We start from the raw sequence: 56,150 nt of genomic DNA, 5'->3' as shown, positions 1-56,150 counted from the left end.
CAGCCGCTCGGGGGCGCTTTCCTGCACGAAGTCGGCCCCGGCCACCGCCTCGGCCAGCGTCGGGGCGACGGTCAGCCGGTCCATGGACGCGCCCTCGGCCAGGCCCAGGCGGGTCAGCGCCGGCCAGGCCGAGCGCACCAGGTCGCGCAGCCGCCGCTCGGCGTCGGGCGCCGGGTCCCAGGCGCGCACGTCGTAGCCGCGGGCGAGGAAGTGGGCGACCCAGCCGCCGCCGATCACCCCCGCGCCCACGCACGCGACCGTGCGCACCTCGCCGGGTGCGGCCGTCGCCGCCGGGGCGCCGCTCGTCTCCGCCATCGAACACATCCTTCTCAACGAATGGGGCGCTGCACGCCGGGGCGCCGCGCGTCGGGACACTGCATACGGGGGGCTGTTCCGGGCTCCCGGGCACGGGAGCGGGGGCCGTCCGTGCCCGGCCGGCCCAGGGAGGGGAGAGGACAGGGGGCGCCGCCCGCGGTGCGGGCCGGGGGCGGCGCCCGGTCACGGCCCCGGAGTGCGGGGCCGGCGGGTCAGCGCGCGCTGCGCAGCTTGAGCTTGGCGCGGGCCTCGTCGGGCGTGACCACCCGGGCGCCGAGCGCCTCGATGATGCCGCGGGCCTTCTCCACCAGCTGGCCGTTGGTGGCCTTGACCCCGCGGCTCAGGTAGAGGTTGTCCTCCAGGCCGACGCGGGCGTGCCCGCCCAGCAGCACCGACTGGGCCACCCACGGCATCTGCATGCGGCCGATCGCGAAGCTCGCCCACTCGGCGCCCTCCGGCAGCATCCGCACCATCGACTGCAGGACGCCCGGGTCGGCGGGGGCGCCGTAGGGGATGCCGGTGCACAGCTGGAACATGCTCGGGTCGTCGATCAGGCCCTCGGCGTACATCTGCTTGGCGAACCACAGGTGGCCGGTGTCGAAGATCTCCAGCTCCGGGCGCACGCCCAGCTCCTGGATGCGCTCGGCCCCGGCGCGCAGCATGTCGGGGGTGGAGATGTAGACGTTGCTGCCGTCGCCGAAGTTGAGCGTGCCGCAGTCCAGGGTGCAGATGTCGGGCAGCAGCTCCTCCACGTGCGGCAGCCGGTCCAGCCCGCCGACCAGGTCGGTGGCGGCGCCGAAGGCGAACGGGTCGTCGCCCTTCCCGATCTCCAGGTCGCCGCCCATACCGGCGGTCAGATTGATGACGATGTCGGTGCCGGACTCCTTGATCCGCTCGACGACCTCCCGGTAGAGCGCGTTGTCCCGGGAAGGGGCGCCGGTCTCGGGGTCGCGCACGTGGATGTGCACGGCGCTGGCGCCGGCCTCGGCGGCCTCCACCGCCGAGGCGGCGATCTGCTCGGGGGTGACCGGGACGTGCGGGCTTCGGCCCACGGTGTCCCCGGCCCCGGTCAGTGCGGCGGTCAGGATGACCTCGGTGTTCATGGTCTCGTTCACGGGGTGTCCTCGCTCGTGTGCGGCTGTTCGGTGCGGTCGTCGGGCCGGCCGTCGGCGCGGTGTCCGGTGCCGGGGGGCTCGATCTGGGTGGTGACGAAGTCCTGGAGGGCGGCGCGCATCCGCTCCACGGTGCGGCCCGGGCGGCCGGTGAGCACCTGGATGCCCAGGCCGTCGATGAGGGCGGTCAGGCGGACCGTCATCGCCTCGGCGTCCAGGTCGGGGCGGAAGGCCCCGGAGGCGGCGCCGTCGCGCAGCGTGCGGGCGATGGTGTCGTGCCAGCGCTGGTAGGAGTCGGCGTGCAGTGCGCGCATCTGCGGGTCGAGCGCCGACTCGGTCCACACCTGCATCCAGATGGACCACTCCCGGGCCAGGTGGCCGGGGGCGGGCAGCTGGAGCTCGATGAGGCGGCGCAGCCGCTCCCGGGCGTCGTCGATGCCGTGCAGGACCGCGACCTGGCGGTCGAAGGCCTGCTTGACCGACGAGCGCAGGGTCTCGTCGAGCAGTTCGCGCAGGGTGGGGAAGTGGTAGTGGATGGCGGCGCTGGAGACCCCGCACTCGGCGGCGATGTCGGCGGTGCGCACCGAGTGGTAGCCGCGCTCGGCGATGAGCCGCCAGGCGGCGTCGGTGATCTGGCGCCGCCGCCCCTGCTCGCGGGCGGCGCGCACGTCCCGCCCGGCGTCGACGGGGGGCTCGGTGGCCACCGCCACCCGCGGCGCGGCCGCGACGCCGCCGTCGGCGGACTCCTCGCCGTACAGCAGCCAGTTGACGGTCACCCCGGCGATGTCGGCGATCCGGATGAGCTCCTCGGCGGTGAAGCGCCGGGTGCCGCTGAGCGACTTGGACAGCTTCGAGGCCTCGAGCGCCATCACGGAGGCGAACTCCCGCTGCGGGCGCCCGGAGCGCCGGATCACCTCGCGGACCCGGTTGCGCAGGCCCTCCATGTGGTCGGTCACGGAGGGCGACGCTAGCAGGGTCATAGCGATAATCGCAACGCCGCCGTAGATCCGTCAAGCGGTGTCATCCCAGCGTGCCGCGGTTTGAACGGCGTCATGCGGGCGTTGCGATGCGCCTGACTGGTGGATCAGAAGGCGGCGACCGCAATCGCGGAGGGGCCGGGGCGTCCGAGGGCGCGCCCGGTCCCGTCCCGGTACCTCAGTGCGCGGGGGGCTCGGCCAGCACGTCCCGGGCGATGCCGAAGGCCTTGTTGGCGGCGGGGACGCCGCAGTACACGGCCGCCTGCATGAACACCTCGCCGATCTCCTCCTCCGAGAGCCCGTTGCGCACCGCGGCGCGCACGTGCATGGCCAGCTCGTCCCAGTGGCCCTTGGCCACCAAGGCGGTCAGCACCATGCAGCTGCGCGTCCTGCGGTCCAGGACCCCGCTGGTCCAGATCTCGCCCCAGGCGTAGCGGGTGATGAAGTCCTGGAAGGGGGCGGTGAAGGCGGTCGTCCCCGCCTCGGCGCGGTCGACGTGGGCGTCGCCCAGCACCGCGCGGCGCACCCGCATCCCCTCCTCTCGGCGCTCATCGTCGGTCCGGTCGGCGGTCGGCTCGGTCACGGTCGTCTCTCTCCGGTCCGGGTCGGGGCGGCTCAGGCGAAGTGCGCCGTGAGCAGCCGGTTCACTTCGTCGGCGCACTCGCGGTTGGCCAGGTGGGCCCCGCCGTCCAGGACGTGGCGGCGGGCGCCGGGGACGGCCGCGGCGATGCGCTCGGCGTGGTCGGGCGGGGTGGCCGGGTCGTGCGCCCCCGCGACCACCAGCGTCGGCGCGGTGATGCGTCCCAGGTCGGACCGCAGGTCCATGCCGGCGATCGCCTCGCAGCACGCGGCGTACCCCTCGGCGGAGGTCTCCGCGACCATCGACCGCATCCGTGCGGCCTCGCCGGGGTGGGCGGACGCGTGGCCGGGCGTGAACCAGCGGCCGACGACGGCGCCGGCCACCGCCCCGGTCCCCTGGGCGCGCACCGTTGCGGCCCGGTCGGTCCAGTTCTCCGGCGGTCCGAGCAGGGGCGAGGTGCACATCAGCGCGAGCCGGTCGATCCGCTCGGGGGCGTTGGCGGCCAGCCACATGCCGACCATCCCGCCCAGGGACAGCCCCGCGAACCGGACCCGCGGCAGCTCGAGGCGGTCGAGCAGGTCCACAACGTCCGCCCCCAGGTCGGCGATGGTGGCGGGCCCTCGGGGGACGGGGGAGCGGCCGTGCCCGCGGTGGTCGTAGCGGACCACCCGGAACCCGGCCGCGACCAGTGCCCCGACCTGGGGGTCCCACATCTCAAGGGTGCTGCCGAGCGACCCCGACAGCACCACGGCGGGGGCGCCGTCGGGCCCGTCGATCTGCGCATGGACCCCGCCCGCGACGGGGCTCCCGGTCGGTCGTGCGGTCAAGGAAGGTACCTCCGTTCGGCCTCCCCGGCGGCCGACGAGCCACCGGGGCGGGACATGGGCGCAGGAAGAGACCCTGCCAGGGCTCGTCCCGGGATGCGGCCCCGGATCGCCGCGCGACCCGGTACGCGGCGGAATGCCCCCGGAAGGCCCGGGTGTGCGGGTCGGGCCGGTACCGCCGGGGCCGGTTTCACGGGGCTTCCGGGCGGGTGCGGTAGCCGTCGAGGGCGGCGTCGATGAAGGTGCCGGCGGCGCCCAGGTAGGCCGCGGGGTCGAGCAGGCCCCGGATGTGCTCGGGGGTGCGGCGGCCCGCCAGCCGGCGGTCGAGGACCGCGGCCAGTCCCTCGCCGGACTCGGCCGCCTCCCGGCACGCCGCCTCCACCAGCTCGTGGGCGGGTAGTCGGCCCATCTCCGGGGCCAGGTCGGCGGCGACCCGCTCGGCCATCGGCAGGCCGCCGGTCAGGTCCAGGTTGCGCCGCATCCGGTCGGGGTCCACGGACAGCCGCTCCAGCGAGTCGGCCAGCCACGCCGCCGCCGACCCGGTGGCGCACAGCAGCCGGTCGAAGGCCTGCCACTCGGCCTGCCAGGCCCCCGCCGCCCGCTGGTGCGGCTGGTGGATCTGCGCGTTCAGCAGCGTCGCCACCAGCCCCGGCACCTGTTCGGCGCAGGCCCGCGCCGACACCGCCGCCACGGGGTTGCGCTTGTGCGGCATCGCCGAGGAGCCGCCGACCCCCGGCCCGCCCTGCTCGGCGACCTCACCGACCTCGGTCTGGGCCAGCAGCACGATGTCCCCCGCGACCTTGCCGCACGCCCCCGACGTCCGCGCGGCGGCCGAGGCCACCGCGGTCAGGGGGCCGCGGTCGGTGTGCCAGGGAAGCACCGGCCGGACCAGGCCCAGCCGGTCGGCGAAGGCGGCGGCGACCTCCGGGCCCCGCCCGTCGAGCGAGGCCAGGGTGCCCGCGGCCCCGCCGAGCTGGGCGGGGGTCCGCCCCAGCTCCGCGCGCAGCGCCTCGGCCGCCCCGGTCACCGCCTGCAGCCACCCCGCCGCGACCAGCCCGAACGTGGTCGGCAGGGCCTGCTGCAGCAGAGTGCGCCCGGGCATCGGCGTCCACCGGTGCTCCTCGGCTAGCCCCGCCAGCGCGGAGGCGGCCCGGTCGGTCTCGGCCAGGACGGCGTCCCCGGCACGGCGGGCCACCAGCACCGCGGCGGTGTCCATGATGTCCTGGCTGGTGGCCCCCTGGTGCACGTGCCGGGCGGCGCCGCCGTCCACGGCCCGGGTCAGCTCCTTGACCAGCGGGACGACGGGGTTGGCCGCGTCGGCGGCGGCCCCGGCGGCGGCGTCGGCGTCCACCCGGCCGTCCCGGCGAGCGGTCTCCAGGGCCTCGGCGTCCCCGGGTCCGGCGATCCCGGTCTGCACGAGCGCGTGCGCCAGGGCGGTCTCGGCGTCGAGCATCGCCCGTAGCCAGGCCCGCTCACCGGTCTCGGCCGCGACGGCGCCCCGGGCGAACATCTCACCGAACACGCCCTCACCTCCTCGTCCTGCTCGTCCTGCTGGTCATGGTCGCCCGGCGGATTCCGGGTCCTTCCGAGTATGTCCGGGGGCCGGGCCGCCGGGCGATGGCGCGGCGCGGTGTTGCACCCGGCCGGCCGTGCCCCGCGGGCCGGGCGGGGCCCCTGGGGCGGCGGTCGCCTCCGGCCCGGCGGACGGGTGGGCCGCCGATGCCGCCCTTTACGGCGCCGGAGACCCGGTTCCCGCGCCGGTGAGGGGCGGTTCGGGGCCAGGACGGGCCCGCCGCCCCGGAAGGGGAGGGCCGACCGGAACCGGTCACCCCTTCCGTGCGGCGCCGGTGGGCCGAGCGGGGAAGGCGCTCCACACCTCCATCCATGTCCCGGCCTCGTCGGGCGGGATCCCGGCCGCCGCAGGGAACACCTGCGGGGGCACCGGGAGCGTGCCCCTCCAGGACCGGGCGCCCCTCCACCGTGCAGGCGCGGTGGGGCGGGCCGCCCCGCGGACGACACCGGCCCCGGCCCGTCATGGCCCGGGTCGGTGCGCCGCAGCCCTGTTCGGACGGCCGGACGGAGCACGCAGCGCTCCGTCCCGGCCTCCGTGCGCCATCGCGGCCCCGACAGGCCTGTACGCCGATCGTGTCCGCCTTCCACCGGTCGTTCCCTGAACCGGTCGAGCGGTGCTCTCCGGTGGGTCGACGTAACCAGTGCCCCCTTCACCATGCCCGGTGCCCGACATCGGCTCGGGTCCGGCACGGCGGCTCCAGCGGACGCCGGACTGCCGAGGGCTCATATATCGAAGAAGACGGTCTCCCCCTCGCCCTGCAGGCGAATGTCGAAGCGGTAGCCGTCCTCCGTCTCCTGTGCGATGAGGGTCGCGCGCTCCTCCGGTGAGTCGAGGGACGCCAGCACCGGGTCGACCGCGTTGGCCTCCGCCTCGTCCGCGAAGTACACCCGCGTCACCGTCCGGTGCAGCATCCCGCGCGCGAAGACCGAGACGTCGATGTGCGGCGCCTGCACGCCCTGCGGGCCGGGCACCGGCCCCGGCTTGAGCGTGTACACGCCCCACCGGCCCTCCCCGTCGGTCGGGCACCGCCCGAACCCGCGGAAGCCCTCGCGGCGCACCGCCCCGCGCGGGTCGTCCGGGTGGTCGAACCGGCCCTCGGGGTCGGCCTGCCACGTCTCGATCAGCGCGTCCGCGACCGGAGCCCCGGCGCCGTCGGTGACCGTGCCCCGCAGCCACACGCCCCCGGGCGCGCCTTCCCGGAGCGCGAAGGGGCCGTCCGGCCAGGGCAGCCCGATGTGCAGGTACGGGCCGACGGTCTGCGAGGGGGTGGTGGGCTCCATCAGTCGTCGTCCTCCAGCGCCAGCTCGTGTTCGAACACCGTCGACGCGCGCCCGCGCAGCACGATGTCCCACGCATAGGCCAGAGCCCACTCCGGCTCGGTCCGCTCGTGGTCGTAGCGGGCGACCAGCCGCTCGCGCGCCGCAGGGTCCGGGATCGAGTTCCACATCGGGTCCTGGAAGAACAGCGGGTCGCCGGGGAAGTACATCTGCGTCACCAGCCGCTGGGTGAACGCCCGCCCGAACAGCGAGAAGTGGATGTGCGCGGGGCGCCAGGCGTTGTCGTGGTTCTTCCACGGGTAGGCGCCGGGCCGGATCGTGGTGAAGGAGTACCGCCCCTGCCCGTCGGTGACCGTGCGCCCCACCCCGGTGAAGTTGGGGTCGAGCGGGCAGGGCCAGTTGTCGCCCTTGTGCCGGTACCGGCCCCCGGCGTTGGCCTGCCAGATCTCCACCAGGGTGTGCGGCACCGGCCGGCCGTCGGCGTCCAGCACCCGGCCGTGCACGATGATCCGCTGGCCCATCGGCTCGCCCTCGTGCCGGCGCGTCAGGTCGTGGTCCAGCGGCCCGACCCGGTCCTCGCCCAGCAGCGGCCCGGTGACCTCGGTCAACAGGTGCGGAAGCACCTTCAAGGGCCGCTCGGGGTGGCGGAGCCCGGTGCTCTTGTACCCCGGGTAGTCCAGCGGCGGGTGCACCCCGGGGTCGCGGCGGTAGCCCGGGACGGCGGGCGCGCCCTCGGCCATGGACGGTGCTCCTCTCATGCCTGAAGGACCACGGCCAGGCCCTGGCCCACGCCGATGCAGATGGCGGCCAGCCCCCAGCCGCCCCCGCGGCGGCGCAGCTCGTGGGCGAGCGAGCCCAGGATGCGCGCGCCGGAGGCGCCCAGCGGGTGCCCGATGGCGATCGCGCCGCCGTTGGGGTTGACGATCTCCGGGTCCAGCCCCTCCCAGCTGCGCAGGCAGGCCAGCGACTGGGCGGCGAAGGCCTCGTTGAGCTCCACCGCCGCCAGGTCGCGCCAGCCGATCCCGGCCCGGCGCAGCGCCGTCTCGGCGGCGGCGACCGGCCCGACGCCGAACCGGTTCGGCTCGACCGCGGCCACGCCCCGGCCGGCGATGCGCGCCAGCGGCTCGCGGCCGGCGGCCCGTGCCGCCTCGGCGTCCCCGACCAGCAGCGCGGCGGCGCCGTCGTTGAGCGGGGAGGCGTTGCCCGCGGTGATGGTGCCGTCGGGCCGGAACGCCGGCTTGAGCCCGGCGAGCTTCTCGGCGGAGGTCTCGCGGATGCTCTCGTCGCGCTCCAGCTCCACCCCGGGCACGTCCACGATCTCGTCGGCGAAGACGCCCTTGGCCCAGGCTGCGGCCGCGCGCTCATGGCTGCGCAGGGCGAACGCGTCCTGCTCTTGGCGGCCGACGCCGAACTCCTCGGCGATCTGCTCGGTGCACTCGCCCAGGGAGGCGGTCCAGGCGGGCTCCATGCGCGGGTTGACCATCCGCCAGCCGAGGGTGGTCGAGTGCAGGGTCTCGTGCCCGGCGGGGAAGCCCTTCTCGGGCTTGGTCATCACCCACGGGGCGCGGCTCATCGACTCCACACCCCCCGCGATGACGAGCGAGGCGTCCTCCACGGCGACCGCGCGGTTCGCGGCGATCACCGCTTCCAGGCCGGACCCGCACAACCGGTTCAGGGTGGCGCCCGGGACGCTGACCGGCAGCCCGGCCAGGAGCGCCGCCATGCGGGCCACGTTGCGGTTGTCCTCGCCCGCCCCGTTGGCGTCGCCGAAGTAGAGGTCGTCCACGGCGGCCGGGTCGAGGCCCGGGGAGCGGGCGGTCAGGCCGGAGACCGCGTACGCGGCCAGGTCGTCCGGGCGCACGCCGGCCAGGGCGCCGCCGTAGCGGCCGAAGGGGGTGCGGACGGCGTCGATGACGTAGACATCGTTCACGGTGGGGCCTCCTGCGGGGGCGGTCGTGGGGGGTCAGCCGCGCCCGGTCAGTGAGCGCAGCACGGCCAGCTCGTCCGGGTCGGGCTCGGGGGTGGCGGCCAGGTCCGGGGAGACCGCGAGGTCCCATCCGGTGGCCTCGCGGGCCTGCTCGGCGGTGGCGCCCGGGTGCAGGCGGGTGAGCACCAGTTCGCGGGTGCGCGGGTCCGGCTCCAGCACGCCCAGGTCGGTGATGACCTGGACCGGTCCGGCGCCGCGCAGCCCCAGCCGCTCCCGGTCGCCGGGGCCGGAGCCGTGGCCGAACGAGGTGGTGAAGTCGACCCGCTCGACGAACGTGCGCCGGCTCTGCCGCACGATGACGATGACCCGGCCGCAGGAGGCGGCGATCTCGGGGGCGCCGCCGGCGCCGGGCAGGCGCACCTTCGGGGCGGCGTAGTCGCCGATGACGGTGGTGTTGATGTTGCCGAACCGGTCGATCTGGGCGGCGCCGAGGAAGCCCGTGTCGATCCGCCCGGCCTGCAGCCAGTAGTTGAACACCTCGGTCACCGGGACCACGGTGTCGGCGGTCTCGGCCAGTTCGCCGTCGCCGATGGACAGCGGCAGGGCGTCGGGGGAGGCGCCCAGGGTGCCCGACTCGTAGATCATCCACAGCCCGGGGGCGTGGGTGCGGCGCGCGAGGTTGGCGGCGGTGCTGGGCAGGCCGATGCCGACGAAGCAGGCGGTGCCGTCGGCCAGCGCGCGGGAGGCGGCGACCGTCATGACCTCGTCGGCGGTGAAGGGGAGGGGTTCGGCGGTGGCGGTCATGCGGTCTGCTCCTCCCTGTCGCCCGGGCCCGCGTCCGGGCCCGAGGGGGCGCCGAGCACCTCGGCGTTCAGCCACGCGGTGAAGCGTTCGCGGTCCCGGCTGACGGCGTCCCAGGCGCGGTAGGCGTCATTGTCGCGGACGTAGTAGCCGTGGGCATAGGAGGGGCGCGCGCCGCCGGGGGCGGGGGAGACGGCGGTGACGACCCGGGAGGGCAGGATCACCTGGCCGGGGACCGGCTCCAGGTCGTCGACGATCTCCTCGACGGTGACGAGCGCGCGCCGGGCGGCCAGCACCGCCTCCTTCTGCACGCCGGTGATGCCCCACATCTGTACGTTGCCGTCGCGGTCGGCGCGCTGGGCGTGCACGATCGCCACGTCGGGGGTGAGCGCCGGGACCGCGGCCAGCTCCTGGCCGGTGAAGGGGCAGGTGATGGGTTTGATGGTGGCGGTGCGCCCGACCAGGTCGGTTCCGGCGTAGCCGCGCAGCACGGCGAAGGGCAGCCCGGCGGCGCCGGCGGCGTAGCGGTTGGCCATGCCGGCGTGGCTGTGCTCCTCCAGCTCGAGCGGGCGGGGCCAGCCGTTGGCGGCGGCGTCGCGGAACCGGTGCAGCGAGCCCACGCCGGGGTTGCCGCCCCAGGAGAAGACCAGCTTGCGGGCGCAGCCGGCGCCGATCATCCGGTCGTAGACGATGTCGGGCGTCATCCGCACCAGGGTCAGGTCGCGTCGGCCCTGCCGGATGACCTCGTGGCCGGCCTCCACCGGGATCAGGTGGGTGAAGCCCTCCATGGCGACCGTGTCCCCGTCATGGACGAGCTCGCGCACGGCACGGTCCAACGGCAGGATCATCGCGCCCCCTTTCGTACGGATGCCGCATCACTGTTCTCTTTGCGAACACACTGGACGTTACTGTCGGCGGGGGCGTCGGTCAAGGCGTCCGGCGCCGGTGTCCCTCCGGGGCAGGCGGCGGTACCGTCAGGCGCGCGGCGTGCCGGTGGTCACCGGAAGTGGCGGCGGTGCGGGCGGTGCCCCGCTTGCGCCTGCTTGGCGGGTGGCGGGCCGCCGCCGGTCGGGGGTGGAGGGCGGCGACGACGGAGCGGGGCGGTTCCCCGGCCCTGCTTGTCGGCCGCCGGGTCGCTCGCGGTCCAGGTAGAAGGCGGCGACGGAGCAGCAAGTACCCCGCTCATGCCTGTTTGCCGAGCGCCGGGCCGCCGCGGGTCCGGGTCAAGGGCGGCGACGGATGGGCAGGTGCCCCGCTTGCGCCTGCTTGCCGGGTGGCGGGCCGCCACCGGTCGGGGGTGGCAACGACGGAACGGCAGGTACCCCGCTCACGCCTGTCTGCCGGGCGCCGGGTCGCCGGTGGTCGGGGTGGGAGGGCGGCGACGACGAGCCCCGACGGCGAGCCCGAGGAACGGTCGTGTCCGCTGGCGTGGTGGAGCTCTCCGGGTCCCGGCCGCCCCCGAGAGCACTGCCCGCCGCCCGCATCGACACCCCCCCGTTGATCTCGGGAAAGTCGGGGTAATACTCGCCGGTATTACCCCGACTTTCCCGAGATCAACGGCGAGGAGGGGGTGCGCACCGGGGCGGGGTCGCCGGTCACGCCGCAGCGGCCGCAACGCTCGGAAGGACGCAGACGAAAGTTCCACCACTCCAGTGGACACGACCCCGGGCGGTTCCCCGGCCCTACCGGTCCCGCCGGGCTCCTCGCGGTCCAGGTCGAGGACGGCGAGGAGCGGCAGGTGCCCCGCTCACGGCCGCTCGCCGGGCGGCGGACCGCCTCCAATCGAGGCGGAGGACCGGGTCCGCCCGGGACAGGAGAGCCGTTGCGGTCGCCACCCGCTCTTTCCCGGCGGGCGCCCGGCCTGAGCCGCTCCGGCCTCGCCGGCCGGGTCCGCCGAGCTCCGGCACCACACCGACCAGGGGCAACACGAAGCGTCACCGCCCCGGGCAAGGGCGGATCCGCCCCTGCCGACGCCTGTGTGGGGCCGCTGGGTGCGGTGGCGGCGATACCAGAACGCGGTTCGGTCCCCGGGGTGTCCGATTCCTCCCCGAGTGGCCTATGGTCGCAGGGCGGGCCCGCCCCGGTACCCCCTGGGGGCGCCTCCAGCGCGGCCACCTCGGAGCCCTGCCGGACCGAAACGGCTCACCCGGAGTGATGCCCGGCCCGGCCGACGGGGCCGGCGCCCCGTTGGAGGGGGTGTCGGCACCGAATTCCGTTCTGGTCTGGCCGCCACCGCACCCCGCCCCCTGCCCGTCGCCCCACCCGGCCCCCGGCAGGGGCCCGCGGGGGTCCCGGAGCGCCGTTGAACCGGGCGAACCGGACACCGATCCTGATCCGGCGGGCCGAAAACCAGGATTACGTCCCCTGTGGGGGCTGCGCGCCGCCGGTCGGGGTGCGCGAGCCCCTCTGGGGCGCCTTGGACCGGACATCTTGTGGCGCATCGGGCACCGGGCGGGGTGTGGGCGCATCGATAGTGGCGAAATCACCACCCAACTGCACATCGGGTGGCAATACCACCACTATCGATGCGTTGGCCGCTCCTCCCGGCCCCGCGCACCCCCTTCGGCGGCAGGCCGCAGGGGGCCAAGGCCCTCCCGGGGGGCGGGTCCGGCGCCCGCCGCGAGCACCGGCGGCCCGCCCGTCCCCGACCAGCGCGGACCCGGCGCCCGGCAAGAGGGTGTGAGCGGGGCACCAGCCGATCCGTCGCCGCCGCTTCCTGGGCCCAGAGCGCCCTGGCGGCCGACAAGCAGGGCCGGGGAACCGCCCGGCTCCCTCGTCGCCGCCCTCCCACCTCGACCGGCGCGAACCTGCCGCCCGGCAAGTAGGCGTGAGTGGGGTACCTGCTGGTCCGTCGTCGCTGACCCACCCCTGACCGGCGTGGACCCGGCGGCCGACAAGCAGCCGCGAGCGGGGTACCTGCTGCTCCTTCGTCGCTGCCCCTCTGCCCCGACCGGCGTAGACCCACCGCCCGGAAAGCAGCCGCGAGCGGGGCGCCCGCCGCTGCCTCGTCGCTGCCCCTGCCCGGACCCATGGGTCGGCCGGCCCTCGTCCGGGGCCCGTGCGGTCTTCTGATCAGGCCCGGGCCGGGCCCGCGGTGCGGGAGGCGATCTCCAGGTCGGCCTCGATGCGGGAGACCGTGGCCAGCAGGGACGGCAGGATCTGCGTGCGCAGGCCGCGCACCGTCATGCGGCTCGCCTGGACCGACACGTTCGCGGCGGCGATGACCCGCCCCTCGCGGTCGCGGATCGGCGCGGCCACCGAGCGCAGCCCCTCCTCCAGCTCCTGGTCGACGATGGCCCACCCCTGGGCCCGTACCCGCTCCAGCTCCCGGCGCAGCGCCCCGGTGCCCGCGACGGTGTGCGCGGTGAGGGCGGGCACCTCCAGGCGGTCCAGGTAGGCGTCCAGTTCGCGGTCGGGGCGCCCGGCGAGCAGCACCCTCCCCATGGAGGTGACGCAGGCCGGGAAGCGGGTGCCGACGCTGATCGCGACCGTCATGATCCTGGACGTCGCCGCGCGCGCCACGTACACCACGTCGTCGCCGTCCAGCACCGAGACCGAGGACGACTCGCGGACCTCGGAGGCCAGCGCCTGCAGGTGCGGCTGGGCGACCTCGGGCAGCCCCGCCGAGGACAGGTAGGCGTACCCCAGCTCCAGCACCCGCGGGGTCAGCGCGAACAGGCGGCCGTCGAAGCGCACGTACCCCAGGTCGGCCAGGGTGAGCAGGAAGCGGCGGGCGGCCGCGCGGGTCAGGCCGGTGGCGCGGGCCACCTCGCTGAGCGTCATCTCCGGCCGGTCGGCGGAGAAGGCCCGGACCACCGCGAGCCCGCGCTCCAGGGACTGGACGAAGTGGTCGCCGCGCGGCTCGGGCGCGGCGGCGTCGGCATCGGTGTCGGACATGCGCTCCCTTCCCGTCCCCGGAATGTTCTCATACCGCACAGCTCTCCACGGGGGTCCCGCGGCCGTTCGCCGGCCTCCGGGCGGCCCCGCTGCGCGGGTCCCGCCCCCGTCGGGGCTGCCGCACGGCTGGTCACCGTCGGTGAGGCCGGTGCGCGGGGTTGACGGTGAATGTGGGATGGATTACGTTCGCCAGCAGAACGGCCGTTCGCAAGACGCACAAACCCCCCTCGTGAGCGGGCGCGGCAGCGCCCGCCCGCACCCCCTGCGAATGGAGACCCGATGCGTCACCGAACCCTCGCCGCGGCCGGGGCCGCGGCCGTGCTGGCCGCGAGCGGCTGCGGCGGCGGCGAGCCCGACGGCGGTGACGGCGCCCGCGCCGTCACCGTCGGCGCGATCCCCATCGTCGACGTCGCGCCCCTGCACCTCGCCGTCGACCAGGGCCTCTTCGCCGACCGCGGCCTGGAGGTGGAGGTGGTCAACACCAGCGGCGGCGCCCAGGCGGTGCCCGGCGTGGCCAGCGGCGACTTCGACTTCGCCTTCGGCAACGTCACCTCCCTGCTGGTGGCCCGCGACGCCGGACTTCCGATGAAGGTGGTCGCCAACGGCGTGGCCACCACCGGGGAGCAGGGCGCCGACTTCGGCGGGATCGTGGTCCCCGAGGACAGCCCGATCGAGAGCGCGCAGGACCTGGAGGGCGCCACCGTCGCCGTGAACAACCTGGAGAACATCGGCGACACCACCGTGCGCAACTCGGTCCGCAAGGACGGCGGCGACCCCTCCGACGTGGAGTTCATGGAACTGCCCTTCCCGGACATGCCCGCCGCCGTGGAGAAGGGGGAGGTCGACGCCGCCTGGGTGGTCGAGCCGTTCCTGACCACCGCCCTGGACGGCGGCGCCACCGAGATCGCCTCCAACTTCGTCGACGCCCACCCGCGGCTCACCATCGCCGCCTACTTCACCTCCGAGCAGGTCCTGGCCGAGGACCCCGAGCTGGTCGCCGACTTCACCTCGGCCATGGACGAGGCCCTGGCCTACGCCGAGGCCAACCCCGAGGAGGTGCGGCGCATCCTGGGCGAGTACACCGAGATGGACCAGACCCTCATCGAGGAGATCCGGCTGCCCTCCTTCCCGCCCGCCGCCGACCGCGAGTCGGTGCAGACCATCGCCGACCTCATGGAAGAGGACGGGCTGGTGGAGGAGACCCCTGACGTCGAGGCGCTCTTCGCGGAGTCCGGATGAGCGCGGCCGCCGACACCGCCGCCCCGCCCGCCCCGGCGGCCGCGGGGCGGCGCCGGGCGCTGCCCGGCCGCGACGCCCTCCTGGGCGCCGCCGGCGCCGCCGCGTTCCTGCTGCTGTGGGAGGCGGTGCCGCGCACCACCGCGGTCTCGGCCGAGTTCCTGCCCCCGGCCTCCCGCGTGCTGGCCACCCTGGCCGAGCGGGCGGCCACCGCCGCGTTCTGGGGCGCCGTCGGCGACACCGTCGCCGCCTGGGCCCTGGGCCTGGCCATCGCCTGCGCGGCCGCGGTCGCCCTGGGGTTCGCCGTCGGGTCGGTGCCGGTGCTGCGCGCCTACACTGCCTCCACCGTGGAGTTCCTGCGCCCCATCCCCTCGGTCGCGCTCATCCCGCTGGCGATCCTGGTCTACGGCACCGACCTGCGCTCCACGCTGCTGCTGGTCGTCTACGCCTCCTTCTGGCAGGTCTACATCCAGGTGCTCTACGGGGTGGCCGACATCGACCCCGTCGCCGAGCAGACCGCCCGTGCCTACGGGCTCGGCCGGTGGGCGCGCCTGCGCCACCTGGTCTGGCCCACGGCGCTGCCGTACCTGCTGACCGGGGTGCGGCTGGGCGCCGCGGTCGCGCTGATCCTCACCATCACCGCCCAGCTCACCATCGGCGCCCCCGGCCTGGGCCAGCAGATCTCCGTCGCCCAGTCCAGCGGCGCCGCGCCGCTGGTCTACGCGCTGATCGTGGCCACCGGGATCCTGGGCGTGGCCGTCAACGCCGGCGTCCGCGCGCTGGAGCGCCGCCTGCTGCGCTGGCACAGCTCGGTACGAGGGGAGGGCGCCGTATGAGCGTGCGCGCGCTCCCGCGGGCCGCCGCCCGGGTGCTGCTGCTCCCGGCCGCGCTCATCGCCCTGTGGTGGTGGGCCGCCGCGGCCTCCGACAGCTTCTACCTGACCGACCCGGGCACCATCGCCGCCACCTTCGCCCAGGTGTGGGTCTCCGAGCGGTTCGCCGCCGACGTGCTGCCCAGCGTCGGCCTGCTGCTCACCGGCTACGCGCTGGCCGCCGCCCTCGGGATCGGCATGGGCGTGCCGCTGGGCCTGTCCCCGCGGCTGCGCGCCTTCGCCGAGCCGGTCCTGGAGTTCCTGCGGGCCGTGCCGCCGCCGGTGCTGGTGCCGCTGCTGATGCTGCTCGTGGGCCTGGACGCCTCGATGCGCGCCGCGGTCATCGTCTCGGGGTGCGTGTGGCCGGTGCTGCTCAACACCGTGGAGGGGGTGCGGGCCGTCGACCCGGTCCTGGCCGACACCTGCCGCGTCTACGGGGTGCGGGGACGGCGCCGGCTGACCGTGCTGGTGCTGCGCTCGGCGAGCCCGCAGATCGCGGCCGGGCTCCGGCAGGCCCTGTCCATCGCGATCATCCTCATGGTGATCAGCGAGATGTTCGCCAGCTCCAGCGGCTTGGGCTTCGCCATCGTCCAGTTCCAACGCGGCTTCGCCATCCCGGAGATGTGGAGCGGCATCGTCCTGCTGGGCCTGCTGGGGGTGGTGCTGTCCGTGGTCTTCGCCCGGGCCGAGCGGCGCGCCCTGGCCTGGCACCGGGGACTGCGCGCCGCCTCCCGCGGGGAATGAGAGGAAGGACCCCCATGCTCGACGTCAACGGGCTGCGCAAGACCTACCGCGGCCAGGGCCGCGAGGTGGAGGCCGTGCGCGACCTGACCTTCGGCCTCGGCGAGGGCGAGCTAGCCTGCCTGGTCGGCCCCTCGGGCTGCGGCAAGACGACGCTGCTCAAATGCGTCTCCGGGCTGATGCGCCCCACGGCCGGCACGGTCGCGCTCGACGGGCGCCCGGTGGACGGGCCGCCGCCGGACATGGCGGTGGTCTTCCAGGAGTACGGGCGCAGCCTGTTCCCCTGGCTGACCGTGCGCGGCAACGTCGAACTGCCCCTCAAGGAGAAGAGGGTGCCCAAGGCCCGCCGCCGCGAGCTGGTGGAGGAGTCGCTGGAGGCGGTCGGCCTGGCGCACGCCGCCTCCCTGCACCCCTGGGAGCTGTCCGGGGGGATGCAGCAGCGCGTGGCGATCGCCCGGGCCATCGCCTACGAGCCCCGGGTGCTGCTGATGGACGAGCCCTTCGCCGCCGTCGACGCCCAGACCCGGGCCGACCTGGAGGACCTGATCCGCGGGCTGTGGAAGCGCTTCTCGATGACGGTCCTGTTCGTCACCCACGACATCGACGAGGCGGTGTACCTGGGCGAGCGGGTGATCGTGCTGTCGTCCTCGCCGACCGTGGTCCAGGACGACGTACGGGTCGACCTGCCCGAGGAGCGCGACCAGCTGACCACCCGGTCCGCCCCGCGCTTCGCCGAGCTGCGGGCCCTGGTCTACCGGGAGATCCAGAACGCCAAGAACGGGGACGGCGGCGCAGGCCGGACCGGTGCGGCCGGCGGGACCGGCGGCCCCGCCGGGACGGACGGCCCCGACCGGGAGCCCACCGCCACCGGGGGTGCGCGGTGAGCGGGCCGGGCGCGGGCACCGTCCGGGACGCCGCGATCGCGGTGCTCCGGGCGCAGGGGCTCACCACGGTCTTCGCCAACCCCGGCTCCACCGAGGTCGCCTTCCTCGCCGACCTGCCCGACGACCTGCGCTTCGTCCTGGCCCTGCACGAGGGGTCGGTGGTCGGCATGGCCACCGGGTGGGCGATCGCGCGCGGGCGCGCCGCGCTGGTCCAGCTGCACACCACCGCCGGGCTGGGCAACGCCGTCGGCGCCCTGGCCACGGCGCGGGCCAACCGGGCGCCGCTCGTGGTGCTGGTGGGCCAGCAGGACCGCCGCCACCTGGCCCTGGAGCCCTTCCTCACCGGGCGGCTGCGGGGGCTGGCGGGGGAGTATCCGGTGTGGTTCTGCGAACCCGCGGTGCCTCAGGACGTGCCCGGGGCCATCGCCCGCGCGCGCTACGAGGCCGAGCACGGACGGGGGCCGGCCGTCGTGGTCGTGCCGCAGGGCGACTGGTCCGCACCGGCCGGAGGCGCCGACCACCCCGACGCGGCGCCCGCGCGCGTGGTCCGGTCGGCCACGGCCGAGGCGGCCGACGTCGAGGGGGTGGCGGCCCTGCTCGCCGACGCCGCGGCACCGGCCCTGGTCACCGGGGCCGGGACGGACTCGGAGGAGGGCTGGCAGGCCCTGCGGGTGCTGGCCGAACGCCTCGGAGCGCCGGTCTTCCAGGAGAGCTTCGGGGCGCGGGCGGGCTTCCCGCAGGACCATCCGCTGTACGCGGGTGTGCTGCCCGCCGACCGTGACGGGCTCCGTGCGCGCTTGGGAGGCCACGACGCCGTGCTCGCGGTCGGGGCGCCGGTGTTCCGCCAGTACCCGTATAGGGAGGGGCCGTTGACGGCCCAGGGCACGCGCCTCGCCGTGCTGACGGACGACCCCTCGGAGGCGCACCGCGCCCCGGTCGAGGTGGCCGTGGTCGCGCCGATCGCCCCTGCCCTGAGGCTCCTGGCCGCGCAGGTCCCGGCGCGCGCGGACGGTGTGCGGCCGGGCGGTGCGCGGCCGGGCGATGCGGGGCCGGGCGATGCGGGGCCGGGCGATGCGCGGCCGGGCGATGCGGGGACCGCGCCGGAGGAGACGCGGGGATCCGGCGGAGACGGGGAGGGGGCCCCGGCGAACGCCGCCCCTGCGCCGTCCCCGCTCCGCCCCGCCCAGGTGCTGGGCGCCCTGGCCGAGCGGATGGACCCGGACACCGTCCTCGTCGAGGAGACCCCCTCCAGCCGCCCCGACCTGCACCGGCTCGTGCCCGCCCGGCGCCCGATGGGCTTCCTGTCCGCGGCCATGGGAGGGCTCGGGTTCGCGCTGCCCGCCGCCACCGGGGTGCGCATGGCCGCCCCGGACCGGCCCGTCGTCGCGGTCGTCGGCGACGGCTCCTCGCTCTACCAGGTGCAGGCGCTGTGGAGCGCGGCCCGCTACGCCGCCGGGGCCCTGTTCATCGTGCTCTCCAACGGCCGCTACGCGGTCATGGACCGCTTGGCCGAGGGCCACGGGGGCAAGGCGCCTTGGCCCGACTTCGCCCAGGTGTCGGTCGCCTCCCTGGCCCGCGGGCTCGGGTGCCCGGCCCGGACCGCCGCCACGCTGGACGAGGTCGAGGCCGCCCTGGACGAGATCCTGCCGGGCCTGCGCGGGCGCACCGAGCCGCTCGTCCTGGACATCGCCGTGGCCCCCGACCCCGGCTTCCGGCCATGACCGGGCCCACCTGACCCGCCGACGACCGACACCGCCCTACAGCCACCGTCCGTCCGGCCCCTCAAGGCCGCAGAGTCGCTTTGGAGCGCAGAATGTCCCTGCTCGACCCCGCCGAGTTCGGCGGTCGCGTGTTCACCGGAGAATGGTCCACGCCCCGCGGCGGCGCCACCTCCGTCACCTCGCCGGCCACCGGGGAGGAGCTCGCCCGCATCGGCTTCGCCGACGCCGAGGACGTCGCCGCGTCGGCCGCACATGCCGCCGACGCCCAGCGGGCGTGGGCCGCCGCGTCCTTCGAGGAGCGCGCGGCCGTCCTGCGCCGCGCCGGGGCGCTCTTCGAGGAGCATACCGGGCAGGTCGCCGGGTGGCTGGTCGGCGAGGCCGGATCCGCCCAGGGCAAGGCCGCCTTCGAGACCCACCTGGCGGTCACCGAGGCCTACGAGTCGGCGGCGCTGGCCTCCCAGCCCGCCGGCGAGGTGCTGCGCACCGCCAAGCCGCGCCTGAGCATGTCCCGCCGGGTGCCCGCCGGCGTGGTCGGGGTGATCTCCCCGTTCAACTTCCCGCTGATCCTGGCCATGCGCTCGGTCGCGCCCGCCTTGGCCCTGGGCAACGCCGTCGTGCTCAAGCCCGACCCGCGCACGGCGGTGTGCGGAGGGGCGGTCATCGCCGAGGTGTTCCGCCGCGCGGGCCTGCCCGAGGGGGTGCTGCACGTCCTGCCGGGCGGCGCCGAGGCGGGCGAGCGCCTGGTGGCCGACCCCCGGGTCCGGGTGGTCTCCTTCACCGGGTCGACCGCCGCCGGGCGCCGGGTGGGCGAGGCGGCCGGCCGCCACCTCAAGCGCGTCCACCTGGAGCTGGGCGGCAACTCGCCGCTGGTGGTGCTCGGCGACGCCGACGTCGGGGCCGCCGCCTCGGCCGGGGCGTGGGGTGCCTTCCTGCACCAGGGGCAGATCTGCATGACCACCGGCCGGCACATCGTGCACTCCTCCATCGCCGAGGAGTACACCGCCCTGCTCGCGGCCAAGGCCGACGCGCTGGCGGTGGGCGACCCGGCACAGGACCCGGCCGCGCTCGGGCCGCTCATCGACGCGGGCCAGCGCGACCGGGTGCACGGCCTGGTCGCCCGCAGCGTGGAGGCGGGGGCGCGGCTGCGGGCCGGCGGGGTCCACGACGGCCTGTTCTACCGGCCCACCGTGCTCGACCGGGTCGGGCCGGACGTGCCCGCCTACGGCGAGGAGGTGTTCGGCCCGGTCGCGCCGGTCATCGCCTTCGACACCGAGGAGGAGGCGGTGGAGCTGGCCTCGGCGGGCGAGTACGGGCTGTCGCTGGGCGTGCTGACCGGTAACCCGATGCGCGGCATGGAGCTGGCCGAGCGCATCCCGGCCGGGCTGGTGCACATCAACGACCAGACGGTCGACGACGAGGCCACCGCCCCCTTCGGCGGCGTGGGCGCCTCGGGCACCGGGTCCCGCTTCGGAGGAACGGCCGCCAACGTGGAGGCCTTCACCGAGACCCAGTGGGTGACCATGCAGACCGACATCCAGCGCTACCCCTTCTGAGAGGGCCGCCCGGCCCCGGAAGCTCTCGCATGGGCTTCCGGGGCTTTCTCACGTGCGTGTCGGGTGGCTGGGCCCTTGTTGATCTCGGGAAAAACGACCCTTCCCGCCCGTTTTTAGGGTCGTTTTTCCCGAGATCAACAAGGGAGGAGGGAAAACGTGCCCGGTATGCCTGGAATGCGAGGCTTTTTCCTTTCCTTTCGGGGAGAACGGCCCTGCGGGCTCGGCTCCAAGGGCCGCTTTTCCCGGGATCGGCGAGAGAGCGGGCGCAAGCGGCACCACGGTGCTGGACACGGTCACGCCCTGCCGCCCGGCCGGGGCCCGTGAGCGGGGCACCTGCTGTTCCGTCGTCGCCCCAGAGCGGGTGGCGGCCAGTGACCACCGCGAACACGCAGTACCCCCCCGCGGGGGCCGTCGCACGGCGGCGCGACGGCCGCACGTCCCCCGTCCGCCCCTCAGCCCTTCTCGGCGCCCGCGGTCAGGCCGGAGATCAGGAGGCGTTGGGCCAGCAGGAACCCGGCCACCACCGGGAGCGTGATGGAGATCGACCCGGCCATCAGCACCGGGGCGGGCACGGCGAACTCGCCCAGGCGGGCGATGCCCAGCGACACCGTCCACCGCTCCCGGTCGCCCACCAGGAACAGCAGGGCGAACAGGAACTCGTTCCAGGCGATCATGAACACGTACAGCGCGGTGGCCGTGATCCCGGGCAGCGCCATCGGCAGCACCACCCGCACGATCACCTGCAGCCGGTTGCACCCGTCGACCTCGGCCGCCTCCTCGACCCCGGCGGGGACGGCCTGGAAGTAGCCGCGCAGCATGTACAGGGCCACCGGGACGGTCTGCGCCATGTAGATCAGCACCAGCCCGGTCAGGGTGCCGGTCAGGCCGACCCGGCTGAAGAACACGAACAGCGGGACCGCCAGGACGATGCCGGGGAAGAGGTAGACGGCAAGGAAGAGGCCGTTGACCGTGTCGCGGCCGAAGAAGCGCAGGCGGACGGCGGCATAGGCGCCCAGCGCGCTGCACGCCACCGCCAGGACCGTCGTCCAGACGGCGACGTACAGCGAGTTGCGCATGAACCGCGCGAGCCCGAACCCGCCCTCCTCCTCCGGGCGCAGGGCGGTCGGGTAGGCGCCGACGTCGATCTCGGAGAGGGAGGGCAGCGCGAGCGGGTCGGCGACGAACGAGGCGAACGGCCGCACCGACAGCACGGCCCCGTAGAACAGCGGTCCGACGGCCGCGGCGGCGGCCAGGGCGATCACCGCGATCCGCGCGACCGCCAGGACGCGCCGCTCGACCGCGTGCCGGTCCCACCGGCGCCCGGCCGTCACGGCCCGCCCCGGCGGTCCGGTCCGGGGCCGCCCCGGCCTTCAGGAGAGGGAGGAGCCGAGCCCCTGCGCAGGGCGGCGGCCGGCCCCGCGTACGCCGTTCGGGGTGGGAATCCGGTCCGGGGCGTCCGGCCTCCGGGCCGCTCGGCGGCCCCTGCCCGCCGCCGCGGTTCCGGGCCGGCGCCCGGCGGCGGAACAGGGAATCCTGCCGCCCCTTCAGGGGGTGAGGTCACAGCCGCCCCTTCCTCACCTGCCGGAGGTAGACCAGCAGCGGCACCGCCAGGGCCGCCGTCATCAGCACGCCCAGCGCCGCCGCCGATCCCACGTCGGCGCGGGTGACCAGCTCCTGGTAGACCCGCACGGCCACCACCTCCGTGCCGCCGGCGCCGCCGGTCAGCAGGTACACGTCGTTGAAGTTCTGGAACGACCAGATGAAGCGGAGCACCGCCAGCACCCCGAGCACCCCCGCCAGCTGGGGCAGCAGCACGTGCCGGAACACCTGCAGCGGCGAGGCGCCGTCGACCACCGCCGCCTCCTCCACGTCCCGCGGCACCGCCTGCAGGCGCGCCGTCAGGAACAGGAACGCCAGCGGGAAGGACTTCCACACCTCGAAGGCGATCACCGCGCTCAGCGCCACCGGGACCGGGAGCCCGGCCACGTCGATCCGGTGCTCGGTGAGGAAGTTGATCGGCACCTCCCAGCCGAGGAAGCGCCGCCCCGCCTCGTTCACCGCCCCGTACTGCGGGTCCAGCAGCATCTTCCAGATCGTGGCCGCCGCGACCACCGGCAGCACGTAGGGCACCAGGGCCAGCCCGCGCATCAGGCCCCGGCCTCGGAACGGGCGGCGCAGGGCCAGCGCGAGGGCCAGGCCCGCGCCCAGCGAGCCCACGGTGGTCGCGGTCGCGTACACGACCGTGGTGCGCACCGCGTCCCAGAACCCGGAGGCGGAGAGCACCCGGGCGAAGTTGGCGAGCGACACCTCCAGGTCGGCCGGGCCGAGCGAGCGGATCTCGATGAGCCGCAGCTCCTGCACCGACAGCACGAGCACGGCGACGAACGGGAGCAGCACCACCGCGCCCACCACCAGCAGGGTGGGCGCCACCATCAGGCGTCCGTGCAGCTCTTCGCGCGCGCGGCGGGTCAGGCCCCGCCGGCCGCTCGGACGCCGGTCCCCGGGGGTCTTTCCGGTGCGCCGTTCCCGCCCGCCCGCGGTCATTCGTTGTCGGCCTGCACCGCTCGGGCCGCATCCGCCATGGAGGCGGCCACCGTCGCCGGGTCCTCCCCCTCGAACAGCGGCCCCACCTGTTTGGCCAGCGTGTTCTGGGCGGCCAGCGGTCCGGCGAACGCCGCGTGCTCGGTCCCGTAGCCCCACCGGCGGAAGGACTGCGCACCCTCCACGATGCCGCCGATGACCGCGTCGCCGTAGAAGTCCGACAGCGGGGCGCGGTTCTCCGGGTCCTCGCCGGTGGGCAGCTCCGACCAGGCCTCGGCGTGCACGTCGGGGTCGTCGGGGGTGCCCGGGCGGACCGGCACCCGGCCCTCGGGGGAGACCTCCAGCGACTCCACGTACCCGGGGCCCATCAGGTACTCGGTGAACGCCCGGGCGTTCTCGGCGTCGGCGCCGACGGGGATCCCCAGGTTGAGCGTGAGCCCGTACTGCACCGGCGACCCGTCGGGGGCGGTGAGCGCGCCCACCGTGCCCGACTCGGAGGCCAGGAAGTCCGGGTCGTCGGCGCACTCGGGGCAGGTCGGCGGGAAGTCGGGGGCCAGCCCGGCCAGCTCGTCGAAGATGTGCGACCCCCAGAACAGCATCGCCGCCTCGCCGGAGAGATAGGCGGCGCGGGTGGTCTCCACGTCCTGGTCGCCGGGGACCGAGGCCTCGGCCATGCGGGCGTAGGCGTCCAGCGCGTCCACGCACTCGGGCGACTCCAGGGCGACCTCGCCCGCGCCGTCGACCAGGTCGCAGCCGCCCGCGAGGAGCAGCGCCTCCAGGGTCTGGGTGGTGAACGGGTCGCCGGGCCTGGTGCCCAGGGCGATTCCGGCCCGCCCGTCGCCGTCGAGCTCTTCGGCGGCGTCGGCGACGTCCTCCAGGGTCCGGGGCGGGTCGAGGCCGGCGTCGGCGAGGAGGTCGGCCCGGTAGACGAGCACCTGCCCCCAGCCGTCGCTGGGCACCGCGGCGGGGGTGCCGTCGAAGGTGACCATGTCCAGGGCGTTCTCGCCGAAGGTGTCGGGGCCCAGGTCCTCGACGATCCCGGCGGCCGTCCCGGTGTCCAGGACGCCCTGGGCGGACCAGGCCGCGGCCTGGTCGGGGGCGAGCAGCACCACGTCGGGCACGTCGCCGGAGGCCGAGCCCACCGCCATGCTCTGGTTCTGGTCCTCGGCCGACATCGGCACCACGTCCACGTCGACGCCGCTCTGCTCGGTGAACGCGGCGGCGGTGGCCTCCTGCTGCGCGAGGCGGTCGGGGGTGACGTGCGGGGTCCAGAACACGAGCGCGCCGCCGTCACCGCCGCCGTCTCCGGGCGACTGGCAGGCGGCGAGCGGGAGCAGCACGGCGGCGGCGAGCACCGCGGCGGTGCGTCGCGCGGCGGCGCCTCGCACGGCAGGGCCGAAGGGACGGCCCGGCGCGCGGCGGCGGGCCCGGCGCGTGCGGTCGGACGGGCGGAGCGGCTCGGACATCGGCACCTCCGTGGGGCGGCGGCCGGTCGGGACGCGGCCGGGTCAGCGGGGAGGGAGCGGCGGGACGGGCGGCGCTCGCCCCTCCAGCCCGGCGAGGGCGGCCAGCACCGACGCGCCGGTGAGGGCGAGGGGCGCCACGGCGGCCGGCCGCCCGGCGGCGGTGACCTTCTCGGGCAGCGCCCCCAGGCGGGTGCGGCGGGCGGCCAGCCAGTCGAGCAGGCGGTGCGCGGCGGCGTGTTCGCCCAGGCAGGCGGCGGTCATCGCGAACAGGGACACCTGCGGGGTCCAGGCGGTGGTGGAGTCGGGCCAGTCCTCGCCGGGGCGCAGGCCGCCGTTGGACACCCGCAGGGCGTCGAGCGCGCGCAGCCATGCGGCGTGCGGGCCGGGGCGGGCGGGGGCGAAGGGCGGCAGGAGGAAGGCGACGGAGGCGTCCTTGCCCGGCCGTGCCTCCGCCTGTCCGGCGGGGGCGCGGGGGACGGTGCGGGGGTAGTCGTGCGGGGCGAAGTGCGCCTCGACGCCGGCTTCGAGGTCCTCGGCCAGGCCGACGGCCGCGACGTCGCCGGTGAGCGCGGCCGCGGACCGGGCGCCGAGGGCGAGCGGGGCGGCGGTGCCGAGGGTGAGCTCCCCGGTGCGCTTCTCCCAGTAGTCGGGGGAAGGGCGGGGAAGCCGGGTGCGCGGGTCGAGGGCCTGTTCGATGACGGCCAGCGCGCGCGGGACGAGGCGTTCGACGGCCGCGCGGTCCTCGGCGGCGGGCAAGGCGAGGGCGGCGCCGTCCAGGAGCGGGTGGAGGGGCTCGGCCCCCGGGCCGCCCGGCGGCGGGCCGGGATGGAGGGAGTCGGCGCCCGTGTCGGGGGTGGGAGGGAGCGCGTCGCGCCCGCCGAAGGAGGCGTTCGGAGCCTCCCCGGCCGGTGGCCGTGCCGCCTCCCCGGCCGCCCATACGGCGGAGGACGGGGGGAACGGCGACGACGGCCCGGACGGCGCCGGGCCGGCGCCCAGCCGGGCGATGACCCAGGCGGCCCAGAGCACCCACCCGGCACCGTCGAGCTGGACGCCCCGGTCGTCGGGCACCCCGCCGGAGCCGTCGGGAAGGTAGCGGGCCTGCCACGGGCCCGTGCGGGGCAGGACGCGCTCGAGGTAGGCGAGCACGCGCACCGCGTCCGCGCGCAGCCCGCACAGCGCCAGCGCGACCGCGCAGTAGGAGGCGTCGCGGGGCCACACGTAGCGCCAGTGGGGACTGGCGGCGGCGACCATCGCGCCGTTGGGGAACAGCAGGGCGCGGATGTCGATGAGGGCGGTGCGCGCCATGTCGCACCAGCGGGTGCCCTGCCCGGGGATCCCGGCACCGGCGAGCGCGGCGCGGCGGGCGGCCACGGCCTCCGGCCCGGCGGGGGCGGCCCCGGCCAGCGGCCAGCGCCGGTCGAGCAGGGGGGTGCCGGGCACGCGCAGGTGGTCCGAGTGCGGGGGCAGCGCCAGAGGGGTGCCGTCGGAGGCCTCGGCGACGCCGTCGGTGTAGAGCCGGGTCTCGGGGGACCAGGCGGTTCCGCGGGTCCCCAGCGGCGCGGACGCGGCCCGGGCGCCCTTCTCGACGGGCATGGGATCACCTCGCTCGCCTTGCCTCCTCCGCCCCTCCGAGCACGACCCGCCGATCGGTCCGGTGCGCTCGGCCTGCACGCCGATCGTCCCCGTTCCGGGCCCGTCTGACCAGACCCGAGCCACGCGGGCGCGTTGCTCACGCGCAAGCAGACACCCGACGGTACCCGGGCGCAGGATGGGCAGCGCCCCTGGCACAGCCAGGACCGGTAGGGGCGGGGGCCACGGGGGGCTTCCCGGACAGGCGGTCCCGAGGTCCTGGAATTGCGGGCCCCATGTCACTGGAAACAGGGGCGAAAGGCCGATCGGGGGCCCGGACACAGGACGGGCAGGCGCCCCGGACGGGGAGGAACGGGCGGCCCGAGGGGTCTGATGCCGCTCACGGAGGGAGTGCGTCGAACCGGAGGCGGACGGGGCCTCCGGGACTTTCTCCTGGGGGACCGACGAGCCGGAGATGCGGGTCGTCGGTCTACGGAGGCGAGGGCGGAAAGGCCCGACGGGGCGCCGTCGGCGCGCCGACCGTGGTGGTCCGCGTACCGGCGGTTCCCCGTCGGCGTCGGGTTCGGGTGTCGGGGGTCCGCCTGTCCCTGTCGTCTCCGGAGGCCCTCGGAGCGGACCTCCGGCGGTGGCGGCCGCTTGCGGCCGTCCGGGGGCGGACGGCCGACCGGCCGGCCGGTCAGTGCACGCCGTCGACGTCCTTGTCGTTGTCCGTGCGGGCGTCGCTCCACGCTTCCTTCCGGGCCCCGCTTCGCGGAATCCCGCGGCGCACGTGGCGGGCGGCGTCGGCGGCGGCCTGCCGTGCCGACGTCTCGGATTCGACCAGCAGCTCGCGCAGGTAGTGGATCTCCCGCTGCTGGCGGGCCACGATGCGGTCCATCGACCACGTGGCGTGGCTCGACGTGAGGACCCATCCGGTGATCGCCCCCGCGACGAAGCAGGCGAGGGCGGTGAACAGAACGGCCATGGACCGTCCCCCTCCCTTGACCGATCCACCGGACGTCCACCCGGCGGCCGCCTTCGGCCACTCGGGCGAGTCCGGCCACCATCAGGGGAGCACATGGAGAGAACGCTTGCCGATAGCAAAGCAGTAGGAGGTGGCAAGCAAGCAGGGGCGAAGCTGTGAGAAGGGGGCCTGGTGGTCAAGATGCAGGAAAGAAGGAATCCGCTTAGTGAGGAGCATCGCCGAATGGGTGAGATCCTCCGCCAGGCGCGTCAGCGGGCCGGTGCGACGACCAGGGACATCGCCTATTATTCATCTGGCCATATATCCAATGTAGAAAATGGACATGCCACTCCTTCCGAGGATCTGATCTTTCAATACGTCAGCCTGCTCGGTTGCGATGAAGGTCTGGCGAGGAATGCTCTGGAAGAGGCTCGCAAGGTCATTCGCGAGCGCAAAATGAACCGTCGCCGTGAGGCTTTCAAGGAGGAGGTGACACCTGATTCCCCTTATCATGTCATGAGGGGATTGTACAGTACCGTTGAGAGTGAGGCTTCGTTTCTGTTGGACGAGAACGGAGCAATTCGATACGTGGACGTGGTGCGTCATGTCGTGGCGATTCGCTCTGAGGCCCGGTACGTCACGGTGAGGTACGGGTATCCAAGTGACCGCCGCGCGGGCGTCCTGGGCGTCATTGCTAGCGAAAACTGCCGAGTGGTGACCGTTCGGGAGGGGCGCGTCGGGTATCTGACTGCGATTCTCGAGCTCTCGCGTCCGATAGTGCCGAAAGATGAGCCTCTGATCTATAGCTACCGAGTCGCCGTCTCCAGTGCGGTTCGTGCCCGTCCGGTAATTCATTACCATGCCGAGCCGTCGTCGAAGCGGTACTCTGTCCGTGTGCAGTTTCACGAAGAGTGTCGCCCTCGCGAGATATGGTGGTTCCGGGAGTCTGGTCCGTTTGATGCAGAAGGGGTCGCCGATGTCCGAAAAATGATCCCGTTGAATAAAAACAACTTCTACTATAGAGATTTTCGGGATGTCGGTGGAGAGTACATGGGGTTGGCCTGGCGGTGGGCGTGAGCCACTCTTGAAGGTGTGATCTGTGCTATGCTCGCGGCTCACCGATAGTTCCAAGTGGAACGTGACGCGCGTTAGGTTAGGGCTGCGGGGGCGACGGACATGCACGACGACGATTGAGCGACGGCTCCCTATTATCGGGGAGTCGCTTGCAAGAACGTTTTCCAGCCCCTCACTCGGGCTTCACGGCCCTGCGAGATGCGCATTGGCCTCTCGCGCCTCTTCGGCCAGTTCGGGTACCTGGACGACGGCTCGGCCGGAATCGGCCAGGTGCTTCCCGCCGGAGGCGGGGACGAAGACCGGGGGCTCGCCCCAGGCGTACACGATGCGGGGGATCGGGGTCTCCAGGATCAGGGCCGCGCAGGGGCGGGGGCGTGATGCGCGGTGGCCGCAGGGTTCCAGGGAGCTGTACAGGGTCGCCTCGGCCAGGCGCGGATCGTCGGGGGACAGGGCCTTGAGGGCCGTCTCCTCCGCGTGGTCGTGCGGGTCGTCCCGGCGGGAGTGGCCCTCGGCGATGACCGTCCCGTCCCGGTCGGCGATCACGCAGCCGACGGAGAAGGCCGTCGTCGACGGCGGGCACCGGTGGGACAGCTCGATGGCGCGGCGCAGGAGCGCCCGGTCGAGGTCGCCGGCGGAGTCGGCGGCGGTCATCGTGCCGCTCCGCTGTGCGGGGCGTTTCCCGCGTCGTCGGCCTCGCCGCCGGCGTCGGGGGATCTGCGGGAGCGGTAGCGCATCACGGCGATGTCGCCGATACGGCGGACCTCGTCCAGGCGGAACGGGTCGCCCGGGCCGTCGGGGAAGACCCCCGGGCCGGTGAAGCGCGGGGCCGTGGCGTCGCCCACGAAGAAGGGGGCCACGGCCAGGCGCAGCTCGTCGGCCACCCCCTGCGTGAGGAAGAGGGTGTGCACGTGGGTACCGCCCTCGACCAGCAGGCGGCGAACACCGCGCCGTGACAGGTCGGCGAGGACGGTCTTGAGCGAAGGCGGGTCCCCGGCATCGACCACCGAGGTGTCCGGCGCGTTCAGGAACCGCTGCTCCGCGGCCGGATAGGCGCTCGCCCCCGTGTAGACCACCTTCTCGGCGTCGCCGGTGACGAAGAAGCGCGCGCACGGGTCGAGCTTCCCGCTCTCGCACAGCACCGCCTTGACCAGGTCCCCCGTGCTCCCCTCGGCGAGGCGCCGCTCCCGCCGCTCCTGGGAGCGGACGAGCAGCCGGGGGTTGTCCTTGCGGACCGTTCCCGCACCGACGAGGATCGCGTCGCACTCGGCGCGCAGCGCGTCGACCTCGTCGAAGTCCCGGTCGTTGGAAAGCCGGAGGCGGTCGGGGCTCGCGTCGTCGATGTAGCCGTCGAGCGAGACCGCGCAGCTCAGGATGGTGTACGGACGATCCATGGCGGACAGGTTAGCGCCCCCTGGGCGCGCCGCCTCCGCCGCCGTCCGTACGCATACGGCCTCCGTGTTCGTCGTGTTCGTCCGCACCCGCCGTGCGCGCTCGTGCGGACCCGTGCGCTACGCCCGGTTCGGGACCAGGGCCTCCTCCAGCGCCCTGCCCTCGGCCTCCGCCGGGGCGTCGGCCCCCAGCAGGCGGCAGACCGTCGGGGCCACGTCGATGATCTCCGCCGACCGCAGCCGTGCCCGCGCCCGCACCCCCGCGCCCGACAGGGTCAGCGGCGCCCGGGCCTCCCGCATGCTCGCGTGGCCGCCGCGCTCCCGGCCGTCCACCGCGTCCGGGTCGAAGAAGGCGTACGGCGGCCGCGCGTCCAGGACCAGGTCGCCTTCGTCCGGCGCAGCGCCGATGCCGTCGAGCTCCTCCCGGATCCGCACCGCATCCAGCTCCTCCAGGCCGTTCAGCGCCCGCAGCAGCCGCCCCCGCCCCTGCGGCTCGGCCGCGGCGCCGCGCAGGTAGGCGTTGGCCGCGCGCGGGGTCGCCGTCAGGACGACCTCCGTGCCCGGGTCGGGCGCCTGCCCCGAGTACAGGCGTTCGGCCGAGAACCCCGCCCGCCCGATCGCCCCGAGCACCGCGGGCTCCAGAGACCGCGTGTAGCCCGTCATGCCGTGGTCGGACACGAACAGGAACGTCGCCCTCCCCTGCAGCCCTGCCCGCCGGACCTCCGCCACGATGCGGCCCAGGCCCGCGTCCAGCTCGGTCAGCCGCTCAGGGATCCGCGGCGAATCGGGGCCGTCCTGGTGCCCGATGGTGTCGATGTCGGCCGCATAGGCCGCGATGAAGTCGGGGACCCGCGGCAGGCGCACGGGCGTACCGTCCGAGTCGACCGGTTCGCCGCGCAGGGCCGCGACCACGGACGCGACGTTCTCCTCCCAGGTGGTGCCCTGGGTGTACAGACCCTCCGGGTCGCCATAGGCGGTGCCCCGGTTCTGAACGATGTACCACCCGGCCGACAGCACCGTCCGCCCCTGGCGGCGCAGTGCCTCGGCGAGGGTCTCGGCCTCCATGGCCCGCGTCTGTCCCCGCGCCTTCCCGGTCCCCGGGTCGAGCACATAGGCGGAGTTGCGGTGCACGGCGGGCCGGGCACCGGTGGCGGCGCTCGCCCGGTTGGGGTTGGAGACGGCCTTGTAGGTGCACCCCATGGTCGCGTGCGTCCCGCTCCGCACGAGCGCGGCGAGGTTGGGCATGCACGCGTGCAGGTAGGCCCGCACATGGTCGGGGTCGACGCCGTCCCAGTCGATGAGCACGACGGGGCCTGACGGGCGCTCCCGGGCGTCCGCTCCGCCGCGTGCGGTCGCGGTCATCGCGAGCGCACCGGTTCCGGCGGCGACCGCGGCGGCGCGGGCGAGGAACGTTCTGCGGACGAGTCGGCCGGCCACGGCGGACCCCCTCGGTGTGGGCGTCGGTACGCGGGCGCGCCGATCATAACCCTGGTGAGGCGGGGACCGTCAGACCCTTCCGGGAGACCGGTGCGGCCGCCGGGCGGCCGCACCGGCGATCGAAGGAGAGCCGGTGACCTTAGCCCTCGTCACCCTGGAGCACCGCGTCCCGTGAGTCCAGTGGCCGGGACCGGCCAGGGCACCGCGCGGCGATCGAGGCGTGGACGGGGGACGCCTTCGCGGCGGAGGGCCCGGCCGAACCGCGTCGAGGCTGCCGACCGCGACGAGGCCGTGGAGAACGCGTGCACCCGGCCGGCCCCCGAGGCCATCGAGGTCCGACCGGTCCCGGCCGGGCGCCATCCGCCCTTCAGCGCCGTCGATCGCCCTCAGACGCCCGACATCCGGGCGACGTCCGTGACGTGCAGCACGGCCCTGCCCTCCTCGTCGGAGGCCGCAAGGTCCACTTCCGCGGAGATCCCCCAGTCCAGGTCGCCCTCCGGGTCCTCGAAGGCCTGGCGCACCCGCCACACGCCCTGGTCCGCGTCCTCTTCGATGGACAGCATCTTGGGGCCGCGCGCGTCCGGCCCGGTGCCGATGGTGGCGTGCTCGGAGAAGTACTCCTCCAGAGCCTCCTCCCACTCCTCGGCGTCCCAGCCGTCGTCGCCGTCCATCCGGCCCAGCTCGTCGTAGCGGCGCAGCGCCGACAGCTCCACCCTGCGGAACATCTCGTTGCGCACCAGGACGCGGAACGCGCGCGCGTTAGAGGTGACCGGACGCTGGCGCTCCTCCCGGACCGCCTCGGGCTCCTCGTCCTCGGTCGGGTTGGTCAGCTGCTCCCACTCGTCCAGCAGGCTGGAGTCGACCTGGCGCACAAGCTCGCCCAGCCACTCGATCAGGTCGTGCAGCTCCTCGGTCTTGGCGTCCTCGGGCACCGTCTGGCTCACCGCCTTGTAGGCGTTGGCCAAGTAGCGCAGCACCAGGCCCTCCGAGCGCGCCAGTTCGTAGAACGACACGTACTCGGTGAACGTCATCGCCCGCTCGTACATGTCCCGGGCCACCGACTTCGGGCGCAGGGGGTGGTCGCCCACCCACGGGTGCCCCCTCCGGTACACCTCGTAGGCGTGGTCGAGCAGCTCCTCGAGCGGCTTGGGGTACTCGATCTCCTCCAGCCGCTCCATGCGCTCCTCGTACTCGATGCCGTCGGCCTTCATCTGGGCCACGGCCTCCCCGCGCGCCTTGTTCAGCTGCGCGCCGAGGATCTGCCTCGGGTCGTCGAGGGTGGCCTCCACGATGGTCAGCACGTCGAGGGGGTAGGTCGGCGACTCGCGGTCGAGCAGTTCGAACGCGGCGAGGGCGAACGTCGACAGCGGCTGGTTGAGGGCGAAGTCCGGCTGGAGGTCGACCGTCAGGCGCGCGGTCCGGCCGTCGGCGTCGGGCTCCTCCAGGCTCTCGACGATTCCGCCGTCCAGCAGCGAGCGGTAGATCGCGATCGCCTCGCGGATGTGCTTGCGCTGCCAGGGCCGGTCGTCGTGGTTGTCGGTGAGCAGGTGCCGCATGGCCGCGAAGCAGTCGCCCGGGCGCGCGATGACGCTCAGCAGCATGGCGTTGCTGACCTTGAACCGCGACTTCAGCGGCTCAGGGGAGGCGGCGATGAGCTTCTCGAAGGTGGACTGGTCCCAGCCGACGAACCCCTCGGGCGCCTTCTTGCGCACCACCTTGCGCCGCTTCTTAGGGTCGTCCCCGGCCTTGGCGAGCGACTTCTCGTTCTCGATGACGTGCTCGGGGGCCTGCGCGACCACGTTGCCGACCGTGTCGAACCCGGCGCGTCCCGCGCGGCCGGCGATCTGGTGGAACTCGCGCGCGCTGAGGCGGCGCACCTTCGTCCCGTCGTACTTGCTCAGGGCCGTGAACAGGACCGTGCGGATGGGCACGTTCACGCCCACGCCCAGGGTGTCGGTGCCGCAGATGACCTTGAGCAGCCCCGCCTGGGCCAGGCGCTCGACCAGCCTGCGGTACTTGGGCAGCATGCCCGCGTGGTGCACCCCGATCCCGTGGCGCACGTACCGCGACAGGTTGCGCCCGAACTTGGTGGTGAAGCGGAAGTTGCCGATCTCCTTGGCGATCGCGTCCTTCTCCGCCCGCGTGCACATGTTGATGCTGGTCAGCGACTGCGCGCGCTCCACCGCCTGGGCCTGGGTGAAGTGGACGATGTAGATGGGGGCCTCGCGGCCCTCCAGCAGCTCCTCCAGCGTCTCGTGCAGGGGCGTCTTGCGGTAGGAGTAGTACAGCGGCACGGGGCGCTCGGCCGAGGTGACGACGGAGGTCGTGCGGCCGGTGCGCCGCTCCAGGTCGCTCTCGAACCGGCTGACGTCGCCCAGGGTGGCCGACATCAGCAGGAACTGGGCCTGTGGCAGCTCCAGCAGCGGTACCTGCCAGGCCCAGCCCCGCTCCGGTTCGGCGTAGAAGTGGAACTCGTCCATCACCACGGTGCCGATGTCGGCGTCGGCCCCGTCCCGCAGCGCGATGTTGGCCAGGACCTCGGCCGTGCAGCACACGATGGGCGCATCGGCGTTGACGCTGGCGTCCCCGGTCATCATCCCGACGTTGTCGGTGCCGAAGATCGCGCACAGGTCGAAGAACTTCTCCGAGACCAGCGCCTTGATCGGCGCGGTGTAGAACGCGCACTCGTCCCGCGACAGCGCCGCGAACAGCGCCCCGGCCGCGATCAGGCTCTTGCCCGACCCGGTGGGGGTGCTGACGATGACGTTGCTCCCGGAGACGGCCTCGATCAGCGCCTCCTCCTGGTGCGGGTAGAGGGTGAGGCCACGCTCCTCGGCCCAGGAGGCGAACGCCTCGAAGACGGTGTCGGGTTCGGGCCGGGCCGGAAGTTGTTCTAGGAGACTCACGCTCTCCATACTGCCTTCTCCGAGGCACTGCCTCTTTCACCCCGCCGCTCTGCCCGCACGCCGCGGCGGCCGGGCCGCCGCGGTGCCTTCACCCGGCCCCGTCGCCCGGCTCGCGCACGCGCCGGCCCAGCGCGACACGCCGTCCCGACACCGGGAGGAAGCCCTCCGAGACGCCGGACTCGGGGGCCCGCACGGCCGCGTCGTCGGGGTAGAGGGCGAAGTCCAGGTGGACCAGGCCTCCGTGGTCGAGGGTCACCCGGGCGACGCGGGGCGAGTGGCCGGGGGCGGAGGCGAGCAGGGTGAGGCGCTCGCCGGGCAGGCCCAGGCCGCTGTAGGCGCCGTCGGCCCCGCTCTCCAGAGCGGCGACGTGGCGTCCGGAGTGGTCGACCACGCTGACGACCGCGCCGGCCACCGGGCGGCCGGCGGTGTCGGTGACCCGGCCGATCAGGGACGGCTCGGCCTCCTTCCCGGCACCGGTATCCTCGGCCGCCTCGGCCTTCGCCGGGCCGCCGCGGTCGCCGGCGTGGGCCCCCGGGGCGCGGCGGGAGCGCTCGCGCAGGGTGGCGGCCGCGAGGAGCAGGGCGCCCAGCACGAGCCACCCCCCGAGCACGGCCACCGACCCCCACAGCCCGGCGCCGTCGAAGTACAGCACGGCGCGGATGGCGTCCAGGGCGCGGCCCATCGGCATGAGGGGGTGCAGGGCCTGGAAGAACTCCGGGACCATCGGCAGCGGGATCGCCCCGCCGCTGGAGGGCATGCTCAGCAGCACGAACACGGTCATCGCGACGCCGGGCAGCCACTTGGTGACGAACGGAGCCAGTCCCAGGCAGGTCCAGGAGACGGCCTGGGTGAGCAGGAACGCGATTGCGATGACGGCGGGGTCGTGCGGGATCACGTCCACCACGGCGGCGACGGTGTAGCAGAACACCGACGTGAAGGCGCCGAAGCCGGCGACGGTGAGGAGCTTGGTGCGGCGGCGCAGGTGCGGGGCGTGCGCCGACAGCATCATCACCACGATGTAGCCGGTCAGGGTCCAGGTCAGGACCATGTAGAAGAGCGACATGCCCATGCCGTCGCCGGAGGCGGCCGGTGCGGCGTCGGCGACCTCCAGCTCCGCGCCGTCCTGGGCGGCGATGGGGGTGAACGTCTTCACGGCGGTCTGCTCCAGGGCCGCCCCCAGCGACCCGGCGACGTGGAGCGTGTGCGCGGCCGGGTCGTAGGCGGCGACGGCGTCGCGGTCGAGCACGGCCTCGTCGGGGTCCTCGGTGGGGACGACGTCGAAGCCGCCCGGGGCGGCCTCCTCCAGGGCGACGGAGACCGCGGCCGCCGCCTCCTCCCCCTGCACGGCGACCGGCAGGTCGTGGGGCGCGGGGCTGTGGAAGGGCAGCAGGTAGCAGAACATGAAGCCGACGGCGAAGAGCACGGGGAACCACAGGGCGTTGGCCAGGGCCCTGGTGGTCTCCAGTGCGCGCGTGGCGCCGCCGGGCGACGTCGCGGTCTCGTGGGTCACGTGTCACCTCGGGACATGGGTCGGGGCCGGAACAGGGGCGGGGGAGCCGGAAGGCAGAAGGGGGGATGACCCCACGATAGAGCTAAAGGTGCAGAGTTGCAAAAATGCAGTACTGTAATTATTTGTGAACCGCTGTGCACCCGGGCCGCCGCGCCGCGCCGGTACAGTCGTGCCCGGCGGTTCGGTGACCACGAGTCGGTGACCATGAGGAAGAGGACGCGGGGCGCACGATGACGACGGCGGACGAGGGCGCCGGACTGCGCGAGCGCAAGAAGCGGATGACCCGGCAGGCGCTGCGCGCCGCCGCGGTGCGGCTGTTCACCGAGCGGGGCCCCGCCTGCGTGACCGTCGAGGAGATCTGCGCCGAGGCCGGGGTGTCGCCGCGCACCTTCTTCAACTACTTCGACTCCAAGGAGGAGACCCTCCTGCCGTTCACCCGCGACACCCGCGAGGAGGTCGCGGGGCGGGTGCGCGCGCGGCCGCCGGAGGAGGAGCCGCAGGAGGCGGTGCGCGCGGTCGTCGAGGAGTCCATCGCGCGGACCGTGGCGGGCGAGACGTGGAGCCAGGAGTCCGCGCTGCTGCGCTCGAACCCCCAGCTGCTCCAGCGGGGGATGGTCGCGGCGCGCACGCTGAACCTGGCGCTGCGCGACGGCCTGGGCGAGCGCACGGGGCGCGGGGCGGAGGACCCCTACGTCCGCCTGGTGGCGGCGGTGTCGGTGACCGCGGTGCACGTCGCCGTGAACGTGTGGCAGGGCGCGGTCGAAGAGCGCGACATGTCACAGGTGCTGGCCGAGGCGTTCGACGGGATCGAGCGGGGCCTCACGCCTCCGCAGGAGGCATAGGGGCCTCGGACGCGCGGCTTCGGACACGAAAAGGGTGCGCCCCCTGCGGGGACGCACCCTAGAGCCCTAAGAACGAGAACCGGGACCGGGTCAGACCAGGCCCAGCTTGCGAACCGCCTCGCGCTCCTCGACCAGCTCCTGGACGGAGGCGTCGATGCGCTCGCGGGAGAACGCGTCGATCTCCAGTCCCTGGACGATCTCCCACGCGCCGTTGCGGGAGACGACCGGGAAGGAGGAGATGATGCCCTCGGGGACGCCGTAGGAGCCGTCCGACGGAATGGCCGCGGAGGTCCAGTCGCCCTCGGGCGTGCCGTTGACCCAGTCGTGGACGTGGTCGATGGCGGCGTTGGCGGCCGAGGCGGCCGAGGAGGCGCCGCGGGCCTCGATGATGGCCGCGCCCCGCTTGGCGACGGTCGGGATGAACTCGTCGCGCAGCCACGCCTCGTCGTCCACCGCCTTGGCCCCGGTGGTGCCGTTGACTTCGGCGTGGAAGATGTCGGGGTATTGGGTCGCCGAGTGGTTGCCCCAGATCGTCATCTTCGCGACGTCGGTGACGTCCACGCCCAGCTTCTGGGCGAGCTGGGTCAGGGCCCGGTTGTGGTCCAGGCGCGTCATGGCGTTGAAGCGCTCGGCCGGGACGTCGGGGGCGTGCGCCTGGGCGATGAGCGCGTTGGTGTTGGCCGGGTTGCCGACCACCAGCACGCGGACGTCGTCGGCGGCGCCGGCGTTGATCGCCTCGCCCTGCGGCTTGAAGATCCCGCCGTTGGCTTCGAGCAGGTCGCCGCGCTCCATGCCCTTGGAGCGCGGGCGCGCCCCCACGAGCAGGCCGACGTTGACGCCGTCGAAGGCCTGCCGGGCGTCGTCGAAGATGTCGATGCCCTTGAGCAGCGGGAAGGCGCAGTCGTCGAGCTCCATCGCGGTGCCCTCGGCCGCCTTCACGGCCTGCGGGATCTCCAGAAGGCGGAGCTTGACCGGGGTGTCGGGACCCAGCAGCTGGCCGGAGGCGATGCGGAACAGCAGCGCGTAGCCGATCTGGCCGGCGGCACCGGTGACGGTGACATTGACGGGTACTTGGGCCATGACCTTCTTCTTCTCCTGGTGACGTGTGTGCGACCCGCGATGCTACCTCGCGGCCCGCCGCCCCGACCGGCCGCCCCCGGCCCCAAGGAACGGGAACGCGCCCGCGGGCGCGGAACCACCCTATTGCCCATGGTCGGGGCGCGTACGGACGCCCGTCCCCGAGGGCGTTCGCGCACCGCTTGGACGGGGAACCTCCGCTGCGTGACGGTCGTGCTACTGCGCTAGACTCGTCCGAGTGTGCGAATCCCCTGCACAGCAGGCGATTCCGGGGGCGTTAGCTCAGCTGGTCAGAGCAGGGGACTCATAATCCCTGGGTCGCGGGTTCGAGCCCCGCACGCCCCACCCCGTCCTGTCTCGGAGCCCCTGGTGCGCGGGCGGCGCCTGCCGCCACCGGGGTCCGGCGTCCCCCGGCGAGTCCGCCGCGGCGGCCGAGCGGCGATCAGCCCGGTGAATCCGCCAGCGCGCGCTCGAACGCGGCGTAGGCCGCCGCGTCGAAGAGGACGAAGCGGCAGGTCTGCACATCGGTCGATGCGGAGCGGACCGCCTCGATCGCGATGCGGGCCGCGTCCTCGATCGGCCAGCGGTACACGCCCGTCGAGACGGCGGGGAAGGCGACGGTCCTCGCCCCGAGTTCGTCGGCGACCTGCAGCGAGCGGGCGTAACAGGAGGCCAGGACGTCCGAGCGGTCCTCGGACGCGCTGTAGACGGGGCCGACGGTGTGGACGACCCAGCGCGCGGGAAGCCGGCCCGCCGTCGTGGCCACGGCCTGCCCCGCGGGCAGCCCCTCGCCGTAGCGCGTCTCCCGCAGGCGGCGGCACTCGGCGAGGATCTCCGGTCCGCCGCGCCTGTGGATCGCGCCGTCGACGCCCCCTCCGCCCAGCAGCGACGAGTTCGCGGCGTTGACGACCGCGTCCACCTCCTGCTCGGTGATGTCGCCCTGTACGAGTTCGATGTCCATGCACCGATTCCTACGGCACCGCCCCGGTGCGGGGGAAGCGCGGCGGGCCGGGGCCGCCCGCGCATCCCCTCCGCGCATCCCCTCCGCGCTCAGCCCAGCAGTTCGAAGGCCGCGATGGCCAGCGCCACGACGACCAGGCCCGCCGCGAGGATCACGCACCCCACGTTCCCGGTGCCGCCCGGGTCGCGGGTGGGGCCGCGGCGGATCTCGGTCGCGCCCTTGCCGCGCCTGCCCTTGCGGGTCTTGCTCTTCTTCTTCGCGCTCATGCCGTCCTCACCGTCGGATTCCGTGGAGTCCCGCACCAGTCATAGGGGGCGTGCCGCGCTCGGGCAAGGCGGGCGCCGACTGGACACGGTTTCGAATCCATGTTCGAATGACGTGCATGCGCTGGGAAGACCTTCGGGAGGGCCGTGACGCGGACGCCCTTTTCGGTGTGGAGGACATCGCCCCCGTGCCCGACCGGGGGACCGGGCGCGCCGGGCTGGCGAGCCCCGGGGCCGGCCCCGTCTCCGGGGGCGACGGGGAACCCGTCGCGGTGGAGATCCGCGCCCGCTCGATCATCAACCGGGTCCCCGGCGAGTCACCCATGTTCCGCTGGACGCTCAACCCCTACCGCGGCTGCGCCCATGCCTGCGTCTACTGCTTCGCCCGGCGCAGCCACACCTACCTGGACCTGGACGCCGGGCGCGACTTCGACACCAAGATCCTGGTCAAGGTCAACGCCGGGGAGCTGCTCCGCGCCGAGCTGGCCCGCCCCTCCTGGGGCGGCGAGCCGATCGCCATGGGCACCAACACCGACCCCTACCAGCGCGCGGAGGGCCGCTACCGGCTGATGCCGCAGATCATCTCCGCCCTGGCCGAGGCCGCCAACCCCTTCTCCGTCCTCACCAAGGGGAGGCTCGTCCTGCGCGACGCCGACCTGCTCGAACAGGCCGCCCGCACCACCGACGTGCGCCTGGCGGTCTCCGTGGGCACCGTCGACGGGCCCCTGGCCGGGTCGGTCGAGCCCGGCGCTCCGACGCCCCGCGCCCGCCTGGACACCGTCCGTGCCCTGGCCGACCGGGGGCTGGGCTGCTCGGTGCTCATGGCGCCGGTCCTGCCGGGGCTGACCGACTCCCCGGAGGCGATCGACGCCGCCGTCGCCGCGATCGCCGAGGCCGGGGCGAGCAGCGTCACACCGATCGTCCTGCACCTGCGCCCCGGCGGCGCCCGGGAGTGGTACGCGTCCTGGCTCGCCCGCGAGCACCCGCACCTCGTCCCGCTCTACCGGGAGCTCTACGGGGACGGCTCCTACGCGCCGGCGCCCTACCGCGAGCTGATCGCCGCCCGCGTGCGCGAGGCCGCGCGCCGGTACGGCATCGGCGGTCGCGGCGGGGCCTCCGGGCGCCGGGCCCACCGGCAGCGGGACGGGGCCGCCACCGTGCGGGCGCCCCGGCAGCTGCGGCTGCTGTGATGCCCGCGGCCGGTTCCGGTCGCCCCGCCAGGCGCCGACAGGCCCTGGGGCGTAAGGGATCCCGCCTACCGGAGGGTAAGGTCCCCAGTGTCCTGACCCCCGATGGAAACGGAAGGCGCCCCTCCATGCCCGAGACCCCCGCCGACCCGCCCGCCCCTTCCGGTGTCGACACCACCGTCGCCCACTCCGCGCGGGTCTGGAACTACTGGCTCGGCGGCCGGGACAACTACCCGGTCGACCGCGCCCTCGGCGACCACGTCATCGAGACCTACCCGCAGATCGTCGAGGGCGCCCGAGCCGACCGCGAGTTCCTCCGGCGGGCCGTCACCCACCTGGCCGCGGAGGAGGGCGTCCGGCAGTTCCTCGACATCGGCACCGGCCTGCCCACCCACGACAACACCCACGAGGTGGCCCGGCGCGCCGCCCCGGACGCCCGGGTGGTCTATGTCGACAACGACCCCATGGTGGTCGCGCACGCCCGGGCGCTCCTGGTCGGCGGCGGCCACGGGGCGACCGAGTTCGTCGACGCCGACCTGCGCGACGTCCAGGGCGTGCTGGGGGCCGCGGCCGAACTGCTCGACTTCGACCGGCCGGTGGCGGTGACCGTGCTCGGCACCATGGGCCACATCCCCTCCTACGAGGAGGCCCGCTCCCTCGTCCGCGCCTACACCGGCGCGCTCGCCCCCGGGAGCTTCCTGGCCCTGTGCGACCTGGTGATGCCGGACGGGGAGGCCGAACGGGAGGCCCTGCGGCGCTGGAACGAGGGCGCGGCCCTGCCCTACCGGGCGCACACCACCGAGGAGATGGCCGGCTACTTCGACGGCCTGGAACTGCTGGAGCCGGGCGTGGTCAGCGCCACCCGCTGGCGCCCCCTGCCCACCGAGGTCGGCAGCGTCCGCGACGTCGAACAGTACTGCGGGGTGGCACGCAAGCCCTGACCCGCACCCGGGCCGACCGCATGAGTGATCAGCGCTCCGCGGCCAGCCGCTCGGCCACCGCGTCGAAGGGTTCGCCCACCCCCGATCCGCCGGGGACCATCAGCAGCAGCGGGCCCTCGCCGCGGATCTCGTAGTGGAGCTCCGCTCCGGGAACCCGGAGGGTTCCTCGCGACGGTTCGTTCATGGCTCTCTCCGCCCGTGGCCGGGGTGCTCCACCGGTTTTCCGGTGCTCGAGCAGGCCCCGGCCTTCCGGTCTCAGTGCAATCCGTGCTTGCGGGAGACGATCCGTTCGATGGCGGTGCGGGGCAGTGCGCGCCGCAGGGCGAACACCAGGGGGGCGTTGCTGCCCACGGCGTACAGCGGCTTGGGGCGGGGTGCCTCGACGGCCTTGACCACGGTCGCGGCGACGGCCGCGGCGGGGATGCCGGCGGACTCGTTGGCGTTGAGGGCCGAGAGCATCGTCCGGTACTCCTCCGCGTAGGGGGAGTCCGCGGCGATGTACTGGGTGCGGCGTTCGCTGATGCCGGTGTTGATCGACCCCGGCTCGACCGTGGTCACGCCGACGCCGTACGGGGACACCTCGCGCCGGGCCGCGTTCGCGAAGCCCTTCAGGGCCGCCTTGGAGGCCACGTAGGAGGAGCGGAAGGCCAGCGGGAAGCTCGCGAGCATCGAACCGACCATGACCACGCGGCCCCGGCGGCGCGCGCGCATCCCGGGCAGGACGAGCTGGGTCAGGCGGACCGCGCCGATGACGTTCACCTGGAAGAGTCGTTCCAGCGCGTCACGGGGAAGCTCCTCGATGGGGCCGCTCTGGCTCTCGCCCGCATTGTTGACCAGGACGTCGACCTCCCCGGCGGCCTTGGCGCACGCCGCGATCGAATCGTCGTCGGACAGGTCGAGGGCGAGGTACTCGACCCCGGGGACGGGGTCGGTGACGGCGTCGGGGCCGCGACTGGTCCCGAAGACCCGGTAGCCGCGGCTGAGCAGGAGGTGGGCGACCGCCCTGCCGATTCCGGACGAGGCGCCCGTGACGAGTGCTGTTCTCTGGAGGGGCATGGCGCCACAGCCTAGGGGAGAACGGGTGCGGTACGGTCGTCGGCCCTCCGCCCGACCGCCTCTGCGCGCTTGCGCACCCGGCCGTTCGCACGGGAGGCCGATCCGGACACCGTGGCCTGGCCGGGGAGGCCCGAGACGCCTGGCACGCCCGCTCGCCGGCGAGGGACGGGCGGGGCCGCTCCCTGCGGCGGTCGGCGCTCGGACGACCACCGTGCGCGCTCGCCGCTGTGAGACGTCCGTCCTCGTTCTTGCCCGGGGGGCCTGCGCCGCCGGTCCCGAACCGCCGGCCCTGGACCGCCGACGCGGACGGCGCCGGGCCCCGTCCCGTCCCGCCCCCGCGGGGCCGGGCACAGGGTCCGGCGCGGCCGGTCCGGCGGTCAGCCGTTGCCGGTGGCCTCGGCGGTCAGCCGCATCGAGCGCAGCCGCGCCCCGTCGTCACCGGCCTGGAAGGCGGCGATCACCTCGTCGGCCTGTGCATGGGCGGCGAAGTCGCGCAGGTAGGCCGCGACCTCCTTCGGGTCGCCCACCGCCGAGTAGGTGCGCATCTGGTCGATGTGCCGCCCGGCCGGCGAGGCGAGCGCCGCGTCCGCCTCCTCCGCGGTGAGCGTGCGCCCGCGCCCCAGCAGCTGGGCGGCCATCCGTCGCCGGGCCTGCTGGGCCTGCTCCTGGGCCTGCTCGCTCGTGTCGGCGGCGGTCACGTTGACCCCGGCGATCACGTAGGGCTCGGAGAGCTGGTCGGAGGGGGTGAACTCGCGCCGGTAGAGGGCCACCGCCTCCTCCAGCGCCGCCGGGGCGAAGTGCGAGGCGAAGGAGTAGGGCAGCCCGAGCGCGGCGGCCAGTCCGGCCCCGAACAGCGACGAGCCCAGGATGTACAGCGGGACGTCGGTCCCCTTGCCGGGGGTGGCGTCCACCCCGGGGATGACCGATTTTCCGGTCAGGTACCCCTTCAGCTCGACGACGTCGTCGGGGAAGGTGTCGGCCGACGAGGGGTCCCGGCGCAGGGCGCGCATGGTCTTCTGGTCGCTGCCCGGGGCGCGCCCCAGGCCCAGGTCGATCCGGCCCGGGTGCAGCGTCTCCAGGGTCCCGAACTGCTCGGCGATGGTCAGCGGGGCATGGTTGGGGAGCATCACGCCGCCCGCCCCGAGGCGGATGCGGTCGGTGTGCGCCGCGATGTGCGCGATGAGCACGCTGGTGGCCGAGGACGCGATGGTGGCCATGTTGTGGTGCTCCGCGTACCAGATCCGCCGATAGCCCAGCTCGTCGGCGCCGCGGGCCAGCGCCAGGCTGGCCTCCAGGCTCTCCCGGGGGCTGCCGCCCTCGGGGATGTGCGCCAGGTCGAGAATGGAGAGCGGCAGTGGTTCGGACACGGCGGGCGGCCTTTCGACGGGGCGGTGGCAGGACGGGCCGCACGGGAGGCGCCGAGGGCGCCGGTGCGGCCGGGCGGCCCGCGCGGGGCCGCCCTTCGCCCAACCGACCGTCCGGCCTCCTTATTTCGTCCGCTCCGTCACCCCGCCCGTCACCCCGCCCGCCGGGCCGAGGAGGGCCGACAGGTCCGCGTCGGCGATCGCGGGGTCGGCCTCCAGCGCCGCCCCGACCGCCTCCAGGACCGGCAGGCGGGCGGCCCCGGTCGCCAGGCGCACGTCCTTGGCGGCCAGCCGGACCGCGAAGTCGGCCTCGCGGGAGGTCGCCCGGGCCAGCGGCCCCGCCATGGGCGTGGCGGCCATCGCCTCGGCCGCCTCCCCGCGGGGCACCCCCAGGGCGTCGGCCAGTGCGAAGGCCTCGGCGACCGCGGCCACGCCGCCGATCAGCGCGTTGATCAGCACCAGTTTGAGCGCCGAGCCGGACCCGACCGGCCCGCATGCGCGGACGGTGCCCAGCGTCTCCAGCAGCGGCCGGACCCGGTCGACCGGCCCACCCGCCAGGACCGAGAGGGCGCCCTGGGCGGCGCGGTCGACGCTGCCCAGGACCGGGGCGTCGACCAGTTCCGCGTCGGCGGGGAGGCGGTCGGCAAGGCGGTGGGCGGCGGCCGGGCCGATGCCGGACATCTCCACCAGGACCGCGCCCGGACCGAGCGCGGGCAGGAGGTCGTCGGCCACCGCCTCCACGGCCTCCGGCCCGGCGAGCATGGTGACCACGGTGTCGGCGCCCGCGGCCGCCTCGGCGGGGGTGCGGGCCACCCGGGCGCCCTCGGCGGCCAGTGGCTCGGCCTTGGCCGCGGTGCGGTTCCAGACGGTCACGTCGGCGCCGGAGGCGATCAGCCGCCGCGCCATGGGCGAACCCATCGCGCCCAGGCCGAGGAAGGCGGTGCGGGCGGGGGACGGGCTGTGCGAAGGGGTGTGCGACTCGGACATGGCGTTCACGCTAGGGGGCCGCCACCGATGTGACCAGCGAATGTCTAGCATGGGTGCCATGCTCGATCCTCATGGCGTCTCTCTGGCCGGCCTCGCGGTGTTCTGCGAAGCGGCCCGGACCGGCTCGCTCACCGCCGCCGCCGAACGCCTCGGCTACACCCAGTCGGCGGTCTCCCGGCAGATCGCGGCCCTGGAACGGCAGGCGGGGGCGCCGCTGTTCGACCGGCTGGCGCGCGGGGTGCGGCCGACCGAGGAGGGGCGCGTCCTGCTCGGCCACGCCGAGGCGGTGGTCGGGCGGCTGGACGAGGCCCGCCGCGACCTGCGCGCACTGCGCGAGCTCGGCGGCGGGCGCCTGCGGGCCGGCGCGTTCCCGACCGCCAACGTCGCCCTGGTGCCGCGCGCGCTCGCGGCGCTGCGGGACCGGCACCCGGGCATCGACGCGACCGCGCAGGAGGCGCGCACCCCGGAGCTGGAGCGGCTGCTGGCCGACGGGGAGATCGACGTCGCCGTGGTCGGCTCCACCGCGGGCCGCGAGCCGCGCGGTGTGCGGACCGTCCGCCTGCTGGACGAGGCCCTGTACGTCGCCGTCGCCGCGGACCACCCCGCGGCCGGGCGCGAACGGGTGCGGCCCGAGGAGCTGGAGGGGGAGGTCTGGATCGCGGGCCGGCGGAGTCCGGAGGGGACGCTGCTGGCGCCCTTCGCCGAGCGCGGCCTGCGGCCGGAGATCGGCCACGTGGTCGCCGAGTGGGCGGCCAAGGCCGGGTACGTGGCGGCCGGCCTGGGGGTGACGCTGGTCCCCGGGCTCGCGGCCGACGGCTTCCCCCGGATGGACGGCGGGGTGGTCCTGGTGCCGGTGGACCCCGGCGGGGTCCCGCCGAGGACGGTGTCGGTCGCCACGGCCGAGGGCCGGACCCCCTCCCCGGCGGCGCGGGAGTTCGAGAGGGCGCTCATCGGAGTGAGGACCGGCCCGCTCGCGGTCTGCGCTACAGGGACTTCATGAACCGCACCCCTGAGGCGGTGTACCCGCGCCGGGTGGAGAAGGCGTGGGCCTCGGTCCGCGCGGCCGAGGAGTTCAGCAGGACCCGGGTCGCGCCCTGCTCCACGGCCCATTCCTCGAATTCGGCGCACAGCGCCGAGCCGACCCCCTGCCCCCGCGCGCTCTCGGCGGTGACCAGCGCGATGAGCTGGGCGGCAAGGGCGTCGTATTCGACCGGGAACAGCAGGTGCCCGGCGGCGAAGCCCACGAGCCTCCCGGTCGGGGCCTCGGCGACCCAGTGCTCATAGGCGGGGTCGTCGGCCACACGCTCAAGGCGCGTTCTCACCTGAGGGGCCGTCGCGGGGTGGGAGAGGGCCGCGAAGAGCGGGACGAGTCCTTCCGCGTCGGAGCTGCGGCCCGTCCGCGTGAACAACCGGGTCGTCATCCGCCACACGCTCCATCGCGGTTCGCTGCGACCGCGGAAGAGGCCGGATGTATCCCCTCAATACGGATCCACCGCATCATCGTGACCTTCCCGGGGCATAAGTGTCACCGAGCGTCTCGATATGGGGGCGCAGCGTAATCTGGTTCCGGCCGCCGGAACCCGGCCGAGACGCGGGCGGGGCGGGTGCGCGTGCGGGCGCCGTTCCCGTGCGGTTCCCCCGGCGTCCACCGGGGCCGGGGACGCCCCGAGGAGGACGCGGACCCGGCCGCGCCCGCCCGTTCCGGAGAGGACGACCGCATGCCCGCGACATCCCCCACACCCGCCGTTCTCCGTCGGCGCCGCGCCCGGAGCGCCGCCGGCCTCCTGCTCGCCGCTGTGCTCCCGCTGTCCGCGCTCACCGCCGTCACCGCGCCCGCCCCGTCGGCCGCCGAGCCCGCCGTAGAGCCCGCCGCCGAGCCCGCGCTCGGCGGCCTCTACGACAACCGCGGCATCTCCGACGACACCGACCCCGCGGCCGCCGACTTCGACGGCCGGGGCCGCAGCCTGTCCGCGCAGGCGCTACGGGCCGCAGGGTGGGGCCCAGGGGCGCGGATCACCCTGCACGGCGCCCCGCTGACCATGCCCGACACCCGCCCCGGCGAGCCCGACAACGCCGTCGCCGACGGCCAGTCGGTCCCGCTGCGGGGGCGGGCCGAGTCGGTCACCCTGCTCACCGCCGCGACCGGGGGCGACGCCGAGGGCGAGGGCACCGTCGTCTACGCCGACGGCACCCGGGACCGCTACACCGCCACCGCCCCCGACTGGCAGACCGGCCCGCTCACCACCAAGGCCGTGGAGCTCGGACACACCAACTCCGCCGACGGCACCCCCGCCGCCCCTGCCCGGCTCTACGCGGTCACCGTCCCGGTCGACGCCGGCCGCCCGCTGGCCCGGATCGAGCTGCCCGAGGTGCGGGGCCGGGCGCGGATGCACGTGTTCGACGTGGCGGCGCGCCCCCGGGACCGCGGCTGGACCGGGACCTGGTCGGCCTCCACCTCCGGGTACGCCGCCGTGGGCCCCTGGGAGGACCAGACGCTGCGCCTGGTCGTGCGCGCCGGCGCCGGCGGCCCGGGGGCCCGGATCCGCCTGGCCAACACCTTCGCCGCCTGGCCCGTCGAGATCGGGGCGGTCTCGGTGGCCCTGCAGGGCCGGGGAGCCGCCGCCGACGGCGCCCCCGTGCCCGCGACCTTCGGCGGGCGGTCCTCGGTGACGCTGCCCGCGGGCGGCCGGGTGCACTCCGACCCGGTCGCCATCGACGTGCCCGCCGGGGCCCGGCTGCTGGTCAGCCTCCACCTGCCCGGCCGTGTCGAGGCCGCTCCGGTGCACACCGCCAACATCGGCGACAACTACGCCGCCGAGCCCGGCGGCGGCGACCTGACCGGCGCGGCGTCGGGGCGGGCCTTCACCCGCCGGGTCGACGCCTGGCCCTTCCTCACCGGCATCGACGTGCCGGGCCGCGCCGGCTCGGTGGTGGCCCTGGGCGACTCCATCACCGACGGCGTCGGCACCACCCCCGGCACCGACCGGCGCTGGCCCGACGTGCTGGCCGACCGGCTCCAGGACCAGTCCCGGGTGCCCCGCTACGGGGTGCTCAACCAGGGCGTCTCGGCCAACCGCGTGGTGACCGACCGCTACGCGGGGGACGGGGTGAGCAGCGACACCGGAGGGGTGGCCGCGCTGAACCGGCTGGACCGCGACGTCTTCGCCCAGACCGGCGTCCGCACCGTGGTGGTCTTCCAGGGCGTCAACGACGTGCGCTGGGGCACCCCGCCGGAGGAGCTGATCGCCGGGCTGGAGGAGGTCGCCGCGCGCGCCCGAGCCCACGGGCTGCGGGTGGTGGCGGCCACCATCGCCCCGTGCAAGGGGTGGAGCGACTGCACCGAGGAGGTCGACCGCGACCGGCGGCGGGTGAACGCCTTCGTCCGCGGGGGTGCCGGTCCGGACGGCCCCTTCGACGCGGTCCTGGACTTCGACGCGGTGCTGCGCGACCCGGTCGACCCGGCGCGGCTGCGGCCCGAGTACGACTCCGGGGACCACCTGCACCCGGGCGATGCGGGCCTGCGCGCGGTGGCCGAGTCGATCCGCCTGGACGTCCTCGGGGGCCGGGGCGGCGAGCGGCCGTAGGCGCGCCGCCGCCCGGCCCCGGGGTGCCTGTGCGAGCCCGTGTCAGCCGCTCAGGCGAAGTCCTTCAGGATGGCCCCGAGGTAGCGCGCCGTCTCCGAGGCCGGCGCCGCGTCCACGCACAGGCGGTCCATCACCACCATGTACTTGTCGGTCTCCTCCGGCTTGTCGAAGTAGACCGCGCTGGCCAGCTGCTCCAGGTACACCACGTCGGGCAGGTCGCCGCCGGTGAAGCGGAGGATGGAGAAGGGGCCGCCCGCCGCGGCGTGCCCGCCCTTGGCGAAGGGCACGATCTGCAGCGTCACGTTGGGCAGCGTGGACAGCTCGATGAGGTGCTCGATCTGCCGGCGCATCGCGCCGGTCCCGCCGAGCGGGCGGCGCAGCGCCGCCTCGTCCACCACCGCCCAGAACTTGGGCGCCTCCGGGCCGGTCAGCCGCTGCTGGCGCTTCATCCGCAGGGCGACGCGCCGGTCCACCTCCTCCTCGGAGGCGTCCCCGTGGCCGAGCATCACCACCGCCCGCGCGTACTCCTCCGACTGCAGCAGGCCGGGCACGAACTGCAGCTCGTAGGTGCGGATGATGGAGGCGGCCTCCTCCAGCCCGACGTAGACCTCGAACCAGCCGGGCAGGACGTCGCTGTACTTGTGCCACCAGCCGGGGGAGTTGGCCTGGCGGGCGAGGTTGAGCAGGCTCTCCCGCTCGTCGGGGTCGGTGACGCCGTAGAGCGTGAGCAGGTCCGCCACATCGCGCTCCTTGAAGCTGACCTGGCCGAGCTCCAGGCGGCTGATCTTGGCGTGGGAGGCGCGGATCTCGTATCCGGCGTCCTCGCGGGAGATCCCCTTGAGCGTGCGCAGCCGCCGCAGCTGCGTACCGAGGAGGATCCGCAGGACCGTGGGGCCGCCGTGCGGCCGGGCGAGGACGTTCGCGGCAGGGGACGCCTCTGATCGCGCTGCTTGCATCTGCCCTCCGGGGGAGCGTGCGCGTGGTGCTGTGGGTGGCCGTGTCTCGCGCCGTGGAGCACGCGTCTCGGAATATGGGCAACGGACGCGGTCGTCTCCGGCGACAACGGTAACCGGGCGGGCGCCGGTGTTCAACGCCGGTGCCCCGGTGTCCTGCCGGTCGGCCGCGCGCAAGGGGAGAAAGGCGGGGGAGGGGCGCCGCCCTCCCCGGCGGAGGAGGGCGGCGCCGGCTTTCCGGGGGCAGCGTGAGCGGGGCGACGCTGCCGCCGTCGGCGACGGCGGGGCGGCGTCAGGGGTGCGGGGTGCCCCCGGCGTCGGCCGCCAGGTCGTCGAAGTCGCCCAGCTTGGCGCCGCGGACGAACGCGTCGATCTCGGCCGGGGTGTAGATCAGCGCCGGCCCGTCGGGATGGCGGGAGTTGCGCACGGCGATGTCCCCTCCGGGCAGCCGGGCCAGCTCGACGCAGTTGCCGCTGGGGTTGCTCAGCGAGCTCTTGCGCCACACGGCGCCCGTGAGCCGGTCGGCCGGCGCGCCGTTGGGGGCCGGGACGGCCTGGGTCATACGTGCCTCCTTCGGGGTCGGTGCGGCGGCCGGGGGACCGGCGGTGCCGAGACTAGGCTATGCACGTGCATCCGTGTTTGCATCCGTGCTTGCGTCGGTACAAACATAATCTTCGCTTCCGTGGAGAAATGCACCGGAGGGCAACAAGTCGGACAGTAATCGCGGGGCGGCCGTCGGTGTCCCGCCCGTGGTCGCGGCCGGGCACGGCGGGTCGGCAGGGCGTCCGGATCCGGTCGGCCGGATGCGGACGGAGGCGGGCGTCCGGGGGCGGGGCGGGGCCCAGGGAGGGTGAGAATGCGCAGGTCGGGCCGCGTGAGGCCAAAGTGTACGGGCGGGGCGGGTGTGCGCGCTCAGGGCCTTCGGCCTGGTTTCGGTACGTTTCAATAACAAAGCGGTCGGGGGGCGACAAGAGGCACAGGCCTCATTAGACTCTGGGGTGACTGCGGTCGTGCACGTGCATCCGTGCTTACAGGTGTAATCCACGCCGGGAGCGCCGGCGGCCACGGTCGGACGAGCCGAATAACCCGGCAGCAGCCAGTAGTGCAAGGGACGACATGACCACGCACCCCGCTTACTCAGGCTCCGGAGACCTGTTCTCGGCGGCGCTCGGCGACCGGCCGCACCCGGCCGGCGGGCCCGCATCCTGCTGGAGGGGCCTGTCCCCCGCCCCCCTGCCCGTCGGCGACCGCCTGGTCGGCGGCGCCACAGCGGTCCAGGGCCTGGGGTTCCACGCCGCCTCGGTCAAGCAGGCCCGCGACTTCACCACCGGCGTCCTGGACACCTGGGGCCTGACCAGGCTGCGCTCGGACGCCCTCCTGGTGGTCTCGGAGATGGTGACCAACGCCTGCCGCCACGCCGCACCCACGGTCGGACCGCCCGACGACTGGTCCATCCAGTTCGGCATGGTCCGCCGAGGCGCCCGCCTCGAATGCCTCGTGTTCGACCCCAGCAGGGCCGTGCCCGTCCGGGTCGACCCCGACCGGTGCGCCGAGGGCGGCAGAGGCCTCCACCTCATCGACTCCTTCAGCGCCGAATGGGGCTGGGACCTCCTCTCCGGCCAGGGCAAGGTCGTCTGGGCCGCCTTCGACACCGACGCCGACTGAACCCCGCCCCCCGCACCCCCTTCGGACCGCCTCCCCGCACCCCCACACACCTCCCCGCACCCCCGGGACCCCGCCCCGGATGAAGAACCTCTCATCGTCGCTTCACGTCGGCGTGCGCCCCGGCGCGCCATGATCGGGCCATGACCCCGCTGATCCCGACGGCGCGGCCGCACGGCCCGCACCCCCGACCGCGGCCCGGCACCACCGGGAGGCGCCGGTGAGCCGCATCCTCATCGCCGAGGACGAGGAGCGCATCGCCTCCTTCCGGGCCTGGCCGCCGACGGCTTCACCGCCACGGTGGTCGGAACCGCCCGCGAGGCGGTCGACCACGCCCTCGACGGCGGCTTCGACCTGATGGTGCTCGACCTGGGCCTGCCCGACGGCGACGGCTTCACGGTGCTGCGCCGCCTGCGCGAGTCCGGCTCCCCGCTCCCGGTCGTGGTGCTCACCGCCCGGGACGGGGTCGACGACACCGTCACCGGACTGGAGATCGGCGCCGACGACTACATGACCAGGCCCTTCCGCTTCGAGGAGCTGCTGGCCCGGGTGCGCCTGCGGATGCGCGGCGAGCGCGCCGCCGAGTCCGCGGTCCTGTCCGCCGGCGCGCTGTCCCTGGACCGGCGCACCCGCCGCGCCACCGCCGACGGCACCACCGCGGACCTGACCGCGCGCGAGTTCGCCCTGCTGGAGGTCTTCCTGCGCCACACCGGCCAGGTGCTCTCCCGCCGGCAGCTGCTCTCCCACGTGTGGGGCTACGACCACGACCCCGGCTCCAACGTCGTCGACGTGTTCATCCGCTCGCTGCGCAAGAAGATCGGCGCCGACCGGATCCGGACCGTGCGGGGCATGGGGTACCGGCTCGCCGACTGACCGCCCGCGCGCACGGGTAGGACTCCTGCGGGTCCGGTGGACCGCGCGGAAGGAGGCGGCCGATGGCGGATCCCGTAGCCGGAGTCCTCAGCACCCCCGGGGAGCGGCGCGCGGCCCTGGTCCCGGCCGGGGTCGACGCGCTGCGCGGGGCGGGCCTGCGGGTCCTGGTCGAGCGCGGCGCCGGCGCGGGCGCCCGCTACACCGACCGGGACTACACCGGGCACGGTGCCGCGACCGCCTCCCGCGACGAGGTCCTCGCCGCCGACCTGGTGCTGTGCGTGACCCGCCCGCCCGCCGCCGACCTGGCCCGCCTGGGCCCCGGCCAGACCCTGGTGGGCCTGCTGCGCCCCGCCGAGGACCCCGGCCCCCTGCGAGCCGCGGCCGAGGCCGGGGCCACCCTGGCCGCCCTGGAGGGGGTGCCGCGCACCCTCGGGCGGGCGCAGGCCATGGACGCCCTGTCCTCCCAGGCCAGCGTCGCCGGGTACAAGGCGGTCATCGAGGCGGCGCGCGCCTACGACGGCTACCTGCCCCTGCTCATGACGGCCGCCGGTGTCGCCCGGCCCGCCCGGCTGCTGGTGCTGGGCGCCGGGGTGGCCGGACTCCAGGCGATCGCCACCGCCCACCGGCTCGGGGCCGTGGTCACCGGCTACGACGTGCGCCCCGAGGCGCGGGAGGAGATCGCCTCGGTCGGCGCCTCGGTACTGGAGGCCGAAGGCCTGGACCGCGGCATGGACGCCGCGGGGCAGGGGGGATACGCCCGCGCCCTGACCGGGGACGAGCGCGCGGCCCAGCGCGCGGCCCTGGCCGGGGCGGCCTCCGGCTTCGACATCGCCGTCTGCGCGGCCCTGGTCCCCGCCGGCCCGCCGCCGCTACTGCTCACCGCCGAGGCCGTGGACCGGATGCGCCCCGGCGCGGTCGTGGTGGACCTGGCCGCCGGGCCGCGCGGCGGCAACGCCGAACCCTCGGTGCCCGGCCGCCGGGTCCAGACCGATGGCGGGGTCACGGTGATCGGCGCCGGAGAGCTGGCCGCGACCGTGCCGCGGGCCGCCTCGGAGGCCTACTCGCGCAACATCACCGCCCTGGTGGCGCACCTGCTCGACGGCGGGCGCGTCGCCGTCGACCTGGAGGAGGAGATCCAGGCGGGCGTCGTCGCCGCGCACGGGGGCCGGGCGCTGCACCCGGCCCTGGCCGGGGCGCCGGAGCCCCCGGCGCAGGGCGCGGCCACCGCCGCCGGAACCGGGGAGGACCATGGAAGCCCTTGACGACGTGACCGTGTTCGTCCTGAGCCTGCTGGTCGGCTTCGAGGTCATCAGCAGGGTCCCGGCCACCCTGCACACCCCGCTGATGTCGGCGGCCAACGCGGTGCACGGCGTGGTCCTGGTGGGCGCCGTGCTCATCGCCGCCGGCGCCCACACCCCGGCCGGGTACGCGGTCGCCTTCCTGGCCTGCGTCTTCGCCGCCGCCAACGTGGTCGGCGGGTACGCCGTCACCGACCGCATGCTGCACATGTTCCGCCCGCCGGGCGAGCGTGCCGGGCGTTCTGGCGGCACCGGGGGCACTGGGAGCACCGGGGGCCCGGGCGGCGCGGGGGAGGCGCGGTGACCGCCCTGCAGGCCGCGGTCGGCGCGGTCTACCTGGGCGCCGCGGCCTGTTTCGTGCTCGGGCTGCACCTGATGAACGCCCCGCCCACCGCGCGGCGCGGCAACGCCCTGTCCGCCGGCGGCATGGCCGCGGCCCTGCTGGCGACCGCGGTCCTGGCCGCCGCCGTCGAGGGGGCGTCGGCCGCGGCCTGGGCGGTGATCGCGGGCGGCACCGCGCTGGGGGCGGGCGGCGGGCTGGCCGCCGCGCTGCGGGTGCGCATGACCGCCATGCCCCAGCTGGTGAGCCTGTTCAACGCCGTCGGCGGCGGGGCCGCCGCGCTCATCGGCGCTTACGAGTTCGGGGCCCGGAGCGACCCCGGGACGGCGGTCGCCGCAGTGATCGCCCTGGACGTGGTGATCGGCTCCCTGGCCTTCTCCGGATCCCTCGTGGCCGCGGGCAAGCTCGACGGGCGCCTGCCCGGCCGCCCGGTGCTCCTGCCCGCACGCGCGGCCCTGACCGCCGTGCTCGCGCTCGCCGCGGCGGCCGGGGCGGTGCTGACGGCGGCCGGGGCCGGCGGGGCGGCGGCGCCCGCGGCGGCCGGCGCGGCCGCCCTGCTGCTGGGCGTGGTGGGGGTGCTGGCCATCGGCGGCGCCGACATGCCGGTGGTGGTCTCGCTGCTCAACGCCTGCACCGGCCTGGCGGTGGCGATGGCCGGGTTCGCCCTGGACAACTCGGTGATGGTGATCGCCGGGGCGCTCGTCGGCGCGTCCGGCGCCATCCTGACCAAGCTCATGGCCGACGCCATGAACCGGCCGCTGAGCGCCGTGGTGGCCGGAGGGTTCGGTACCGGGGACGGCGGCCCGGCCACCGGGGGCGGCGGCGCGGACGTGCAGCGGATCGGCGCCGACGACGCGGCGATCCGGCTGGCCTACGCCGCGCGCGTGGTGATGGTCCCCGGGTACGGGCTGGCCGCGGCCCAGGCCCAGCACGAGCTGCGCGAGCTGGCCGACCTGCTGGCCGAGCGCGGGGTGCGGGTCGACTACGCGGTGCACCCGGTCGCCGGGCGCATGCCCGGGCACATGAACGTCCTGCTCGCCGAGGCGAAGGTGCCCTATGCGCAGATGAAGGAGATGGAGCAGGCCAACCCCGAGTTCCCGCGCACCGACGTGGTCCTGGTGGTGGGCGCCAACGACGTCACCAACCCCGCGGCGCGGCGCCCGGGGACGCCGATCTCGGGCATGCCCATCCTCGACGTGGACAAGGCCGAGACGGTCATCGTCGTCAAGCGCTCCCTGGGCCACGGCTACGCCGGGATCGACAACGAGCTGTACACCGCGCCGGGCACGCGGATGCTGCTGGGCGACGCCAAGGAGGCCTTGGCGTCACTGACGGCGGCGGTCAAGGCCCTGGTGGGATAGGGCGGCATCGGCGCAGAAGGGCGAGGGCGGAGGAGCGGGCACCACCGCGAACGGCCCGGAACGGATCCGCCGCACACGGCCGACGGCGACGCCCCCATCGAACTCCGCCGGGCGCGGCGTGTCGACGAAGGCGATCGCAGCGGCGCAGAGACCCCTGCGGGGCCTCTTTCGTGTCCGATGTCTCGCGGGAGGCAGGGCCGAGCGTCGTCGCCCGCCCCCGCTCGGTTCCGGTGCCGGGGGAGACGAGGAAGGCCGCGGCCCGTCGAGGGTGTGCGGTGCGCGTGGCCGCCCGCTCGTCCGGGTGCGGCCGGTCGCCGGTATTCCTCCCAGGACCGACGACCGGATCTGTCTCGGCGGGCGTCGGCCCTCTCCTCCGGCCTCGGGTGGGCCCTGCTCGGGCCTCAGGCGCTGTGGCGGCCGCGTGATCGGGCGCCGTCGGGACCGGCGCCCGCGCCCGCACCCGCACCGACACCGGCGGGTTCGGGCGGCTGCGCCCCCTCGGCGGTCAGCGGTACCAGCTCCTCCACCCGCTCGGTGGTGACGGCGTCCACGCCCATGCCGATCAGCCGCGCCATCTCCGGGAATTCGTTGACCGTCCAGGCGCCCACCCCGAGGCCGCGACGGTGCGCCTCGGCCACCAGGTCCCGGGTGACCAGGTCGGCGCGCAGGTCGATGAAGCGGGGCCGCAGGCCGCGCCAGAGCTCGGCCGGCGGCAGCCCCTCGCGGTCCCAGGTGATCACGGTGCCGACCCCGGTGCGGCGCGCCGCCACCGCGTGCAGGGCCTCCACCGCGCCGGTGTAGGACACCCGGTCGGTCCAGGAGTGGTCGGCGGCGACCGCGTCCGCGGCCAGCGCCGCCTCCGCGGAGGCCACCCGCAGCAGCAGCGAGGCGGGGCGGGGGTGGCGGGCCTCGGCCACCACCTCCATCAGCGTGGGCACGCGGTGGCCGCCGTCACTGGTGACGGCGGCGATGTCGGCCAGTGTCAGCTCGCCGACCGGCCGCTCCAGGCCCCACACCTCGCGCGCCGCCTCCTCACGCAGGAGGACGGCGTGGCCGTCGGCGGTCAGGGCCAGGTCGACCGCGAGGGTGTCGGCCCCCTGGTCGATGGCGGTGCGGAGGGCGGGGATGGTGTTCTCCCGCTGCCGTGAGGTGTCGCCTCTCAGGGCGATCGCCAGCGTCATTGGGCTGCTCCCGGTGTCGCGACTGCAGGTCGCAGGGGGTACTGGAGACCAGAGTGCCATCGACGCGGGCCGTGTGTGGGGAAGTCGGCGAAAACCCCGAAAAGAGGGGCCCCTGTGAGCGGGGCCGGGCCCCCGTGCGAGCGGGCTCACGTGCGCCTTTCGGGCATGGCGCCGCCCCGGGCTGGGAAACTGTTCGTGTAGCCCGTACGTTCATCACAGCAGTGCACAACCGTCCCGGGCGGCGCTCGCGCCGATGATCGCGCACCGGGCCCGACCAGAAGGCGAAAAAGGCGAAAGATGATCCCCGACCAGCGTCGCGAGCACATCCTCAAGCTCCTGCAGGAACGCCATGTGCTGAGCATCAACGAGCTCACATCGCTGCTGTCGGTCTCCCACATGACCGTGCGGCGCGACATCCAGGCGCTGGAGAACGACGGCAAGGTGCTGTCGGTGACCGGCGGAGTCCGGCTCGCCGCCCGCCTCAAGAGCGAGCCCTCCTACCTGGCCAAGGCCCAGCTGGAGGTGCCGGCCAAGCGGGCCATCGCGCGCGCCGCCGCCGAGCTGGTGCGGGAGAACTTCACGGTCTTCCTGGACGCCGGCACCACCACGCTGCAGATGGTGCCGATGCTGACCGACAAGGCGGGGCTGACGGTGATCACCAACGACTTCAACGTCGTGGGCCACCTGATGGAGTACCCCAACATCGAGCTCGTCCACACCGGCGGCGTCGTCTCGCACACCGACCACTCGTCGGTGGGGCAGTTCACCGCCGACTTCCTGAGCCGGGTCAATGTGGACCTGGCCTTCATCGCCAGCAGCTCCTGGGACGTGGACCGCGGCTCGACCACGCCCTCGGAGGCCAAGGTCGTGGCCAAGCAGCAGCTGCTGCGGATCGCCTCCAAGAGCGTGCTGACCGTGGACAGCACCAAGTACGGCAAGTTCGGCACGTTCCGGGTGGCGCGGCTGGAGCAGTTCGACGCCATCATCAGCGACGACCGGCTGCCGCAGTCGGCGGTGGAGGACATGCGCAGCCGGGACGTGCGCCTGCAGCTGGTGGCGCCCGAGTAGCGGGGCCC

50 protein-coding genes, 1 tRNA gene and 1 pseudogene (1 of these 52 only partly in view) are annotated in these 56,150 nt (G+C 74.8%); 19 read left to right on the top strand and 33 right to left on the bottom strand.

What is annotated here, in order from left to right; all coding sequences use genetic code 11:
• The 12 genes from C892_RS0109430 to C892_RS0109375 all read right to left on the bottom strand — a co-directional run.
• Window positions 1–315: the 5' end (the start) of a 3-hydroxyacyl-CoA dehydrogenase NAD-binding domain-containing protein gene (locus C892_RS0109430; protein ID WP_017556977.1), read on the bottom strand. 711 nt of this gene lie to the left of the window's left edge; 315 of the gene's 1,026 nt are visible here — the first part of the coding sequence; it begins with the start codon at window positions 313–315; its stop codon lies off the left edge, out of view.
• 212 nt (window positions 316–527) lie between these two features.
• Window positions 528–1,430, bottom strand: coding sequence for a beta-keto acid cleavage family enzyme (locus C892_RS0109425; RefSeq protein ID WP_017540254.1), 903 nt, complete (start codon window positions 1,428–1,430; stop codon window positions 528–530).
• A complete protein-coding gene (locus C892_RS0109420; protein WP_017556976.1) occupies window positions 1,427–2,407 on the bottom strand; it encodes a TetR/AcrR family transcriptional regulator in 981 nt (326 codons plus the stop codon). Before C892_RS0109420 ends, C892_RS0109425 begins: the two co-directional genes overlap by 4 nt.
• Window positions 2,408–2,582: 175 nt before the next feature.
• On the bottom strand, window positions 2,583–2,987 hold the full coding sequence (pcaC, locus tag C892_RS0109415; RefSeq protein ID WP_017556975.1) for a 4-carboxymuconolactone decarboxylase: 405 nt from the start codon (window positions 2,985–2,987) through the stop codon (window positions 2,583–2,585).
• A gap of 32 nt (window positions 2,988–3,019) precedes the next feature.
• On the bottom strand, window positions 3,020–3,811 hold the full coding sequence (gene pcaD, locus C892_RS0109410; RefSeq protein ID WP_017556974.1) for a 3-oxoadipate enol-lactonase: 792 nt from the start codon (window positions 3,809–3,811) through the stop codon (window positions 3,020–3,022).
• Window positions 3,812–3,998: 187 nt separating this feature from the next.
• Window positions 3,999–5,330 carry a class-II fumarase/aspartase family protein gene (locus C892_RS0109405; protein WP_017556973.1) on the bottom strand — a complete coding sequence of 444 codons (1,332 nt, stop codon included), beginning with the start codon at window positions 5,328–5,330 and terminating at the stop codon, window positions 3,999–4,001.
• Between the two features lie 773 nt (window positions 5,331–6,103).
• On the bottom strand, window positions 6,104–6,661 hold the full coding sequence (pcaG, locus tag C892_RS0109400; protein ID WP_017556972.1) for a protocatechuate 3,4-dioxygenase subunit alpha: 558 nt from the start codon (window positions 6,659–6,661) through the stop codon (window positions 6,104–6,106).
• Complete coding sequence (gene pcaH / locus C892_RS0109395; protein ID WP_017556971.1) at window positions 6,661–7,398, bottom strand: protocatechuate 3,4-dioxygenase subunit beta; 738 nt, start codon at window positions 7,396–7,398, stop codon at window positions 6,661–6,663. The genes pcaG and pcaH overlap by 1 nt, the downstream gene beginning before the upstream one ends.
• Window positions 7,399–7,412: 14 nt before the next feature.
• A complete protein-coding gene (locus tag C892_RS0109390; protein ID WP_017556970.1) occupies window positions 7,413–8,588 on the bottom strand; it encodes a thiolase family protein in 1,176 nt (391 codons plus the stop codon).
• A 33-nt stretch (window positions 8,589–8,621) separates the two neighbouring features.
• The gene (locus tag C892_RS0109385; protein ID WP_017556969.1) at window positions 8,622–9,389 is read right to left on the bottom strand and encodes a CoA-transferase subunit beta; all 768 of its coding nucleotides are present in this window, start codon (window positions 9,387–9,389) and stop codon (window positions 8,622–8,624) included.
• Window positions 9,386–10,234: a CoA transferase subunit A gene (locus C892_RS0109380; RefSeq protein WP_017556968.1), complete on the bottom strand. Its 849-nt coding sequence runs from the start codon at window positions 10,232–10,234 to the stop codon at window positions 9,386–9,388. The genes C892_RS0109385 and C892_RS0109380 overlap by 4 nt, the downstream gene beginning before the upstream one ends.
• A 2,224-nt stretch (window positions 10,235–12,458) precedes the next feature.
• On the bottom strand, window positions 12,459–13,283 hold the full coding sequence (locus C892_RS0109375; RefSeq protein WP_017556967.1) for an IclR family transcriptional regulator domain-containing protein: 825 nt from the start codon (window positions 13,281–13,283) through the stop codon (window positions 12,459–12,461).
• A gap of 279 nt (window positions 13,284–13,562) precedes the next feature.
• Between C892_RS0109375 and C892_RS0109370 the strand changes: the two genes are divergently transcribed.
• The 6 genes from C892_RS0109370 to C892_RS0109345 all read left to right on the top strand — a co-directional run bounded on the left by C892_RS0109370 (window position 13,563) and on the right by C892_RS0109345 (window position 20,289).
• Complete coding sequence (locus C892_RS0109370) at window positions 13,563–14,522, top strand: ABC transporter substrate-binding protein (RefSeq protein ID WP_017556966.1); 960 nt, start codon at window positions 13,563–13,565, stop codon at window positions 14,520–14,522.
• A complete protein-coding gene (locus C892_RS0109365) occupies window positions 14,519–15,355 on the top strand; it encodes an ABC transporter permease (protein ID WP_017556965.1) in 837 nt (278 codons plus the stop codon). Before C892_RS0109370 ends, C892_RS0109365 begins: the two co-directional genes overlap by 4 nt.
• On the top strand, window positions 15,352–16,134 hold the full coding sequence (locus tag C892_RS0109360; RefSeq protein ID WP_017556964.1) for an ABC transporter permease: 783 nt from the start codon (window positions 15,352–15,354) through the stop codon (window positions 16,132–16,134). The genes C892_RS0109365 and C892_RS0109360 overlap by 4 nt, the downstream gene beginning before the upstream one ends.
• Window positions 16,135–16,148: 14 nt before the next feature.
• Complete coding sequence (locus tag C892_RS0109355) at window positions 16,149–17,015, top strand: ABC transporter ATP-binding protein (protein ID WP_017556963.1); 867 nt, start codon at window positions 16,149–16,151, stop codon at window positions 17,013–17,015.
• The gene (locus C892_RS0109350; protein ID WP_017556962.1) at window positions 17,012–18,736 is read left to right on the top strand and encodes a thiamine pyrophosphate-dependent enzyme; all 1,725 of its coding nucleotides are present in this window, start codon (window positions 17,012–17,014) and stop codon (window positions 18,734–18,736) included. The genes C892_RS0109355 and C892_RS0109350 overlap by 4 nt, the downstream gene beginning before the upstream one ends.
• A gap of 92 nt (window positions 18,737–18,828) precedes the next feature.
• Complete coding sequence (locus tag C892_RS0109345; protein ID WP_017556961.1) at window positions 18,829–20,289, top strand: aldehyde dehydrogenase family protein; 1,461 nt, start codon at window positions 18,829–18,831, stop codon at window positions 20,287–20,289.
• Between the two features lie 452 nt (window positions 20,290–20,741).
• Here C892_RS0109345 and C892_RS0109340 read toward each other — a convergent pair whose 3' ends face one another.
• From C892_RS0109340 to C892_RS0109320, 5 genes are all read right to left on the bottom strand, one after another.
• A complete protein-coding gene (locus tag C892_RS0109340) occupies window positions 20,742–21,620 on the bottom strand; it encodes a carbohydrate ABC transporter permease (RefSeq protein ID WP_017556960.1) in 879 nt (292 codons plus the stop codon).
• Between the two features lie 226 nt (window positions 21,621–21,846).
• Window positions 21,847–22,833 carry an ABC transporter permease subunit gene (locus C892_RS0109335; RefSeq protein WP_017556959.1) on the bottom strand — a complete coding sequence of 329 codons (987 nt, stop codon included), beginning with the start codon at window positions 22,831–22,833 and terminating at the stop codon, window positions 21,847–21,849.
• Window positions 22,830–24,296, bottom strand: a complete 1,467-nt coding sequence (locus C892_RS0109330) for an ABC transporter substrate-binding protein (RefSeq protein WP_017556958.1) — start codon at window positions 24,294–24,296, stop codon at window positions 22,830–22,832. The genes C892_RS0109335 and C892_RS0109330 overlap by 4 nt, the downstream gene beginning before the upstream one ends.
• Before the next feature lie 42 nt (window positions 24,297–24,338).
• On the bottom strand, window positions 24,339–25,889 hold the full coding sequence (locus C892_RS0109325) for a glycoside hydrolase family 15 protein (RefSeq protein ID WP_017556957.1): 1,551 nt from the start codon (window positions 25,887–25,889) through the stop codon (window positions 24,339–24,341).
• 673 nt (window positions 25,890–26,562) lie between these two features.
• Window positions 26,563–26,850 (bottom strand): hypothetical protein, encoded by a 288-nt coding sequence (locus C892_RS0109320; protein WP_017556956.1) that lies wholly within the window; start codon window positions 26,848–26,850, stop codon window positions 26,563–26,565.
• A gap of 171 nt (window positions 26,851–27,021) precedes the next feature.
• Between C892_RS0109320 and C892_RS31245 the strand changes: the two genes are divergently transcribed.
• Entirely contained in the window at window positions 27,022–27,906 is an 885-nt protein-coding gene (locus tag C892_RS31245) for a helix-turn-helix domain-containing protein (RefSeq protein WP_152513365.1), read from the top strand.
• 180 nt (window positions 27,907–28,086) lie between these two features.
• Here C892_RS31245 and C892_RS0109310 read toward each other — a convergent pair whose 3' ends face one another.
• The 5 genes from C892_RS0109310 to C892_RS0109290 form a co-directional block, all read right to left on the bottom strand.
• Window positions 28,087–28,554: a cytidine/deoxycytidylate deaminase family protein gene (locus tag C892_RS0109310; protein WP_017556954.1), complete on the bottom strand. Its 468-nt coding sequence runs from the start codon at window positions 28,552–28,554 to the stop codon at window positions 28,087–28,089.
• Window positions 28,551–29,294 (bottom strand): RibD family protein, encoded by a 744-nt coding sequence (locus C892_RS0109305; protein WP_017556953.1) that lies wholly within the window; start codon window positions 29,292–29,294, stop codon window positions 28,551–28,553. The genes C892_RS0109310 and C892_RS0109305 overlap by 4 nt, the downstream gene beginning before the upstream one ends.
• 117 nt (window positions 29,295–29,411) lie before the next feature.
• The gene (locus tag C892_RS0109300; protein WP_017556952.1) at window positions 29,412–30,728 is read right to left on the bottom strand and encodes an alkaline phosphatase family protein; all 1,317 of its coding nucleotides are present in this window, start codon (window positions 30,726–30,728) and stop codon (window positions 29,412–29,414) included.
• 386 nt (window positions 30,729–31,114) lie between these two features.
• The gene (locus C892_RS0109295; protein WP_017556951.1) at window positions 31,115–33,643 is read right to left on the bottom strand and encodes a DEAD/DEAH box helicase; all 2,529 of its coding nucleotides are present in this window, start codon (window positions 33,641–33,643) and stop codon (window positions 31,115–31,117) included.
• A gap of 79 nt (window positions 33,644–33,722) precedes the next feature.
• Window positions 33,723–35,144, bottom strand: a complete 1,422-nt coding sequence (locus tag C892_RS0109290) for a carboxypeptidase regulatory-like domain-containing protein (protein ID WP_017556950.1) — start codon at window positions 35,142–35,144, stop codon at window positions 33,723–33,725.
• Between the two features lie 230 nt (window positions 35,145–35,374).
• On the opposite strand from C892_RS0109290, the gene C892_RS0109285 reads away from it, so the two are divergent.
• Window positions 35,375–35,986: a TetR/AcrR family transcriptional regulator gene (locus C892_RS0109285; RefSeq protein ID WP_017556949.1), complete on the top strand. Its 612-nt coding sequence runs from the start codon at window positions 35,375–35,377 to the stop codon at window positions 35,984–35,986.
• Window positions 35,987–36,076: 90 nt separating this feature from the next.
• On the opposite strand, the gene C892_RS0109280 is transcribed toward C892_RS0109285, so the two are convergent.
• Window positions 36,077–37,066: a malate dehydrogenase gene (locus tag C892_RS0109280; RefSeq protein WP_017540283.1), complete on the bottom strand. Its 990-nt coding sequence runs from the start codon at window positions 37,064–37,066 to the stop codon at window positions 36,077–36,079.
• 268 nt (window positions 37,067–37,334) lie between these two features.
• On the opposite strand from C892_RS0109280, the gene C892_RS0109275 reads away from it, so the two are divergent.
• A tRNA-Ile gene (locus tag C892_RS0109275) sits at window positions 37,335–37,408 on the top strand.
• Between the two features lie 97 nt (window positions 37,409–37,505).
• On the opposite strand, the gene C892_RS0109270 is transcribed toward C892_RS0109275, so the two are convergent.
• Window positions 37,506–38,024: an O-acetyl-ADP-ribose deacetylase gene (locus tag C892_RS0109270; protein ID WP_017556948.1), complete on the bottom strand. Its 519-nt coding sequence runs from the start codon at window positions 38,022–38,024 to the stop codon at window positions 37,506–37,508.
• An 89-nt stretch (window positions 38,025–38,113) separates the two neighbouring features.
• Entirely contained in the window at window positions 38,114–38,290 is a 177-nt protein-coding gene (locus C892_RS28715; RefSeq protein WP_193374763.1) for a hypothetical protein, read from the bottom strand.
• A gap of 116 nt (window positions 38,291–38,406) precedes the next feature.
• Here C892_RS28715 and C892_RS0109260 point away from each other — a divergent pair, with 116 nt between their 5' ends.
• Both C892_RS0109260 and C892_RS0109255 read left to right on the top strand, forming a co-directional pair.
• Entirely contained in the window at window positions 38,407–39,477 is a 1,071-nt protein-coding gene (locus C892_RS0109260; RefSeq protein ID WP_017556947.1) for an Rv2578c family radical SAM protein, read from the top strand.
• A gap of 125 nt (window positions 39,478–39,602) precedes the next feature.
• A complete protein-coding gene (locus C892_RS0109255) occupies window positions 39,603–40,415 on the top strand; it encodes an SAM-dependent methyltransferase (RefSeq protein WP_017556946.1) in 813 nt (270 codons plus the stop codon).
• Window positions 40,416–40,443: 28 nt separating this feature from the next.
• On the opposite strand, the gene C892_RS30460 is transcribed toward C892_RS0109255, so the two are convergent.
• The 4 genes from C892_RS30460 to C892_RS0109235 all read right to left on the bottom strand — a co-directional run bounded on the left by C892_RS30460 (window position 40,444) and on the right by C892_RS0109235 (window position 43,822).
• On the bottom strand, window positions 40,444–40,599 hold the full coding sequence (locus C892_RS30460) for an alpha/beta fold hydrolase (protein ID WP_017556945.1): 156 nt from the start codon (window positions 40,597–40,599) through the stop codon (window positions 40,444–40,446).
• Window positions 40,600–40,670: 71 nt separating this feature from the next.
• Window positions 40,671–41,471 (bottom strand): SDR family oxidoreductase, encoded by an 801-nt coding sequence (locus C892_RS0109245; RefSeq protein ID WP_017556944.1) that lies wholly within the window; start codon window positions 41,469–41,471, stop codon window positions 40,671–40,673.
• A gap of 377 nt (window positions 41,472–41,848) precedes the next feature.
• Window positions 41,849–42,838 (bottom strand): LLM class flavin-dependent oxidoreductase, encoded by a 990-nt coding sequence (locus C892_RS0109240; protein WP_017556943.1) that lies wholly within the window; start codon window positions 42,836–42,838, stop codon window positions 41,849–41,851.
• Between the two features lie 120 nt (window positions 42,839–42,958).
• Complete coding sequence (locus C892_RS0109235) at window positions 42,959–43,822, bottom strand: NAD(P)-dependent oxidoreductase (protein ID WP_017556942.1); 864 nt, start codon at window positions 43,820–43,822, stop codon at window positions 42,959–42,961.
• 58 nt (window positions 43,823–43,880) lie between these two features.
• On the opposite strand from C892_RS0109235, the gene C892_RS0109230 reads away from it, so the two are divergent.
• Window positions 43,881–44,822, top strand: a complete 942-nt coding sequence (locus C892_RS0109230) for a LysR family transcriptional regulator (RefSeq protein ID WP_239647323.1) — start codon at window positions 43,881–43,883, stop codon at window positions 44,820–44,822.
• Here C892_RS0109230 and C892_RS0109225 read toward each other — a convergent pair.
• Window positions 44,806–45,144 (bottom strand): GNAT family N-acetyltransferase, encoded by a 339-nt coding sequence (locus tag C892_RS0109225; RefSeq protein WP_338040837.1) that lies wholly within the window; start codon window positions 45,142–45,144, stop codon window positions 44,806–44,808. The genes C892_RS0109230 and C892_RS0109225 overlap by 17 nt on opposite strands.
• Window positions 45,145–45,540: 396 nt before the next feature.
• Here C892_RS0109225 and C892_RS0109220 point away from each other — a divergent pair, with 396 nt between their 5' ends.
• On the top strand, window positions 45,541–47,406 hold the full coding sequence (locus C892_RS0109220; protein ID WP_193374761.1) for an SGNH/GDSL hydrolase family protein: 1,866 nt from the start codon (window positions 45,541–45,543) through the stop codon (window positions 47,404–47,406).
• 50 nt (window positions 47,407–47,456) lie between these two features.
• On the opposite strand, the gene C892_RS0109215 is transcribed toward C892_RS0109220, so the two are convergent.
• Entirely contained in the window at window positions 47,457–48,362 is a 906-nt protein-coding gene (locus C892_RS0109215) for a Sco1979 family transcriptional regulator (protein ID WP_017540296.1), read from the bottom strand.
• Between the two features lie 289 nt (window positions 48,363–48,651).
• Window positions 48,652–48,921 (bottom strand): DUF397 domain-containing protein, encoded by a 270-nt coding sequence (locus C892_RS0109210; protein WP_017540297.1) that lies wholly within the window; start codon window positions 48,919–48,921, stop codon window positions 48,652–48,654.
• A 554-nt stretch (window positions 48,922–49,475) separates the two neighbouring features.
• On the opposite strand from C892_RS0109210, the gene C892_RS0109205 reads away from it, so the two are divergent.
• From C892_RS0109205 to C892_RS0109185, 5 genes and pseudogenes are all read left to right on the top strand, one after another.
• The gene (locus C892_RS0109205) at window positions 49,476–50,024 is read left to right on the top strand and encodes an ATP-binding protein (protein WP_017540298.1); all 549 of its coding nucleotides are present in this window, start codon (window positions 49,476–49,478) and stop codon (window positions 50,022–50,024) included.
• A 217-nt stretch (window positions 50,025–50,241) separates the two neighbouring features.
• Window positions 50,242–50,894, top strand: a pseudogene (locus C892_RS28710) (response regulator transcription factor).
• Window positions 50,895–50,956: 62 nt separating this feature from the next.
• Entirely contained in the window at window positions 50,957–52,156 is a 1,200-nt protein-coding gene (locus C892_RS0109195) for a Rossmann-fold NAD(P)-binding domain-containing protein (protein ID WP_017556937.1), read from the top strand.
• A complete protein-coding gene (locus C892_RS0109190) occupies window positions 52,143–52,496 on the top strand; it encodes an NAD(P) transhydrogenase subunit alpha part 2 (protein WP_017556936.1) in 354 nt (117 codons plus the stop codon). Before C892_RS0109195 ends, C892_RS0109190 begins: the two co-directional genes overlap by 14 nt.
• On the top strand, window positions 52,493–53,893 hold the full coding sequence (locus C892_RS0109185) for an NAD(P)(+) transhydrogenase (Re/Si-specific) subunit beta (protein WP_017556935.1): 1,401 nt from the start codon (window positions 52,493–52,495) through the stop codon (window positions 53,891–53,893). The genes C892_RS0109190 and C892_RS0109185 overlap by 4 nt, the downstream gene beginning before the upstream one ends.
• A gap of 401 nt (window positions 53,894–54,294) precedes the next feature.
• Here the strand turns inward: C892_RS0109185 and C892_RS0109180 are convergent, their stop codons facing one another.
• The gene (locus C892_RS0109180; protein WP_017540303.1) at window positions 54,295–55,074 is read right to left on the bottom strand and encodes a glycerophosphodiester phosphodiesterase; all 780 of its coding nucleotides are present in this window, start codon (window positions 55,072–55,074) and stop codon (window positions 54,295–54,297) included.
• 297 nt (window positions 55,075–55,371) lie between these two features.
• Here C892_RS0109180 and C892_RS0109175 point away from each other — a divergent pair, with 297 nt between their 5' ends.
• Window positions 55,372–56,142, top strand: coding sequence for a DeoR/GlpR family DNA-binding transcription regulator (locus C892_RS0109175; RefSeq protein ID WP_017556934.1), 771 nt, complete (start codon window positions 55,372–55,374; stop codon window positions 56,140–56,142).
• The last annotated feature ends 8 nt before the right edge of the window (window positions 56,143–56,150 follow it).

The sequence above is a fragment of the Nocardiopsis baichengensis YIM 90130 genome (genome assembly GCF_000341205.1).
GTDB classification, from domain to species: Bacteria; Actinomycetota; Actinomycetes; order Streptosporangiales; family Streptosporangiaceae; genus Nocardiopsis_A; species Nocardiopsis_A halophila.
Note: the sequence above shows the minus strand (reverse complement) of the source record. Positions and strands in the feature narration are given on the sequence as shown.

Bases quoted from the DNA above. Each gene is read 5' to 3' on its own strand.
- pcaG (WP_017556972.1), bottom strand. From the start codon at position 6,661: ATGGAGCCCACCACCCCCTCGCAGACCGTCGGCCCGTACCTGCACATC.
- C892_RS0109245 (WP_017556944.1), bottom strand. From the start codon at position 41,471: ATGCCCCTCCAGAGAACAGCACTCGTCACGGGCGCCTCGTCCGGAATC.
- C892_RS0109335 (WP_017556959.1), bottom strand. From the start codon at position 22,833: ATGACCGCGGGCGGGCGGGAACGGCGCACCGGAAAGACCCCCGGGGAC.
- C892_RS0109230 (WP_239647323.1), top strand. From the start codon at position 43,881: ATGCTCGATCCTCATGGCGTCTCTCTGGCCGGCCTCGCGGTGTTCTGC.
- C892_RS0109175 (WP_017556934.1), top strand. From the start codon at position 55,372: ATGATCCCCGACCAGCGTCGCGAGCACATCCTCAAGCTCCTGCAGGAA.
- C892_RS0109210 (WP_017540297.1), bottom strand. From the start codon at position 48,921: ATGACCCAGGCCGTCCCGGCCCCCAACGGCGCGCCGGCCGACCGGCTC.
- C892_RS0109235 (WP_017556942.1), bottom strand. From the start codon at position 43,822: ATGTCCGAGTCGCACACCCCTTCGCACAGCCCGTCCCCCGCCCGCACC.
- C892_RS0109420 (WP_017556976.1), bottom strand. From the start codon at position 2,407: ATGACCCTGCTAGCGTCGCCCTCCGTGACCGACCACATGGAGGGCCTG.
- C892_RS0109375 (WP_017556967.1), bottom strand. From the start codon at position 13,283: ATGTCCGACACCGATGCCGACGCCGCCGCGCCCGAGCCGCGCGGCGAC.
- C892_RS0109270 (WP_017556948.1), bottom strand. From the start codon at position 38,024: ATGGACATCGAACTCGTACAGGGCGACATCACCGAGCAGGAGGTGGAC.
- C892_RS0109320 (WP_017556956.1), bottom strand. From the start codon at position 26,850: ATGGCCGTTCTGTTCACCGCCCTCGCCTGCTTCGTCGCGGGGGCGATC.
- C892_RS0109365 (WP_017556965.1), top strand. From the start codon at position 14,519: ATGAGCGCGGCCGCCGACACCGCCGCCCCGCCCGCCCCGGCGGCCGCG.
- C892_RS0109280 (WP_017540283.1), bottom strand. From the start codon at position 37,066: ATGGCCCAAGTACCCGTCAATGTCACCGTCACCGGTGCCGCCGGCCAG.
- C892_RS0109255 (WP_017556946.1), top strand. From the start codon at position 39,603: ATGCCCGAGACCCCCGCCGACCCGCCCGCCCCTTCCGGTGTCGACACC.
- C892_RS28715 (WP_193374763.1), bottom strand. From the start codon at position 38,290: ATGAGCGCGAAGAAGAAGAGCAAGACCCGCAAGGGCAGGCGCGGCAAG.
- C892_RS0109295 (WP_017556951.1), bottom strand. From the start codon at position 33,643: ATGGAGAGCGTGAGTCTCCTAGAACAACTTCCGGCCCGGCCCGAACCC.
- C892_RS0109285 (WP_017556949.1), top strand. From the start codon at position 35,375: ATGACGACGGCGGACGAGGGCGCCGGACTGCGCGAGCGCAAGAAGCGG.
- C892_RS0109190 (WP_017556936.1), top strand. From the start codon at position 52,143: ATGGAAGCCCTTGACGACGTGACCGTGTTCGTCCTGAGCCTGCTGGTC.
- C892_RS0109345 (WP_017556961.1), top strand. From the start codon at position 18,829: ATGTCCCTGCTCGACCCCGCCGAGTTCGGCGGTCGCGTGTTCACCGGA.
- C892_RS0109220 (WP_193374761.1), top strand. From the start codon at position 45,541: ATGCCCGCGACATCCCCCACACCCGCCGTTCTCCGTCGGCGCCGCGCC.
- C892_RS0109355 (WP_017556963.1), top strand. From the start codon at position 16,149: ATGCTCGACGTCAACGGGCTGCGCAAGACCTACCGCGGCCAGGGCCGC.
- C892_RS0109205 (WP_017540298.1), top strand. From the start codon at position 49,476: ATGACCACGCACCCCGCTTACTCAGGCTCCGGAGACCTGTTCTCGGCG.
- C892_RS0109330 (WP_017556958.1), bottom strand. From the start codon at position 24,296: ATGTCCGAGCCGCTCCGCCCGTCCGACCGCACGCGCCGGGCCCGCCGC.
- C892_RS0109310 (WP_017556954.1), bottom strand. From the start codon at position 28,554: ATGACCGCCGCCGACTCCGCCGGCGACCTCGACCGGGCGCTCCTGCGC.
- C892_RS0109195 (WP_017556937.1), top strand. From the start codon at position 50,957: ATGGCGGATCCCGTAGCCGGAGTCCTCAGCACCCCCGGGGAGCGGCGC.
- C892_RS0109180 (WP_017540303.1), bottom strand. From the start codon at position 55,074: ATGACGCTGGCGATCGCCCTGAGAGGCGACACCTCACGGCAGCGGGAG.
- C892_RS0109260 (WP_017556947.1), top strand. From the start codon at position 38,407: ATGCGCTGGGAAGACCTTCGGGAGGGCCGTGACGCGGACGCCCTTTTC.
- C892_RS30460 (WP_017556945.1), bottom strand. From the start codon at position 40,599: ATGAACGAACCGTCGCGAGGAACCCTCCGGGTTCCCGGAGCGGAGCTC.
- C892_RS0109380 (WP_017556968.1), bottom strand. From the start codon at position 10,234: ATGATCCTGCCGTTGGACCGTGCCGTGCGCGAGCTCGTCCATGACGGG.
- C892_RS0109370 (WP_017556966.1), top strand. From the start codon at position 13,563: ATGCGTCACCGAACCCTCGCCGCGGCCGGGGCCGCGGCCGTGCTGGCC.
- C892_RS0109385 (WP_017556969.1), bottom strand. From the start codon at position 9,389: ATGACCGCCACCGCCGAACCCCTCCCCTTCACCGCCGACGAGGTCATG.
- pcaH (WP_017556971.1), bottom strand. From the start codon at position 7,398: ATGGCCGAGGGCGCGCCCGCCGTCCCGGGCTACCGCCGCGACCCCGGG.
- C892_RS0109360 (WP_017556964.1), top strand. From the start codon at position 15,352: ATGAGCGTGCGCGCGCTCCCGCGGGCCGCCGCCCGGGTGCTGCTGCTC.
- C892_RS0109325 (WP_017556957.1), bottom strand. From the start codon at position 25,889: ATGCCCGTCGAGAAGGGCGCCCGGGCCGCGTCCGCGCCGCTGGGGACC.
- C892_RS0109215 (WP_017540296.1), bottom strand. From the start codon at position 48,362: ATGCAAGCAGCGCGATCAGAGGCGTCCCCTGCCGCGAACGTCCTCGCC.
- C892_RS0109305 (WP_017556953.1), bottom strand. From the start codon at position 29,294: ATGGATCGTCCGTACACCATCCTGAGCTGCGCGGTCTCGCTCGACGGC.